Source organism: Holtiella tumoricola (genome assembly GCF_027857615.1).
Lineage (GTDB): Bacteria > Bacillota > Clostridia > Lachnospirales > Cellulosilyticaceae > Holtiella > Holtiella tumoricola.
Window position 1 is genome coordinate 115,344 of the sequence record NZ_JAQIFT010000010.1, and the last position, 41,086, is coordinate 156,429.

General features: G+C 33.5%; 44 protein-coding genes, 1 tRNA gene and 2 pseudogenes (1 of these 47 running past the window's edge). 8 read left to right on the plus strand and 39 right to left on the minus strand.

Translation table 11 applies throughout. The features are described 5' to 3' along the window. The 3 genes from nifJ to PBV87_RS01975 all read right to left on the minus strand — a co-directional run. Positions 1-48 carry the beginning of a pyruvate:ferredoxin (flavodoxin) oxidoreductase gene (gene nifJ / locus PBV87_RS01965; protein ID WP_271010946.1) on the minus strand. The gene continues 3,474 nt to the left of window position 1, outside the view, so 48 of the gene's 3,522 nt are visible here — the first part of the coding sequence; it begins with the start codon at positions 46-48; the stop codon falls past the left edge of the window. A gap of 17 nt (positions 49-65) precedes the next feature. Beyond that, positions 66-260, minus strand: coding sequence for a CDIF630_02480 family spore surface protein (locus tag PBV87_RS01970; RefSeq protein ID WP_053984797.1), 195 nt, complete (start codon positions 258-260; stop codon positions 66-68). A gap of 121 nt (positions 261-381) precedes the next feature. Continuing rightward, positions 382-825, minus strand: a complete 444-nt coding sequence (locus tag PBV87_RS01975; RefSeq protein WP_053984798.1) for a hypothetical protein — start codon at positions 823-825, stop codon at positions 382-384. 153 nt (positions 826-978) lie between these two features. On the opposite strand from PBV87_RS01975, the gene PBV87_RS01980 reads away from it, so the two are divergent. Further along, positions 979-1,542, plus strand: a complete 564-nt coding sequence (locus PBV87_RS01980) for a hypothetical protein (protein ID WP_271010947.1) — start codon at positions 979-981, stop codon at positions 1,540-1,542. A 74-nt stretch (positions 1,543-1,616) separates the two neighbouring features. On the opposite strand, the gene phnE (PBV87_RS01985) is transcribed toward PBV87_RS01980, so the two are convergent. The 17 genes and pseudogenes from phnE (PBV87_RS01985) to PBV87_RS02065 form a co-directional block, all read right to left on the minus strand. Next, on the minus strand, positions 1,617-2,426 hold the full coding sequence (phnE, locus tag PBV87_RS01985; RefSeq protein ID WP_271010948.1) for a phosphonate ABC transporter, permease protein PhnE: 810 nt from the start codon (positions 2,424-2,426) through the stop codon (positions 1,617-1,619). A gap of 15 nt (positions 2,427-2,441) precedes the next feature. Beyond that, a pseudogene (gene phnE, locus PBV87_RS01990) lies at positions 2,442-3,250 on the minus strand (phosphonate ABC transporter, permease protein PhnE). Then, entirely contained in the window at positions 3,237-3,560 is a 324-nt protein-coding gene (locus tag PBV87_RS01995) for an ATP-binding cassette domain-containing protein (RefSeq protein ID WP_330680321.1), read from the minus strand. Before PBV87_RS01995 ends, phnE (PBV87_RS01990) begins: the two are co-directional and overlap by 14 nt. Positions 3,561-3,733: 173 nt before the next feature. Next, positions 3,734-4,318: a cyclase family protein gene (locus tag PBV87_RS02000; protein WP_053984805.1), complete on the minus strand. Its 585-nt coding sequence runs from the start codon at positions 4,316-4,318 to the stop codon at positions 3,734-3,736. A 122-nt stretch (positions 4,319-4,440) separates the two neighbouring features. After that, entirely contained in the window at positions 4,441-5,670 is a 1,230-nt protein-coding gene (locus PBV87_RS02005; RefSeq protein ID WP_301335024.1) for a cation:proton antiporter, read from the minus strand. A 15-nt stretch (positions 5,671-5,685) separates the two neighbouring features. Then, positions 5,686-6,303: a TetR/AcrR family transcriptional regulator gene (locus tag PBV87_RS02010; RefSeq protein WP_198524912.1), complete on the minus strand. Its 618-nt coding sequence runs from the start codon at positions 6,301-6,303 to the stop codon at positions 5,686-5,688. Positions 6,304-6,493: 190 nt separating this feature from the next. Then, a complete protein-coding gene (locus PBV87_RS02015) occupies positions 6,494-7,780 on the minus strand; it encodes an adenylosuccinate synthase (RefSeq protein ID WP_053984808.1) in 1,287 nt (428 codons plus the stop codon). A gap of 147 nt (positions 7,781-7,927) precedes the next feature. Beyond that, positions 7,928-9,091, minus strand: a complete 1,164-nt coding sequence (gene hydF / locus PBV87_RS02020) for a [FeFe] hydrogenase H-cluster maturation GTPase HydF (protein ID WP_271010949.1) — start codon at positions 9,089-9,091, stop codon at positions 7,928-7,930. A gap of 12 nt (positions 9,092-9,103) precedes the next feature. Next, on the minus strand, positions 9,104-10,519 hold the full coding sequence (gene hydG / locus PBV87_RS02025) for a [FeFe] hydrogenase H-cluster radical SAM maturase HydG (RefSeq protein WP_271010950.1): 1,416 nt from the start codon (positions 10,517-10,519) through the stop codon (positions 9,104-9,106). 19 nt (positions 10,520-10,538) lie between these two features. Then, complete coding sequence (locus PBV87_RS02030) at positions 10,539-10,787, minus strand: TM1266 family iron-only hydrogenase system putative regulator (RefSeq protein WP_271010951.1); 249 nt, start codon at positions 10,785-10,787, stop codon at positions 10,539-10,541. 267 nt (positions 10,788-11,054) lie between these two features. Next, positions 11,055-11,975, minus strand: a complete 921-nt coding sequence (locus PBV87_RS02035; protein WP_271010952.1) for a metallophosphoesterase — start codon at positions 11,973-11,975, stop codon at positions 11,055-11,057. A gap of 74 nt (positions 11,976-12,049) precedes the next feature. Continuing rightward, the gene (locus tag PBV87_RS02040; RefSeq protein WP_271010953.1) at positions 12,050-12,955 is read right to left on the minus strand and encodes a DUF4097 family beta strand repeat-containing protein; all 906 of its coding nucleotides are present in this window, start codon (positions 12,953-12,955) and stop codon (positions 12,050-12,052) included. Next, positions 12,949-13,545, minus strand: a complete 597-nt coding sequence (locus PBV87_RS02045) for a DUF1700 domain-containing protein (protein ID WP_053984814.1) — start codon at positions 13,543-13,545, stop codon at positions 12,949-12,951. Before PBV87_RS02045 ends, PBV87_RS02040 begins: the two co-directional genes overlap by 7 nt. Continuing rightward, positions 13,538-13,858: a PadR family transcriptional regulator gene (locus PBV87_RS02050; RefSeq protein WP_271010954.1), complete on the minus strand. Its 321-nt coding sequence runs from the start codon at positions 13,856-13,858 to the stop codon at positions 13,538-13,540. The genes PBV87_RS02045 and PBV87_RS02050 overlap by 8 nt, the downstream gene beginning before the upstream one ends. A gap of 180 nt (positions 13,859-14,038) precedes the next feature. Next, a complete protein-coding gene (locus PBV87_RS02055) occupies positions 14,039-14,569 on the minus strand; it encodes a 2'-5' RNA ligase family protein (protein ID WP_271010955.1) in 531 nt (176 codons plus the stop codon). Between the two features lie 126 nt (positions 14,570-14,695). Further along, complete coding sequence (locus PBV87_RS02060) at positions 14,696-16,417, minus strand: phospho-sugar mutase (RefSeq protein WP_271010956.1); 1,722 nt, start codon at positions 16,415-16,417, stop codon at positions 14,696-14,698. A 323-nt stretch (positions 16,418-16,740) separates the two neighbouring features. Continuing rightward, a tRNA-Glu gene (locus tag PBV87_RS02065) sits at positions 16,741-16,812 on the minus strand. Between the two features lie 244 nt (positions 16,813-17,056). On the opposite strand from PBV87_RS02065, the gene PBV87_RS02070 reads away from it, so the two are divergent. Continuing rightward, complete coding sequence (locus tag PBV87_RS02070; protein WP_271010957.1) at positions 17,057-18,895, plus strand: flavocytochrome c; 1,839 nt, start codon at positions 17,057-17,059, stop codon at positions 18,893-18,895. Positions 18,896-18,958: 63 nt separating this feature from the next. Here PBV87_RS02070 and PBV87_RS02075 read toward each other — a convergent pair whose 3' ends face one another. The 9 genes and pseudogenes from PBV87_RS02075 to yaaA form a co-directional block, all read right to left on the minus strand. Then, a complete protein-coding gene (locus tag PBV87_RS02075; RefSeq protein WP_271010958.1) occupies positions 18,959-19,930 on the minus strand; it encodes a carbohydrate kinase family protein in 972 nt (323 codons plus the stop codon). A 29-nt stretch (positions 19,931-19,959) separates the two neighbouring features. After that, complete coding sequence (locus PBV87_RS02080; RefSeq protein WP_053984819.1) at positions 19,960-20,355, minus strand: RDD family protein; 396 nt, start codon at positions 20,353-20,355, stop codon at positions 19,960-19,962. Next, positions 20,345-21,802, minus strand: coding sequence for a glycoside hydrolase family 32 protein (locus tag PBV87_RS02085; protein WP_053984820.1), 1,458 nt, complete (start codon positions 21,800-21,802; stop codon positions 20,345-20,347). The genes PBV87_RS02080 and PBV87_RS02085 overlap by 11 nt, the downstream gene beginning before the upstream one ends. A gap of 120 nt (positions 21,803-21,922) precedes the next feature. Then, a pseudogene (locus PBV87_RS02090) lies at positions 21,923-23,287 on the minus strand (PTS transporter subunit EIIC); the annotation flags it as partial. Positions 23,288-23,579: 292 nt separating this feature from the next. Then, entirely contained in the window at positions 23,580-24,563 is a 984-nt protein-coding gene (locus PBV87_RS02095) for a LacI family DNA-binding transcriptional regulator (protein WP_271010959.1), read from the minus strand. Between the two features lie 90 nt (positions 24,564-24,653). Continuing rightward, the gene (locus tag PBV87_RS02100) at positions 24,654-25,943 is read right to left on the minus strand and encodes an O-acetylhomoserine aminocarboxypropyltransferase/cysteine synthase family protein (protein WP_271010960.1); all 1,290 of its coding nucleotides are present in this window, start codon (positions 25,941-25,943) and stop codon (positions 24,654-24,656) included. Between the two features lie 27 nt (positions 25,944-25,970). Further along, on the minus strand, positions 25,971-26,411 hold the full coding sequence (locus PBV87_RS02105; protein WP_271010961.1) for an RrF2 family transcriptional regulator: 441 nt from the start codon (positions 26,409-26,411) through the stop codon (positions 25,971-25,973). A 12-nt stretch (positions 26,412-26,423) separates the two neighbouring features. Further along, on the minus strand, positions 26,424-26,879 hold the full coding sequence (locus PBV87_RS02110) for an RrF2 family transcriptional regulator (RefSeq protein WP_271010962.1): 456 nt from the start codon (positions 26,877-26,879) through the stop codon (positions 26,424-26,426). Between the two features lie 173 nt (positions 26,880-27,052). Continuing rightward, positions 27,053-27,823 (minus strand): peroxide stress protein YaaA, encoded by a 771-nt coding sequence (gene yaaA, locus PBV87_RS02115; protein WP_271010963.1) that lies wholly within the window; start codon positions 27,821-27,823, stop codon positions 27,053-27,055. A gap of 185 nt (positions 27,824-28,008) precedes the next feature. Between yaaA and PBV87_RS02120 the strand changes: the two genes are divergently transcribed. Next, on the plus strand, positions 28,009-28,485 hold the full coding sequence (locus tag PBV87_RS02120) for a peroxiredoxin (RefSeq protein ID WP_271010964.1): 477 nt from the start codon (positions 28,009-28,011) through the stop codon (positions 28,483-28,485). A 73-nt stretch (positions 28,486-28,558) separates the two neighbouring features. Here PBV87_RS02120 and ptsG read toward each other — a convergent pair whose 3' ends face one another. After that, positions 28,559-30,205, minus strand: coding sequence for a glucose-specific PTS transporter subunit IIBC (gene ptsG / locus PBV87_RS02125; protein WP_271010965.1), 1,647 nt, complete (start codon positions 30,203-30,205; stop codon positions 28,559-28,561). A gap of 197 nt (positions 30,206-30,402) precedes the next feature. On the opposite strand from ptsG, the gene PBV87_RS02130 reads away from it, so the two are divergent. Continuing rightward, positions 30,403-31,671, plus strand: coding sequence for a ComEC/Rec2 family competence protein (locus tag PBV87_RS02130; protein WP_271010966.1), 1,269 nt, complete (start codon positions 30,403-30,405; stop codon positions 31,669-31,671). 82 nt (positions 31,672-31,753) lie between these two features. On the opposite strand, the gene PBV87_RS02135 is transcribed toward PBV87_RS02130, so the two are convergent. Further along, positions 31,754-31,882: a hypothetical protein gene (locus PBV87_RS02135; protein WP_271010967.1), complete on the minus strand. Its 129-nt coding sequence runs from the start codon at positions 31,880-31,882 to the stop codon at positions 31,754-31,756. A gap of 134 nt (positions 31,883-32,016) precedes the next feature. On the opposite strand from PBV87_RS02135, the gene PBV87_RS02140 reads away from it, so the two are divergent. Then, a complete protein-coding gene (locus PBV87_RS02140; protein ID WP_271010968.1) occupies positions 32,017-32,739 on the plus strand; it encodes a PrsW family glutamic-type intramembrane protease in 723 nt (240 codons plus the stop codon). Between the two features lie 214 nt (positions 32,740-32,953). On the opposite strand, the gene PBV87_RS02145 is transcribed toward PBV87_RS02140, so the two are convergent. Beyond that, positions 32,954-33,508 carry a P-loop nucleotide/nucleoside kinase family protein gene (locus tag PBV87_RS02145; RefSeq protein ID WP_053984830.1) on the minus strand — a complete coding sequence of 185 codons (555 nt, stop codon included), beginning with the start codon at positions 33,506-33,508 and terminating at the stop codon, positions 32,954-32,956. Between the two features lie 209 nt (positions 33,509-33,717). Beyond that, complete coding sequence (locus tag PBV87_RS02150; RefSeq protein WP_053984831.1) at positions 33,718-34,029, minus strand: hypothetical protein; 312 nt, start codon at positions 34,027-34,029, stop codon at positions 33,718-33,720. A gap of 512 nt (positions 34,030-34,541) precedes the next feature. Here PBV87_RS02150 and PBV87_RS02155 point away from each other — a divergent pair. Continuing rightward, positions 34,542-35,873 carry a hypothetical protein gene (locus tag PBV87_RS02155; protein ID WP_271010969.1) on the plus strand — a complete coding sequence of 444 codons (1,332 nt, stop codon included), beginning with the start codon at positions 34,542-34,544 and terminating at the stop codon, positions 35,871-35,873. Between the two features lie 54 nt (positions 35,874-35,927). Here PBV87_RS02155 and PBV87_RS02160 read toward each other — a convergent pair whose 3' ends face one another. From PBV87_RS02160 to PBV87_RS02185, 6 genes are all read right to left on the minus strand, one after another. After that, positions 35,928-36,449, minus strand: a complete 522-nt coding sequence (locus PBV87_RS02160) for a M23 family metallopeptidase (protein WP_271010970.1) — start codon at positions 36,447-36,449, stop codon at positions 35,928-35,930. A gap of 121 nt (positions 36,450-36,570) precedes the next feature. Further along, positions 36,571-36,780 carry a YdeI/OmpD-associated family protein gene (locus tag PBV87_RS02165; RefSeq protein ID WP_271010971.1) on the minus strand — a complete coding sequence of 70 codons (210 nt, stop codon included), beginning with the start codon at positions 36,778-36,780 and terminating at the stop codon, positions 36,571-36,573. Between the two features lie 36 nt (positions 36,781-36,816). Next, entirely contained in the window at positions 36,817-38,163 is a 1,347-nt protein-coding gene (locus PBV87_RS02170) for an MATE family efflux transporter (RefSeq protein WP_053984835.1), read from the minus strand. A gap of 177 nt (positions 38,164-38,340) precedes the next feature. After that, positions 38,341-38,697, minus strand: coding sequence for a hypothetical protein (locus tag PBV87_RS02175; RefSeq protein ID WP_271010972.1), 357 nt, complete (start codon positions 38,695-38,697; stop codon positions 38,341-38,343). 86 nt (positions 38,698-38,783) lie between these two features. Then, on the minus strand, positions 38,784-39,365 hold the full coding sequence (locus PBV87_RS02180; RefSeq protein WP_271010973.1) for a 4Fe-4S binding protein: 582 nt from the start codon (positions 39,363-39,365) through the stop codon (positions 38,784-38,786). Next, positions 39,366-39,572: a 4Fe-4S dicluster domain-containing protein gene (locus tag PBV87_RS02185; RefSeq protein ID WP_271010974.1), complete on the minus strand. Its 207-nt coding sequence runs from the start codon at positions 39,570-39,572 to the stop codon at positions 39,366-39,368. Between the two features lie 201 nt (positions 39,573-39,773). Between PBV87_RS02185 and PBV87_RS02190 the strand changes: the two genes are divergently transcribed. Together PBV87_RS02190 and PBV87_RS02195 are read left to right on the plus strand one after the other, a co-directional pair. Further along, the gene (locus PBV87_RS02190; protein WP_053984839.1) at positions 39,774-40,265 is read left to right on the plus strand and encodes an FMN-binding protein; all 492 of its coding nucleotides are present in this window, start codon (positions 39,774-39,776) and stop codon (positions 40,263-40,265) included. Between the two features lie 161 nt (positions 40,266-40,426). After that, complete coding sequence (locus PBV87_RS02195; RefSeq protein WP_271010975.1) at positions 40,427-41,035, plus strand: acetate uptake transporter; 609 nt, start codon at positions 40,427-40,429, stop codon at positions 41,033-41,035. Positions 41,036-41,086 lie beyond the last annotated feature (51 nt).

Genomic DNA, 41,086 nt, shown 5'->3' on the forward strand with positions numbered 1-41,086 from the left:
ATAAGCTGCTGCTGTATTCCCATCTAATGTCATCTTAATTTTACTCATTTGTAAACTCCTTTAACTTATAATCTACTTCCGTTATCTACCCACTCTTTGGCATTTATAACACCAGCTTCAGTTGGGATGCTTACATTAGAATCTTTTAAACGCTCCTTTGTATCATTGAGCGCTGCTGTTGTATTACTATTTTGTGCATTTACATTATTAAGACGTTTGTTGTGTGTACCTGAAAGTGTTAAATCCATTTCGTCTTTCATAGAAATTTTCTCCTTTACTATATAATCTTTGACATATCTATTCATCTTTTATTTATTCCCTAGATTGTTTATTTTATCCTTGTTTTCATATAAAAGGAGAGTGCTTTATAGTACTCTCCTTTTATTCATGACCTTGTCTTAAATATTCTTTAAGCTCTTCGATATTTCCTTCTTCAAATTCTAAAAGATGCTGCCCTAAAGCGCGTACCTCATCCTTTAAATTTTTATAACTATTTAACTTCTTACACATATCTACTGTACCCATTGTACTGCCTTGTATAAGCATTTCAGCTAAATGAGATGCTGATTGATTGTTTAATGTGGATGCTTTAATCATAATGTATGTTTTAATCTGATCTAATTTCTTTATACCTTTTGGTTCATGATCTTCTGCCTCAAGTAAGCTAATAGCTTCTTTATTAATTGCTTTATATCCTTCTAGCTCTTTAAGGAGTACTTGTTCAAAAGGTACATCTCCTGCTATTTCAATAAGTTCTGTCAAAGTATTTGTTCCCATTTCTGAATTTTGATATATAAAGTTAAGTACTTCTACATTTTCATTCATTTTGTCACCTCAATGTCATTTTTAAATTAGTATGAGTCAAAATACTTTGTTTCATAGCATTTAATTTTATTTCTTTAGGATATTTGATATTCTTCAACATTTCCTTTATAATATCTTCATATCTTTTTATAAAAGGATATGGGGGAGGTATGTATGAAAACAATCTATATTATGCTTACTAAGACTGAAAGCATCTTTTGTTATTTAATAAAAAAGTATACTCGTGAGCCTTATGCTCATGTTTCTTTACTTTTCACAGATGACTTTACACATGGTTATAGTTTTAGCCGCAAAAAAATTCGTAATCCTTTTATTGGTGGGTTTAGATGCGAAGACTATATCAAATGGGTAGCTGCTTTTCCAAAAACAGAATGTCAAATGTACCGTTTAACTATTAGTGATGTCCAATATGAAAAGCTTACTTCTTTACTTAGCGAGTTTTGTTTAGAAGAAGAAAAATATAAATATAATATCCTTGGTGTTATTGGACGCCTTTTTAATATCAAGATTCAACCTAAACATAGTTATTTTTGTTCTCAATTTGTTTCTTACATATTAAGTGAAGCTGGCATTTTAGAATTTAATAAAGAACCTATTCTTACAACTGCCAAAGATTTTAGAACCCACTCTGATTTAAATCTGATTTATGAGGGCTTCCTAAATACATTATTAGGTGATCCTAAAGGCCTTATTTTCTGTGATCAACTTGTTTCTTGACATAGAAAAGGAGCTATTACATATCATTTATGTAATAGCTCCTTTTTAGTATCTATTCTTATTTTCTATTCATTTTATCCACGTGCAAGTTTGACACGGATTTTAGATGAAATCCATTCTACTATTAATACAAGGATAATAAGTCCTGCTAAGATAGCACCTACTTGATTCCATTTATAAGCATTCATAGCAAAAATCAGTGGTGCACCAATCCCACCTGCACCTACTAATCCAAGTACTGTTGCGTCTCTTAAGTTCATATCAAAACGATAAATAATAGTTGATGCAAAATCTGGCATGAGCTGTGGTAGGATGCCATATTTAATCTTTTGGAAAGTTGTACAACCACTAGCTTCAAAAGATTCAAGAATTTTTGTATCTAAATCCTCAATAGATTCTATATACATTTTTGAAACCATACCAATAGATGCAACAGACATGGTTAAAAGTCCTGCAAACGGTCCTGGGCCTGTTACACGTATAAACATTAATCCATAAACAAAAGTCGGAATTGTTCTGATTGCCATAATAAGTACACGCCCAATAAGAGCAATTGGTTTAGGCACAAGATTTGTTGCACTTAAGAAAGCTATTGGAATAGCTAAAATAGCACCTACTATAGTTCCTAGGAAAGCAATACATACTGTTTCTAATAATAAATAAGGCACACCTTGGTTAGTAAAGTTGAAAAGAAGCTGTGTATCTGGGTTAAAAATCCCTTTGACAATACTACTTGCTACGCCCATACCTCCGGCTGTAACCCCTTTGAAATTGACTGCAGTACTAGACCATCCAATGAGAATGACAACAATTAATACTGAAATAACTTGAAAGATCCATGTTTTTGGTTGTTTGTTAAGCTGTGTTTGAATACGTTCATTCATGTTGTTATCCTCCTTTTAAGTTAATTTTTTACGTAAGTAATGGCTAATACCTTCAATAATCATAACGGTTACGAATAAAGCTACTAGGATCATCCCTACACTTCCATATTCTCTCCAACCAATTTTCTCATTAAGGATAAGGCCTAAGCCTTCAGCACCTACATAACCTAAAATAGAGGCATATCTTACATTCCCCTCAAAGCAGAAGAGGCAGTTAGCAATATAACCTGGTAAAACTTGTGGTACAATAGCAGCAAGGAAAGCCTTTAGTTTTGTAGCACCTGCTGCTTCCATAGCTTCAAAAGCACCCATATCTACTGTTTCAATTTGCTCATAAAGAATCTTTCCTACATAAGCAAAGGTAAATACAGCAATAGCTGTTGTCCCTGCTAGTGTCCCAAGACCAAAGATGTAAGTTGCAATTAATGCAATAACAAGGGTCGGCAAAGTTCTTACTAAGCTTAAGAAAAGACGAGATAGACTAATAACTACACGACTTTTTACTACGTTGCTCGCTGCAATAATTGAAAAAGGAATAGCTAATAGTGAACCTATTACTGAACCTAATAAAGACATTTTAATAGTGTCAAATAGAGGTCCCCAAATACTATTCATATAATCTAAATTTGGTGGAAACATTTGCTCTAAAATAACAAAAAACTGCTTCCCTCTTTTTATAAGTACAGTTAAATTAAACCCTGTCACATCAATAGCAATCCATGAAGCAATATGACAAGTGGCATACGTGAGCGTTTCTCACTGACTACCTTTCCATCAGAGAGAGTAATCTTTTTAGGTGGAAATATTTTGTCATACAGGCTCATTGTATCCCCTCCATTGTATCTGGTCCTGTCCTCCATAAATACGATCTAAGACTTCACTTGTTACCTCTTTACTTGGTCCATCATATATAATTTTTCCACCTCTCACACCTATTACACGGTCTGCATATTCAAAGGCTAAGTCTACATGATGGATATTAATAAGTACAGAGATGTTCATCTCTCTATTGATACGTCTGAAGTTATTTATAACTTGTTTTGCAGTTACTGGGTCAAGGGCTGCAATTGGCTCATCCGATAAGATAATCTTCGGATCTTGTGCCAGTGTACGAGCAAGTGTATAAATACCCAAAGCACAAGAGATTTTAGTAAAGTTTTATGCAAAAAAATGAGATTTTACATATTTTTAACGTAGCGTTCGATAATAGAAAAACATTACATAACCTATGTTAATAAATTAAAAGGGATGTTGACTTTATCGCATTCAACATCCCTTCTCTCTTTATTCTTATAAGTTCTTGTTTTCTATTCTTCATCTTCAGGTTGTACAGCAACAACTCTACAACGAACCCCTGTTGCCTCAGGATCATCTTGCCACATGGTAAGCATTTTACATACTACATCAGGTTTAATCTTATCTAAGTTCTTTAGATTTTCGATAACATAGATTCCTTTAGCTTCACACATCTTTTCTGCCTCTATATGCTCATGATTACGACGAATATCTTGTGTGTCTAAGCCAATAAAACTTACTCTACAATCAATTAATTCCTCGATAAGTTCCCAAGATAGAACAGGACTTTCTCTAAAGTACAGCCCACTTCCATATGGGTGTTTTTCAATAGTTCCTGTTCGTATTAAGACAAAGTCCCCTGGCTTCACATAATCTAGATCTACATCATCACTTGTAATTTCTTTTCCTTGAACATGGCTAACATCTAATAGAACCCCTCTGGTTTGCATATATTCAAGAGGAACATTAGGTCTATCGTACACATCAAAATGTGTTCCTACATGACCCATAACAATTTCTTTTTTCAATTGGGATTGTGCCCACTGATAAGCTTTGTTTGTTTTTCTTACTGTTAATGTTAAGTCTATATATTTCATATCTTCATCTCTTATCTTTGTAGTTTTCTATCTTTTACTTCACATTACAGTATACCAAAATCTTACTGATAAAGTCTAGTTAAGTTAGTTTTTTGAACATTAATAGATGATTATATAAATTCTTACATAGCTACACCATTCCGCTCCTGCATTTCTCCTGACCATTTGAAGGCTTGTTTAGCTACAAATACAGCAATTACTTCATTGATAACAGCAGCTGCTGCTATTGTTCCTTGAATAATCTGAGCACATTCAGGTGCTGGCCCACTTAATATACCAACTGCAATGCCTGTAAAAACTAAGGATACTCCTGAATGAGGTAAAAGTGTGAATCCAAGGTACTTTCTTACTGGCTCAGGTGCCTTCATCACCTTTCCCCCTAATGTTGCTCCTCCTATTTTACCTACTGCACGTGCGCCAATATAAATGATTGTAAACAGCCCTGCACCAAATATAAGATGATAATCAAGAGGTGCACCTAAATTTAGAATAGCACAGATTAAACTTATGCCTAATACAGGTTGGAAAGCCTCTAGTATAGCTTCTAAGCGCTCTTCAGGCACCATATTGGCAAAAGTTGCTGTAAACGCCATACCTATAAGCATAAAGTTCAGTACAGATCTTTCAAAAATAAATTTGTTGATTCCAAATCCAATAGCTGTTGCTAATAAAATAAATAAAATAGTTAATGCCAAAGTGGATCCTTTAGGCCTATCGTTTTTAAGAACTACACCACCTAGAAGCCCTACTAAACATCCTACAACTAATGGTAGTAATACCACTAAAAGAATCATATAAGCTGGTAACTTTTGTGTTGAAATATTAGCCGATACAATGCCCATTACTGTAAAGAATACTGTTACACCGACTAAGTCATCTAGAGCGGCCATGGGAATAAGCGTTTTAGTAACAGGCCCATCTGTCTTATATTCATTTACAATAGATAAAGCTGGTGCTGGCGCGGTAGCAAGAGCAATTCCACCAAAGATTACAGCTAAATAAATTGGGATATTCATAAAGTAAAAGACTATACCAAAGACTAAGGATACAATGAAAAAAGTTCCTAGTGATTGCATTAAAGTAATCATTATAATTTGCTTTCCTGACTTTTTAATACGTTTCCATATTAATTCACTACCAATCAATACACCCACTGCACATTCAAAGATATGCATGAGTATTTCATACCAACCTGCTTTCATAACCTCTTGACTTAATAACCCAATAGCATGAGGCCCAAAAACCATTCCGGCTATAAGCCATCCTAAAATAGCAGGCATTTTCATTTTGGTCATTAACTTACCTGTTCCAAAACCGATAACAACGAGTAAAAGAAATCTCACTAAATCCATTAATATACCTTCTTTCTATTTACCAATACCATATAATAATAAATCAATTGATTTTTTCATTTTCTTCTCATGTAATTCTAAACGTTCTTGCTCTGTATAATCTGACATCTCTTCACTTTCAAACGTGCTATTATAAAATTCACTGAAGGACATAATATATTCAATAGCCTCTTCCTTTGTAATATCTTCTCTTAACTCTACTAAGTTAAGAAATTCTCTAAGAAAACTTCTATTAAAGGCATCTAGTTGTACTTTTCTTTGTTTCACTTCAGCTCTAAGGTGAGATGGTGTCTGGAATAATGCAATACTAAAAATATGAGCAAGCTCAGGGTGATCCTTAAAAAACGCACATCTTACCTTCATAAAGGAATCCATTGTAGCATCACGATCCTCAGGTATGAAGCAAATATTCTCTTCTAGATACTGATACATTTTAGAAAAGCATTCTTCTACACAAGCTAAAAAGACTTGGTCTACATTCCCAAAATAATGGTAAATCAATCCCTTAGAAATTCCATTCTCATTACAAATAGTATTGATAGAGGTTTCACTGTAATTTTTAGTTCCATATTCTTTTAATGCTGCTTGCAAAATACGATTACGGCTTTTCTCATTTTGCTCTTCACGTTTCATAATTAATTGCTCCTCCATTTTAGACCTATAGGTCTATTTTATTTTCCAACATTTAGACCTCTAAGTCAATATTTAATTTTCTATTATTTTAAATTTAAAAATACAAAAATGAGGCTCTCCCCCCTAAGGATAGCCTCATACTTTTACACACTGTTTAATTTATACACACTGTTTAATTTATACACACTTTTTATTTGACATTTCTCATGATAATGTCTTCACGTTTTGGACCATTTGAAACCATAGTTACTGGGTAACCAAGTTGCTCCTCAACAAACTCTACATATTTTCTAGCATTTTCTGGAAGGTCTTCGTAGTTTCTAATACCACTAATATCGCATTTCCATCCATCTAAATAAGTTAAAACTGGTTTTGCTTTATTAAGTTTTGGTGTACATGGGAATACATCTGTTACTTCACCATCAATTTCATATCCAGTACATACTGGAATTTTGTCTAAGTAACCTAATACATCTAGTAATGATAAAGCTACATCTGTTGTACCATGAAGCATACATCCGTATTTTGTTGCTACTACGTCAAACCATCCCATACGACGTGGACGACCTGTTGTCGCTCCGTACTCACCACAGTCTCCTCCACGTTTTCTAAGTTCTTCAGCTTCTTCACCAAAGATCTCACTTACAAAAGCTCCAGCCCCTACTGCTGAAGAGTAAGATTTAACAACAGTTACAATTTTCTCAATTGCATGTGGTGGGATACTTGCTCCTACTGTTGCAAAACCTGCAAGAGGTGATGAAGAAGTAACATATGGATAGATACCATTATCTGTATCTTTTAACGCTCCAAGTTGTCCTTCAAGTAAAATATTTTTGCCTGCTTTCATTGCATCATTTAAATAATAAGCAATGTTTGTTACCATTGGTTCAAGACGTTCACGATATTTAATCACTTCATCAAAAATTTCTTTTGGATCAAGTAAGCTTGCCCCATTATAAAGTGCACTAATCATTTGGTTTTTAATTTCGCATACTTTTTCTAAACGTTCCATAAGGATTTCATCATCGAACATTTCACCAACTTGTACACCAATTTTTAAGTATTTATCTGAATAGAATGGCGCAATACCTGATTTTGTTGAACCAAAGCTTTTAGCCCCTAATCTTTCTTCTTCTAATTCATCAAGACGTACATGATATGGCATTAAAATCTGTGCACGGTCAGATACTAGAATGTTTGGCATTGGAACCCCGCGACTTGTAAGACCATCTAATTCTGCAAATAATTTACTTAAATCAAGTGCAACACCTTGTCCAATAATATTTACTACATCTTTTCTAAATACACCTGATGGTAAAAGATGTAAAGCAAATTTTCCATACTCATTAATAATTGTGTGACCTGCATTCGCCCCACCTTGGAAGCGGATGATAATATCTGCATCTCCTGCTAATAAGTCTGTTACCTTACCTTTTCCTTCATCGCCCCAGTTTCCACCTACAATTGCACTAACCATTTACATGTACCTCCTACACTGTTGTTGTCTTTATCATACTATAAATCCATCTATAAGTATAATTACCATTTTTTATTAGTATTATAAGTTATACTTATACCATAACTTTATGCTATAAGTATAACTTAATGAAATAGCCTTACTTTACTATGGAATCCATACTTTATCTAGTATTCCTGATAAATAAGCAAGTACTATACCAAAATTTGTAATGGGTACTTGTTGTAACTTTGCACCTTTTAATCTAGTCTTAATTTGTTTAGGAGTATGCATGCAACCTCCACATTGAATAACTAGCGCATAAGCAGACAGATCCTCCGGGAAACTATTCCCACATACATTTTCAAACTGAATTTCTACCTGTGTCTGCTTCTTAATGGCCTGAGGAATTTTACATCTTGCAATATCCCCATGTAAAGGATTATGACTACAACTTTCTGCAATAAGCACTTTATCTCCTGACTTTAATTGCTTTAATGCATAAACGCCTTCTACATATTGCTCTAGATCACCTTTCCGCCTTGCCATTAATATAGAGAAAGAAGTAAGTGGTATGGATTTTGGACATACTTCATATACCTCACTAAAAATTTGTGAGTCTGTAATAATCAAATCAGGTGGTTCTTTTAAAGATGTTAATGTTTCTTCTAGTGTTTCTTTTGTGGTCATAATAGGAATGGCATGTGCATCTAAAATTTCTCTTAATATCTGAACTTGTGGCAGGATAAGTCGCCCTTTAGGTGCTTGCAAATCCTGTGGCATCACTAATAATACCCTATCTCCCACTCCCACCTTATCACCTATACACTTTGGTTCTTCCATCTGCATGAGTTTATTCGTAATAGCTACCTTTAATGTATCTATTCCTATTTGATCTTTTGCACTAATTGTAATACTTTCTTTTATCTCTATACCTTTATTTTCTTCTATTATATACTTATTATACACAATAAGATAAGGTGTTTTTGCTTGGTCCAGTTGCAATAACACTTGTTGTTCTTCTTCCTCTAGCTCTTCTTCCTTAGTTATCCATAATACTAGGTCTACTTGCCTTAACATCTCCATTGCCTTTTGTATCCTTAGTCCTCCTAGTGTACCTTCATCATCTAAACCTGGAGTATCCACAAATACAATCGGTCCTAATGGATGCCACTCTTTACTCTTATGTACAATATCTGTAGTTGTTCCTGCAATTGGAGATACAATCGACAGCTCTTGGTCAAGTAATACATTCATCAATGTAGATTTTCCTGCATTTCTTTTTCCAAATAGTCCTATATGGAGTTGATTTCCTTTCGGGGTTTGTTGCATATACACGCCTCCTTAAAATCTAAAATCTCGTTCTCCTGCATTTATGCGTTCTATCCATTCCCCTGCTTGTGCACGAGCCTTTTCACTTTGAATTATCTCAAGTTGTTTCTTTATAACTTGTTTACCTATTACTTTTAACTTCTCATCTCCGTAGTCTTCTAGATACTCATTTAAAGTAAGGAGTGCATTAGGTGTACAAATATTACCTATTTGTCCTGTCTTAGCAAGTCGCATAAAACGATCCCCTGTACGCCCTTGTCTATAGCATGCTGTACAATAACTTGGTATATAGCCTCTCAGTAATAAATCTTTTATAACCTCTGCAGGTGATCTATGATCATCTACTTCAAATTGCGGCTTGTGATCTGGAGATTGATAGCCCCCAACAGCAGTACATGACCCTGCACTCATTTGTGATATTCCAAGTTCTAATGCCTCCTCACGAAGTGCAGCATCCTCTCTAGTAGAAATAATAAGCCCTGTATAAGGTACTGCAAGCCTTAGTACCATAACAATGTGTTTAAAATTCTCATCACTTACACCTGGATATTTACTGGTTTCTACATTTTCTGCTGCCTTAATACGTGGTACAGATATAGTATGTGGTCCTACCCCCATATCTTGCTCTAGTTTTTCTGCATGCATCAACATGGCAACTGTTTCATAACGGTAGTCATACAAACCGTAAAGTACTCCAAATCCTACATCATCAATCCCCCCCAACATAGCACGATGAAATGCAGATGTATGATAGCTATAATTATGCTTTGGTCCTTTAGGATGAACACTTTCATAAGTTGGTCTATGGTAAGTTTCTTGGAAAAGAATATACGTACCAATCTGTGCTTCTTTAAGCATCTTATATTCTTCAATGGTTGTCGCAGCGATATTGACATTAATACGTCTAATCTGACCATTTTTAAATTTCATTTGATAGATTGTATCAATGCACTCTAGTACATACTCTATTGGATTATTAACAGGGTCTTCTCCAAGTTCTAAAGCTAAACGTTTATGCCCTAACTCTTCTAATGCTTGAACTTCTTTTTTAAGTTCTTCCATTGTAAGTTTTTTACGTTCTAATTCACAATTACTATGTTTATAACCACAATATTCACAGCCATTAACACAATAATCACTTACATATAAAGGTGCAAAAAGTACTACTCTTTTCCCGTAGATATCTTCTTTAATCTGCTTAGCTGTTTCTTTCATCTGCTGGAGTAGATCTTCATCTTCTACCATCAGCAACACTGAAGCTTCCTTATGAGTAAGTCCCTTTAAATTTGCTGCTTTTTCTATAAGTTGAGTCACATATTCTTTGTTACTAGCTTTGTCTCTTGCTTTATCTAACACCTCATAAATGTAACCTTCCTCAAACCATTCATTAGCACATTCAGACCAGTTAACATTTTCCCATCCTATCATTCTTTATTCCCCCCCTCATCTATTTTTTTGTAAGAGCTGATTTTACTGTAACACCTTTAATCTTTCCTAATCTTCCAGTCATTGCACTTAGTTCATCTACCGTCCCATCTACTATTACAGAAATAACACTAATACCTTTCTCCCTATAGGGAATCCCCATCCTACCTACAATCTTATCTGCTGATTCATGCAAAATTTGGTTGACCATTACAGCACTTTCTAATTCTTCAATAATAATTCCAACCACTCCAACTCTTGTTTCTACCATATTTTCTCCTTTCATTCACTAAAAAAGCCCTTTTGCATGAGTGCAAAAGGGCATACTGATCCATGTAGATGCAAATGATCTTCTGGATTGATTAGCGCTATGTGTCCTTTGCCCATTGCTTAGAAATTTCCTCGCAAGAGGGTCTAGATTGCTCGAAATCCATTCTTAAGAAATATTCCTAAAAATCGATGACTAACTTTATCATAGCCTAATTTATTATTTATTTCTAGTCTAAATTTTATATATTTTTATTATTATTCTTACATTTTATCTAGTTCCATTTATCTCTACCATCACAAGCTCTGGTGGGTTAAAAATACGTGGTAATCTTCTATTAATAGAAAGCCCTCTACTTACAATTAAGTTGGACCCATTTAGCAGTTTATAACTTCCTCCTGCATATTTAGGAAATCCCCCTTGACCTGGCGCATATAAACCATTAATAAGTCCTGGTACTCTTACTTGGCCACCATGGGCATGTCCTGAAACGACTAAGTCATATTCTCCTCTACTATAAAGGTCAACAAATTCTGGACGATGGCTAAGAAGTATCTTGTAGCCTCGCTCTTTTACTACTTTTTCTTCTAACTCCACATAGGCTAATTCAAATCCAGTTTCACTATATAGCCCACGCCATTTATCTGGATCACTTATACCTGCTATTATAATAGGCATCCCTTTTATCATTTCTACTCTATAGTCTTCTTCTAATACAATTACACCATAACTTTCTAGAAAAGTTTTAATCTGTTCTATTTCTCCTGTCCAGTATTCATGATTTCCTGTTACATAATAAATAGGTACTGTATTTTGTAATCCTTCTAAAAGATAAGTAACACCCGTAATAGGCTCTTCATCATCTACAATATCCCCACTTAGTAAAATAAGGTCAGGCTCTTGTTCATTAAGTTTCTCTAATAACTTTTCTTGTTCCTTCCCATAGTTATAACTATGCAGATCCGTTAATAAGGCTATTTTTATAGGTTGTTCTAACTTGAATTTATGTGTAGATACTTGATATTTTCTTATCACTAATCCATTGTATAAACCCAATATAACAATGATTGCTAGTCCACCTAATACTAAATAAAATATTAACTTATTAGCGCTTTTTAGTTTAACTAATCCGTATAATACAGCTATCCCTATTAATACTGTCACTATACATAGTCCTATTAAAAAACTCATATTCTCTTCTTCCTTTCTACTACAAACAACTAAGGAGCCATTGCAGTCATTTTTGCATTAGCTCCTTGGTTACTCTATCTTGTTGCAATTTTAATACTTCCAATACCAGCTTTAATATCTATTGTTTGGTCACTTCTATTAAGGATATTCACATCACCTAAACCATTATAATGCTGGTCATTAATTTCAATTTCTCCAGCACCTCTTGAAATTTGGTAGTTATAATCTTCTTCTCTACCCTCTAATATAATCTCTAAGTCACCTAGTCCGCCTTCTATTTCCATATCACTTTCAAGAGCAGTCTCTATTCTTACACTTCCAACACCCATTGTAATTTTAGCTTCTCCAAGATTACTTCCTTCTAAATTAACCTCCCCAACACCACCTTCTATAGAAGCATATGCTGTATTAAGGCCTTCAATATTAGTACTTGCTACACCCGCTATAAGATTGAACTTTTCTGTTGTAATATTTTTAAAGTTCCCTTCTCCTACACCTAACATAACAGTTGTCTTTTCTAACTTTGTTCCACTTGGTATCGTAATCACAATTTCCCCACTATATTCAGACATTGAATGATTACCAAATAAACCCCACTTCATCTTGTCGCCTTCTTGTTCAATATAAAGTGTATCACCTCTTACCCCATAATTAAGCTCTACCTTTGAACCTACATTCATACGAATAGCGTAGTCATTACCTTCTTGAATATTAATAGCTACTGTTCCACTTGTTACATCTATCTTACTAAAACGCTCCACACTTTTAACATCTCCATTAAAAGCTTGTGTACGAATAACCTCTAAATCATTTCTATCACTTCTATATCCTACCTCTTCGTTCCATCCTCTAAAATGTATCCCTGTATCATCAGAATAAAGTGAGCTTTTCCCCCCTAATGCAAGGCCTGCTACACTTATCCCTATTCCTCCAACAATAAGGCATACTGCTAATACAATAAGTGTTGACTTTTTTAACATACCGCATTCCTCCTTTTCGCTTTACTGCATAAGTTACTAATTCCTCTTATAATCATAGGTATACCTTTACCTACTACTACATACATAAGTACACCTGATAATATGCCTATACCAAGAAGTGTACATGCTGCGCCAAGAAAAACTGCACCTGTTGCTGGCTGAACAAATAATGCCCCAATTCCTACTACGCCACAAATCAAAGATGTTCCTAACATTACAATTGCTACTAAACACCCTGAAAAAATTAAAGCAATCATTGTTACAACTGCTGCAAATCCTACTGCTGCAATTGCTATTGCAAGTGGAAATGCAATTGGGCTAGCAAATAATGCTACTATAACAATCCAAAGCGCTTGAAAACTTTGTTTTGGTTTCATGGATTTTACTTCTGCTTCTTTTACTACGAAATCAGCCAGCAATTGTTTAGCTATTTGAGCTGGGTTCCCTAATGCAGCTATAGCTTCTTGCTCATGCTCTACACCAGCTTCTTCTAAGTATTCTTCATAATATTGCATTGCTGATTCGCGTTCTTCCAATGGTAACTTATATAAATTTTGTTCTAGGATTCTTAGAAATTCTTCTTTATTCATTATTATTTCCTCCCATCAATACCCTATCTACTTTATCTTTGTACATTGTCCATTCTTCTAAAAAGGCATCGTACTTTGCATGCCCTAATTCTGTTATTTGATAATACCTTCTATTTCGCCCTTGATAAGGTTCATCATATGTGCATAAACATCCTTCTTTTTGTAACCTTCTAAGTACTGGATATAATGTTGACTCTGATATTTCTAATGCTTCTCTTACCTCTTGTGTGAGTCTATAACCATATACGTCCCCTTTACGTACTACAGCTAATACACAAGCATCTAGCAAACTACCACTTAATGGAATTGCCACAAATACTACCTCCTCTTTAGTCCCTATAAACCGTCTTATATTATTAATTCTTCAATATTATATGATGTATAATATCATAAGTCAACTTATATCTAATATTTTTCTAATAATTAAAATAAGAAAAGGCTATTACAGAAAATATAATCTAAATCCCTGTAATAACCTTTTCTTTTCTCTCTTCTATTTTGATATATGATAGGCTTTATGAACTACCCATTTATGTTCTTCCCATTTATATAAAGTTATGTTATCAAAACTACATTCAAATTGGCAAGGGTATTGATGAACATAATCCCATAACTTAGAGTAAATAGGTTGAATTTTCTTAGATGAAACTGTTACATGAAAGACCTTATCCTTACCATCCTTTTTATCAAATGTTAGATAAGGTAACTCTTCTAGTGTATCAATTAACCTATCATGTAATGCTTTTCCCTCTTTAGACATGACTACATCCATATAAATAACACGATCATCAAAGTGATTATATCCTTCTAATCTAAATGGTGCTGCCTTTTCATGCTTACAAAATTGTTCCAGCTTCATATCTAAATCATTTGGAATGCCATCATATTCAAAAGGTGCCTTAATAGTAAAATGAGCTGGTAAGGTAGATGATTTTGCTCCTAACTTTTCATATACTTCTTTTCGAAGTTGATTATTAAATCTCCCCCCTTCCCCTCCTACTTCACATACAATAACATATCTCATTCTTTTTCCTCCTTATTTTGTCACAGCATTGCCATCAATAATTTATAAAATTGTCCTATTGGTTCCTTATAAAAAAAGAGAACTAGGTTCCTCACTTTAATGATTTCCCTAGTCCTTTATTTTTATTTAATTTACACCTATAACTGCTAAAACTTGTTTTTTGAAATTATTAAGTACTACATTTGCATCTTCTAAATCTTTACCAATGATTGAAAGGTAAATTTTCATTTTTGGTTCTGTTCCTGAAGGTCTTACAACAAACCAGTTACCATCTTCTAAAATAAATTTCATAACATTCGAAGTTGGTAAATAAATTGTTTCTTGTGTTCCTTCTAAGCAGTTATATCTTGTAGAAAGTTTATAATCTTCTACAGTTGCTATTTTCACACCATTTACATCTACTGGTGTATTGTCACGAAGTGCACTTAAGATAGCAGCTATTTTTTCTTGTCCATCTTTTCCTTCCATTTCTACTGAAATGAGGTCTTCTCTATAGTAACCATATTGTTGGAATAAGTCTTCAAGCGCTTCGTAAAGATTTTTGCCTTGCTCTTTATAGTAAAGTGCCATCTCTGCAATAAGAACAGAAGCAATAACAGCATCTTTATCACGTACAAACTCACCTGATAAATAACCATAGCTTTCTTCATATCCAAATACAAAATTATTTGCACCTGTTTCTCCAAACTCTTTAATCTTTTCCCCAATATATTTAAAGCCTGTTAAAACGTCCATAACTTGTGTTCCATAATGAGCAGCAATAGGTTTTACCATATCTGAAGTTACAATTGTTTTAACAATAGTATCTTGTTCACTTAAAAGCCCCATCTCACGACGTGCATTTAAGATGTAATCGCTTAAAAGAATACCTACTTGGTTTCCTGTTAATACTTTATAGCTTGTTGCACTTTCTTTTACTACAACCCCAATACGGTCACAGTCTGGATCAGTACCAAAAATTAAATCTGGCTCTGTTTGTTTTGCCATTTCAATAGCAAGTTCAAATACTGCTTTATCTTCTGGATTTGGGTATGGTGCTGTTGGGAAGTTACCATCTGGTAATTCTTGTTCTTTTACAACATCTACTTGTTCATAGCCTAATTTTTTAAGCATTGTACGTACTGGAATATTACCACTACCATGTATTGGTGTATAAATGATTTTAAGCCCTGAAGCTTTTTCTTTAATAAGGTCTTTACGGATGCATAAAGTTGCTACCTTATTGTAATAAGCTTTATCTACTTCTTCTGTTATGTATTCGAGTAAACCTTTTTCTTCTGCTTCTTTTAAGCACATTGTATGTACACCATCAAATACATCTGTTTCATCAATAAAGTTTAAAATTTCTTTTGCTACTTCATCTGTGATTTGTCCACCATCATTACCATATACTTTATATCCATTATAAATTTTAGGATTATGAGATGCTGTAATAACGATACCTGCATCAGTTTCTAAATGTCTTACAGTGTATGAAAGCATTGGTGTTGGTCTTAATGATGGATAAAGAAATACTTTCACCCCATTCGCAGCAAGTACACTAGCTGCTGTATCTGCAAATTCCTTACTCATATTTCTTGAATCGTAGGCAATTGCTATACTTGGTTGCTTTTTATGTTTTAATAAATATGTAGCTAATCCTTGAGTTGCTTTTCCTACTGTATGTACGTTCATACGGTTGCTACCTGCAGCAATTTTACCACGTAAACCGCCTGTACCAAATTCAAGATTTTTATAAAATCTATCTTCTATTTCCTTTTCATCAGTTAGTTGCTCTAATTCAGCTTTTAAACCTGCTTCCACTTTTTCTTCTGTAAGCCATCTATTGTACCCTTGTTTAAAATCCATAGTATGCCCTCCTCATATTTTTTCAACTCTATTATGTCATTTTCTAGTAAAAAAATCTAGTTACAATTTGATTTGGGTAATGAAATCGTGAGTATTGCCAAAAACTTCCCTCTAAAAGGGATATGAATTTAATTACAGTATTATATAAATATACTTTTATACATATAATTTCTGTATTTTTTATTCAAAAATATTTAATTCTTTATTTTTATCCTATAATATTAATAATAGATTTCCTATTTATTAAGATTACTAAAAAAATATCTATTGATATAGCAAAAAGGAGATTATGAGTGATATCACTCATAATCTCCTTTTTGTTATGACCCATACGGGAATTGAACCCATGATTTCACCGTGAGAGGGTGACGTCTTGACCTCTTGACCAATGGGCCATGCTTAACTTCTTTACTTATTATAATCCTACCTATAAATAAAATCAATATTTTTTATTATTTTTTATAAAATTATTAATAAAATTATTTTAAGACTTTTATAAGTACTCCATACCTTTTCTTCTATATTTTTAAACTAATACCTAATTATTTTTACTTTTGCCATTTTATGTAATCCTATTTTATCTATAAATAACTTATGTTATACTTTTATTGTTAAATTTTTATTAAAGGGAGAGACAACATGAAGATAAAAAAACTTTTATCACTAGTAGCTTGCTTAGGTTTATCAGTATCCCTATTAGCTGGATGTGCAAATGCACCTTCTGGCACACAAACTGAAATCAAAACTGAGACAACTGAATCATCTGAGGAAAATATCCTTGAAACAGATGTTATTGTAATTGGTGCTGGTGGTGGCGGATTAAGCGCTGCTATTGAAGCCCATGATGCAGGCGCAAATGTTATTATTGTTGAGAAAATGCCATTCGTAGGAGGAAATACTGCTCGTGCAACTGGTGGTATTAATGCTGCTGGTACAGCTTTCCAAAAAGAAGCTGGTATTGAAGATACAGTAGAAGTTCACTTCGCTGATACAATGAAAGGTGGAGAAGAACTTAATGACCCTGAACTTGTTAAGTTTATGACAGAAAATGCAGCTCCAGCTATAGCATGGCTTACAGATTTAGGTGCAGACCTTTCTGATGTAGGTTCTTTAGGTGGTGCATCATTTAAGCGTGCTCATAGGCCTACTGGTGGTGCTCCTGTTGGTGACCACTTAGTTAATGTACTTTTCCAAAATACAACCAGCCGTAACATTACAACAATGCTTAATACAGAAACTACAGAAGTTATTTATGAAAACGATAAAGTAACAGGGATTAAAGCAATTGAAACTGTAAACGGAGAAAAAGTAAATTATACAATTAAAGCAGATGCAGTTATTATTGCTTCTGGTGGTTTTGGTAACAACCCAGAACTTTATACACAATACCAACCACAATTAGATGGTTTTATTTCAACAAATCAACCTGGTGCAACTGGTGATGGTATTATTCTTGCTGAAGCACTTGGTGCAGACTTAACAGATATTGAGCAAATTCAGATTCATCCAACAGTACATACAGAAACTGCAGCACTTATTACTGAAGCTGTTCGTGGTAACGGAGCTATCCTTGTAAATGCCAAAGGTGAGCGTTTCACAGATGAAATGTCCACTCGTGACAAAGTATCTGCTGCTATCTTAGAACAAGAGGGTGGTTCTGCTTACTTAGTCTTTGATCAAACTGTTCGTGAAAGCTTAAAAGCTATTGAAAAATATGTAGCTCAAGGCCTAACAGTAGAAGGTGAAACACCTGAAGCACTTGCTAGTGCACTTAACATGGATGGTACTACACTTAAAACAACCATTGATACATGGAATAAAGCTGTAGAAAGTGGTACAGATTCTGCATTTAATCGTAGTGCAGGCATGGAAATTCCTTTCACTAAAGCACCTTACTATGCTATTCCTATGGCTCCTGGTGTTCATCATACAATGGGCGGTATCAAAATTAACACTGATGCACAAGTTATTAATAAAGAAGGTAATCCAATAAATGGCCTATTTGCTGCTGGTGAAGTAACTGGTGGTGTACATGGTGCTGAACGTTTAGGTGGAAATGCTTTAGCTGATATTATCGTATTTGGTCGTGAAGCTGGTACAAATGCTGCTGCACTTGCTAAGTCTGATAATAACTTTATCGGTGCTGCTACTACTTCTACTGAAACAGATAAAGCTGACCAACCAAAAATTAATGAAGAAGCTAAACCTCAATATAAAGATGGTACATACCAAGGTGAAGCAACAGGAAATAATGGCAAAATTTCAGTCGAAGTTACTGTAAAAGATGGTTTCATTGATACAATTGAAGTACTTGAACATCATGAAACATCTACAATCTTTATGTCTATTCAAAATGATTTAATTCCAAGCATTATCTACAGCCAATCTACAGAAGGTATTGACGCTGTAACAGGTGCTTCTAACTCAAGTTCAGCTGTATTTGAAGCTGTTAATATGGCTTTATCAACTGCTCAATAATGAATTATGAAAAAGGCTATCTAATTAGAATTTACTAATTAAATAGCCTTTTCATTTATAATATTATTTTTTTGCTCTAAACTTTATAATTTCTTCTAATGTTGCATACGATCCAATAGCACCTTTTCCTAATGTACTGTATCCTGCATAATCATTTGCAAAACTTAAGTAGTCTACTAGTTCTTCTTCATTAAGTGTTCCTAGTGCTCCTTGATCTACTTGATTATTAAGTAACATAAATAAAAATGCACCAATAAAAGAATCACCTGCTCCTGTCGTATCTACTACATTCAATTTATTTCCTGGGACATGTGCTTTCTTGTTTCTTGTATAAATTTCAGCACCATCTCCACCTTTTGTATAAATTATGATTTCTCTATTTCCCTTAAATAAGTCAGGAAGTGCATCTTCTATTTTGTCAAATCCCGTAATAAATTCAAGTTCCTCGTCTGAAACTTTAATAATATGAGCATAGGGTAAAAATTCTAATATTGCTTGTCGGCACGCCTCTTCTGATTCCCATAATGGTAAACGTACATTAGGATCAAAACTTATAATTCCACCATGTGCTAATACACTGTTAATAGCTTTTTTATGAGCTGATTTCATTGGTGATTCCACTAAATCTACTGAACAAAAATGTAAACCATAGCACTCTTCAAACCATTCTTCTTTAATCTCATTTGCTTCTAATAACATATCCGCACTTGGATTACGGTAGAAAGAAAAATCTCTATTACCATCTTCTTTTAAGGATACAAATGCAAGTCCTGTGCCTGCTTTATTTGTTCTTAGAACATACTCACATCCTACACCTGCTTCTTCTAATACCTCTATAATATAGTCTCCAAAGGCATCTTTACCTAATTGAGAAATAAATTTAGCTTCTCCACCTAACTTAGAAATTGCTGCACATACATTAGCTGGTGCTCCCCCTGCTACACGTTCAAAACTTACTACTTCTTTTAGTGCACACCCTTTTTGGTTTGGGATAAAATCAATTAATGCTTCACCTATAGCAAAGATTTTTTTCATATTCTACTCTCCTATTTATCTTCTATTTCTTATACACGAATAACTCTTGTTCCTGCAATTAAATCATGTAATGCTTTTCCATCTTCTCTTCTTGCCATTAAAAACTGAGAAACAAGCAGAAATCCAATACCTATTAATGGTATAGCGTACATGATTTTACTCAGTTCTCTCACTATAAACCTCCACACATTAGGTTGCTTGTAATCTTCTGTGGTAATCTTCATACCCAATAAATATTTACCTAACTGATACCCTCTACAAAATATAGGTGTAAGAATACTATAAAGTACAAATATCAAACTCATCATAAAAAGCGCCTTATTTGTTTGTACACCTAGTTGTATAAGTACTCCAAGTCCTAATGCATAGATTGCTATATTATCGAAAAGTACTGCTCCTATTCTACTAATTAATTTAGTTTTCAATAGTTATCGCCTTCATTTCCCATAAATTTAATTTTCCATTTAGCTCTATTCCTTCAACTTCAATTTGATTTTCTTCTGTACTTGGATAGTAACGTGATGTAAAGACTTCTTCTCCGTCATTTAAAAAAATTTCAAGTGATGATGTATCTCCAAATATACGGATATTTTTCACTACTTCTATTTGGACACTTCTCTTGTCACGTCCATAACCACATTCATCAAATATTAAAGAAATTACTTTTTCTTCCGCTTTATATTCAAGAACTGCACCTTTTCTTATAATAATCTTTAAATCCTTTTTAAGCGTTTCTAACATAAGTTCTAATTCAAATGTATGAGCTGGTAGCTGAATCTTTGTATTATTTTCCTTTAATTCTAGGCCAACTACTTTACTTCTTAGATTCTTTAACTCTTCTATAGGTTGTTGAATCAGTTTGCCCTCTTTCATATGAAGTTCACGAGGAATTGTAAGGGCATGTTGCCAACCATGTTCTGTCGTTGGATTGCTATATAGATCATCAATATCAGGTAACCCCATCCACCCAATCAAAATACGTCTTCCTTGCTCATCTATAAATGTCTGTGGTGCATAGAAGTCAAATCCTCTATCCATCTCCTCAAAGCCACTTAAGGCATATTCACTTGTTGTAATATCACCTTCTACAACATAGTAACCACTTTGATAAATATTATTATACTTTATTCCATCAGCTTCAATCCCTTGTGGAGATAATAATAAAACTTTTTGTCCATCTAGTTCAAAGAAATCTGGACACTCCCACATATATCCAAACACATCTTCACTTTGAATTTTATTAATAACTTTCCAGACTATTTTATCTTCTGATGCAAAGAGTAAGATTTGTCCTCTATCCTTTTTATCTCTTGCCCCTTGAACCATATAGTACATATTATCTTCTTTCCATACTTTAGGATCGCGTACATGACAAGTCATCTCGCTTCCATAGTCTTCATTTGTCATAAGAAGCTCTTTATGTGTAAAAGTTTTACCATCTTCGCTGACAACCATGACTGTATTATGCTCTCTACCTGTCGTGACATAATCATGCTTACCTACTTGTTTCACATTTCCAGTATAGTATAAATACATTTTATTCTCGTCAATTAATGCTGAACCTGAGTAAACACCATGACAATCAAATGGTTGATCTGCATATAAGGCTGTATTTTCATTTTTCCAGTGTATCATATCTATACTTGTATAGTGCCCCCAGAATTTTAATCCACCCTTTTCATCAAAAGGCGAGTATTGAAAGAATACATGATATTTTCCTTTAAACTGGCAAAGTCCATTGGGATCATTTAGCCAACCTACCTTTGGCATAATGTGAAATTTGAGTGCATAAGAGTCTTTCAAAATTCTCCCTGCTTCTTTTTCTTCTATTATTTGTGTCAATTTTTTTAAGTCTCTATTTAAAGCATTCATGATTATTCTCCTGTTCAACTACAAGAAGCTGTCACAAAATACTCCTTCTCTATATGAAATAAAAGTACATTATGACAGCCCTATATATTTAATATCTTATTTTGTTTCTTCATCCCATCCTAGTACTAAAGTCATTACAAATGCCACACTTAATGAAATAGCAAAGAGGATTAAGTATTGAATTGGTGCATGTAAGTGAAGAAGGATTCCAAAAATTCCTGTTACACCAGTACCTGTAGCACCAAGTCCTACAATAGATGCATAAAGTGCACCAAATGCTGCCCCAATAGAAGCACCAATAAATGGTTTCATATATCTTAAATTAACACCAAAGATTGCTGGTTCTGTAATCCCAAGCATTGCACTAAGTGCAGCTGGGAAAGCTAATGCTTTTAATTTTGTATTTTTTGTTTTAACTGCTACTGCAAGTGCTGCTCCACCTTGAGCAATGTTTGCTGCTGAAGCAATTGGTAACCAATAAGTATATCCATATTGTGAAATCTGTCCTAAGTCAATAATTGAGTACATATGATGAATACCTGTTACAACTGTTGATGCATAGATACCACCCATTAAAAATCCACCAACACCAAATGGTAATGCAATAAGTTGTTGTACACCTGTTAATACTGCATTTTCAATAAATACAAATACTGGTCCAACCATTGTTAATGTTAAGTATCCTGTAACAAAAACAGTCACAAGTGGTGTAACAAATAAGTCTAGCATTTCTGGTACAATTTTATGAAGTTTTGTTTCGATCTTACTCATAATCCATACTGCTATAACAATAGGAATAACGTGTCCTTGATAACCTACCATTGGGATTTCATATAAGCCACCCCATACACTTTGCATTACTTGATAACCTTCTGTGGATACGGTCCATGCATTTTGTAGGTCTGGATGGATCATAATCATAGCAATGATCGCTCCAAGATATTGATTTCCACCGAATACTTTTGCTGCACTAAATCCTATTAAGATTGGTAAGAAAATATAAGCTACGTTACTAAATAATTTTAAAAATACAAACACTGAACTTTGAGTATTAAAATCAATGAATCCATTATTTACAGCAAACATTACAGCTTCTGTAAGCCCCATCATTAACCCACCTGCAACGATCGCTGGGATAATTGGTACAAATATGTCTCCTAATGTTTTAATTAATTGTTTAAACTTATTTGTATTAGCTGTTGCCATGTTTTTCACTTCTTCTTTTGAAACTTCTTTGCCTCCTGTTAAAGACATCAGTTCTGCATAAACCTTATTAACTGTACCTGTTCCAATGATGATTTGAAGTTGACCTGATGCAAAGAATACACCTTTAACACCATCAATATCCTCGATAGCTTGCTTATCTACTTTTTCGTTAGAAGCAATAATTAAACGAAGTCTTGTTGCACAGTGTGCAGCTGATACTAGGTTCTCTTGACCGCCTAGGCCTTTTAAAATGAGTTCTGCTACTTTTCTGTAATCCATTTTAAACCTCCCTGTTAATGTGTTATCGATTTCATAGTCTGTAAAAAAAAACTACTTTTATCGTTTAATTTTTCTATTGTTTTCTTATGTATAATGTGTAATCGTTTTCACATTTTATATTTTTATTATACGATTCTCTATCTCTATTTGTAAATAGATGTATTTATACAAAAACAATTTCTTACATTGTATAAATTGCACAATTTCTATCTTTGATATACACTTATACATCTTTGATTTCACTAAATTTTTTATTAAATAAAAAAAGAGAGACTATTAAAACAGTCTCTCTTTATTTAAAGCTCTCTCGGAGTTTTAGTTCATACCCAAGCTTAACTTCCTTAATCATCTTAGTCTCTGATTGCATAGCATCTAATAACATCTTTGCAGCTTCCTTACCACTCGTTTTATAGTAGTAATGCATAGAAGCTAACTTAGGTGAAATAGCTTTTGCTAAAACCGAATCTCCTATACCTGCAAACTTGATTCTCTCTATTTGTTCAGGTTGTTTTTCTTTCATCCATTCTAGTGCACCTACTGCAATTTTATCTGTTGCACAAAATACACCATCTATACGTTTATCTAGCTGCATTAACTCATTTATAGCTTGATAACCTGATTCCTCTGAAAAATCACCTATTTTAATTAACTCTTGTTGTACCTCCATTCCACTATCTTGTAATGCTTGCATAAAACCTCTTTTTCTCTCATATCCAACTGCTATATCTTTTTCAGTTACACCTATATATCCTATACGTTTACAACCTTTTTGGATAAATTCTTTCGTAAGGGTATAAGCAGCACCAAAGTCATCATGATATACACAAGAATATCCTTCCACCTGTTGCCCAACAACAATAATAGGCACCTTAATCTTCTCCATAACTTCTAAATGTGCTGGAGTTAAGATTGTGGCTACAAAGATAATACCATCTACTTGGTTATTCTTAAAAATATTTAAGTATTCGATTTCCTTTTGGATGTTAAGATCTGTATTCCCAAGTAAAATATGATAGCCTGCTTCTGTAAGTTCTTTGCCAGCCCCTTCTATAATTCTACTTACTGCTTCTGAGCTAATCTTAGGTAATATCACTCCTATTAAATTAGTCTTTTTAGTTCTCAATGTCTGCGCATGAGCTGAAGGAATATATCCTGTTTCATCAATTATCTTTTGTATTTTTTCCCTATTTTCTTGACTTACGTATCCATTGTTTAAAAATCTTGATACAGTTGCATTGGATACACCTGCTAAGGTAGCAATTTTACTTATGTTCATATCGTCACCTAATCTATATTTAAAATAATATACGTTTGTGCTTTAAGACTAACATACTCCTCTATCTTTGACAACGTAAAAGATTAATGACTACTGGGCTATAGCTTTTTCAATTGCTTCTTTGATATCTATAATAATATCTTCAATATTCTCGAGTCCTACTGAAAATCTCACCATGTCATCTGTTACACCACACGCTTTTTGTTCTTCTTTTGTAAGTTGTTGATGTGTTGAGCTTGCAGGATGAATAGCTAAAGACTTTGCATCTGCAACATTTGCAAGCTGAGATACTATTTCTAAGTTATCAATAAACTTTCTTACAATTTTTTCGCCGCCTTTTATTCCAAAAGTAAAAATTGATCCTGCTCCCTTTGGAAAATACTTTTTGCAAAGTCCTTCATATTTACTCTCCGCTCTACTTGGATAATTCACCCAAGCAACTTGAGGATGACTTTCTAAAAATGTGATAAGTTTATGTGTATTTTCTATATGTCTTTCTACACGTAAAGATAATGTTTCTAATCCTTGTAGAAGTAAAAAGGCATTAAATGGACTAATACATGCACCTGTATCTCTTAAAAACTGTACCCTTGCTTTTGATATATAAGCACTTTCTCCTAGATCTTGTGCATAACGTATACCATGATAGCCTTCATCTGGTTCTGTCATATTACTAAACTTTCCACTAGCTAACCAATCAAATTTTCCACTATCAATAATGATTCCTCCAATAGATGTACCATGCCCACCAATAAACTTTGTAGCCGAATGTACTACAATATCCGCACCGTGTTCTATAGGTCTTAATAAATAAGGTGTCGCAAAAGTACTATCTACAATAAGTGGAATATGATGATCATGTGCAATTTTTGCAACTTCCTCTATATCAATAATGTTAATACCTGGATTCCCTATTGACTCTATGTAAATCACTTTTGTATTCTCATTTAATGCCTTCTTAAAGTTATCTATATCATCTGGATCTACAAAAGTTGTATGAATACCATACTGAGGTAATGTATGAGCAAATAAATTATAAGTGCCTCCATACAAAGTTGAAGCTGCTACAATTTCATCTCCTACTCTTAAAATGGTTAAAATTGCTGCTGTAATCGCTGCGGCTCCTGAAGCTAATGCTAGTGCCCCTATACCTCCTTCAAGTGCTGCCATTCTTTTTTCAAACACATCAGTAGTTGGGTTCATTAATCTGGTATAAATATTTCCTGACTCTTTAAGCCCAAATAAGTTCTCCGCATGCTCTGTATTATCAAATACATAAGACGTAGTTTGATAAATAGGTACTGCTCTAGATTTTGTTACTGGATCAGGTGTTTGCCCTGCATGTAATTGTAATGTTTCAAAATGTAATGCTCTTTCCATAAATTCATCCCCTCTTTACTCATAAATTTAGATATAAAACATAAGTCCTTCACACTCTTTTTGCTGATAGTAATCCTGTAGTAAATCCTGTAAGGTCATATCTGTTAATGCTTCTTGAAGTTCTTCATCAATAGGTTGCCAAACCAGCTTCTTAATGCAACATCTCATTAAGTCATCTCCGTCATCTATCTCTGGCTCTTCAATACACAAATTACCTTCTAGTACTTCTAGTATCTCTATGACCTTCATCACCTCGGGTGCTTTACCTAATTGGTATCCTCCAGATGGTCCCTTGGTCCCTTTTACTAATTTAGCTTTTTTTAAAAGTGCAAAGGCTTGCTCTAAGTAGTTAATAGATACACCTTGCCTACTGGCTATATTCCCCAAGGATATAGGCTTTTGGTCTGAGTGGATAGCTAAATCAACCATGGCACGTAGTCCATATCTTCCTTTAGTCGATATTTTCATCTACAAGTCCTCCTAAAGATAATATTCTACCTCTCCATACCTTTCTTGTAACATCTTTAAGTACGCATCTCGTAGCTGGGATACTGTAACTTGCTGTGTATGCCTGGTAACTGATTGGTTCATCTTTTGCCATAACTTTTTAGTCGTACAAATGTCGCCAAGTTTACAGTTACATGTACTCCCTTCTCCTACACAAGGAACTAATGCCATCTTTTCGTCTACCCCCATTAAAATTTCCCTTACTGTAATCTCCTCTAATGGTTGCTTGATGAGATATCCCCCTTTAGTTCCTCTTACCGAAGTTATTAAATCTGCTTTTCTTAGCTTAAAGAAAATTTGTTCCAAGTAGTTTTCTGTAGTTCCTATTTTTGATGCAATCACTTTAGATTGAATAGGATTGCCATTTGATAGATGTGCTAAATATACCATTACTTCGATTGCATATTGTGCCTTTAATGAAATTTTCATAAGGGTTCCTCTATGTCTCTATGCTGTTTTTATTTCCTACTTTTATGATAAAGATTCTATTCCTACGCTCATTAATTGTCAATAAATTTTATAAAATTTTTAAATGTTTTTTCTTATGTTAATATTTTATTTAACTTCCTATATTACTCTGGCAAACCAAGAAATCTACGTACCTATCTTGTAAATACAAAATGATCCTCAGATGACGCTTCTACATTCAGTTCATATCCATCTTCTTTGAAGTTTTTGATAGCTTCTATGGTGTCTATTCTGTTTTCTCCTATATAACGTACCATTAAGCCTCTTGCCTTTTTAGCATACATACCTACTACTTTATAGGTATCTCCTTTCTTCTCTTTAAAGCTTACTTTTATAACCGGAAATTGCTTTTGTATCATTTTTAATTGAAGTGCCTTACTGTATTCATCAGATGCTAAATTCAAAAGTACTTGATCGCCTGTTGTTCGTTCCAGCGCCTTCGTCATATGCGCTGTAAGCCTGTCCTTCCAAAATGCATACAAGTCTTTTCCTACTGAATTAGTAAACTTAGTTCCCATTTCTAACCTATAAGGCTTAATACATTCAAGAGGTTGGATTACGCCATATAAGCCTGATAAAATACAAACATGTTCATGAAGATATGCTAACGTTGGCTGATCTAATGTGGATGCTTCTAATCCCTTATAAGCTTCTCCATAAAAATATAAAAGTGCCTCATACGCATTTACCTCTTCTATATCTGTAAAATTCTTGTAGCGTTCACTGTTTATCTTGGCTAGTTCATCGGACATCTTCATAAGTTTTGCCAGTTCTGGTTCTGTATATCTTTTTAACAGTTCAATAAGTTCCACACTCTCTTCATGAAATTTCAAAGGGTTGTATGTCTTATATTCTTGTTTTTCTAACGTTCTAAAAATTTTTGCTGGTGATATAATTGTAATCATTTCATTCTCCTGTTCTTCTCACTCACTTTATTAAGGGCATTAAGCAATTGATTTAATCTATTTAATTTATTAAACAATTTATTATTTTACTTATTCTATTATATAAAATTCATTTACCACTTTACAAACAAAAGAATTTATATAATAATTATTATTAAATAAATTCTTTGCTCGGAGGTTTTAATATGGAAAATATCGAATTAGTAGAAGGTATGCAAGCACCAAACTTTTCTTTACCAGGCTCAGATGGACAAACTCATCAGTTAAGTGATTATATCGGTAAAAAAGTAATTCTTTACTTTTATCCAAAAGATAATACCCCTGGCTGCTCAAAAGAAGCCGAAGCTTTCCGTGACCAATATGAACATTTCTCAAGCGAAAATACAGTTATTCTAGGTGTTAGTCGTGATACACTTACTGCTCATGCGAAATTTATCGATAAATATAGCTTACCGTTTGTGCTTCTTTCTGACAAAGAAGAAGTGGTATGTAAACTCTATGATGTATTAAAAGAAAAAACAATGTGCGGCCGTACAGGCATCGGTATTGAAAGAAGTACTTTCATCATTGATGAAACTGGAAAACTTGTAAAAATCTATCGTAAAATAAAAGTGGCGGGACACGTTGATAACGTTAAATGTGCACTTTCAAGACCTCTATAATAAATTTTAAAAAGGAGCTAGTGCATAAAACATGCATCAGCTCCTTCTATCATTTAATAACTTAATTACTTGCTTATTTAGACGACCTATCTATAATGTCTTGAATATCATTTTTAATATTATCAGAACGTCCTCCAAATATAGCTTGTATGTTATCTCCTACTTCCATAACACCACTTGCACCTAGTTCTTTGATACGACCTTTATCAACGTTTTTCACATCTTTAACAGAGACACGTAACCTGGTAATACAAGCATCTAAGTTTGTAATATTTTCTTTACCACCTAACGCTACAAGGATAGCTTCTGGTAGACTTCCTTCTTCTCCAAGTGCTTCTGGCGAGCTGTGTACATCCTCATCATCTTCTCTACCTGGAGTTTTTAAATCCATTTTTTTAATTAAGAAGCTGAAAATAAAGTAGTAAATAGGGAATAAAATAACCCCAACAATAACAATGTAGAACCAGTTAGTTGGTACACCTGCGCCTGCTGGTAATAAACCAAATAAACTAAAGTCAATTAAACCACCGGAGAATGTCATCCCTACGAATACATTTAAGATATCCATAAGCATGTAACATAAACCTGCGATCACGCAGTGCACACCATAAAGTACTGGTGCAACAAACAAGAAAGCAAACTCCATTGGTTCAGTGATACCTGTTAAAGCAGCTGTAAGAGCGGCTGAAGCAAGTAATCCACCTACTTGTTGCCTTCTTTCTGGCTTTGCAGTTTTATACATAGCAAGGGCTGCTCCACCTAAACCAAAGATCATAAATGGGAATTTTCCTGCCATAAAACGAGTGGTTGTACTTACCACTTCATTCATAACACTTTGTGGAGCACCAACAAGTGCTCCCATGTTAGATAATTGTGCAAAGTAAGCTGTATTAGCACCATCTATAAGCATAGTACCGCCACCATCAAGCAATACATTAGATCTTACAAATCCAGTAAACCAGAATGGTGTGTAGAATACATGGTGTAGTCCTACAGGTATAAGTGCACGCTCTATTGTACCGTATAAGAATGTACCAATTGGGCCTGAGTTATTTACCCATCCTGCTACTACTGCAATACCATTTTGGATAAATGGCCAGATAAATGCTAAAATAACACCAATGATTAACATGGTAACAGATGTTACTATAGGTACAAATCTTGAACCTCCAAAGAATCCTAATACTTGTGGTAATTGAATCTTATGATACTTATTGTGTAAAATAGCTGCTGTTACACCAGCAACAATCCCACCAAATACAGAGATATTTAATGTAAAAATACCTAATGTTGTTGTAACATAAGTACTATATGCATCTGACACATTACCTGGTGTGAGAACACCTAATGATGTTACACCTAAAGATAGCATTGTTGAAATAGATTGATGCATAATAATGAATCCAATAGCTGCAGCAAGCGCTGCTGTACCTTTATCTGATTTCGCAAGACCTACTGCTATACCAATTGCGAACAATAAAGGTAAGTTGGCAAATACAATATCACCAACATTTTTCATAATTGTTAAAATGGCTGTAACCCATCCAATACTAATAAATTGAATAAGTCCTATATAAATGGCAGGTGGGTTTTCGAGGGTTGTTAGATTTAAAAGTGCTCCACCTACTCCTAATAAGATCCCAGCCGCTGGTAGGAGTGCTATTGGTAACATAAATGCCTTACCAACACGTTGTAATACTCCAAAGACTTTACTCATCATTTGTTTTTCCTCCTATAATTCAGAATGGACATTATTTTATTATAGGATTTCACCATAACCCAATTTTTATGTCTAACTTCAAATAATTTATGATATTATAAACTGTAATCTTTATAACACTAGTCTTTTAATCCTATTGTTATACTTACATTTTATCGACTTAATATTTACATTCTATTTACTACAAGGAGCTTCACATGACTAAATTAAACAAAAAACTTTCTTCACTTTGCAAAACAAAAGTACTTCTTTTAAGTTCTTTAATCTTTTTATCCGGTTGTGCACCAGTTGCTACAACTGAAATACCTAAAGGAGACTCAGCTACCTCTGAATCCACTACACAAAATTCTACTACTTCTGAAGTCGGTGAACTTGAAGTCAGCCTACCAGATACCACTTTACCTGATTCAGCTGTATCTGAATCAAATAGCTCTACTTCAACTAGTCAAGTAGAGGTTCATTTCATCAATACAGGAAATAGTGATAGCATTTTGATTAAAGACGGGGTAAAAGCTATGCTTATTGATGGTGGAGATACTGATGATGACCAAAAAGTTATGGAGTATTTAAAGGCTCAAAATATCCAATCACTTGAATATATTATTGCTTCACACCCACATGCTGATCATATTGGCGGGCTAGACACTGTTATTAAAACATTTCCTACTCAATATCTATTTGTAGCAAATGGTGATGCTGATACTAAAGTTTATAGAGACTTTATTAATGCTGCTATGGATAAAAACCTTCAGCCTAGTGTTCCTTTAGAAGGCAAACAATTTAAATTAGAAAATAGCTATTTTGAAGTCTTTAATACAAATGGTGGTTCAACAACTAATGAACAATCTTTAGTTATTCGTCTTACTCATGGTGAGGATACCTTCCTCTTTACAGGAGATGCTGAAAAAGAAACTGAAGCTGAAATTTTAAATCAAATGACAGGAGTAGATTTACTTAAAGTTGGTCATCATGGTTCTCATAGTAGTACAACTGATGGTTTCCTAGAGCAATTAAGTCCTACATATGCCGTTATTTTAGCCGCTAATCCAAATAAATATGGACATCCTCATATAGAAACAGTTCAAAAACTTGAAAAAGCACAAATTGAAGTACATCGTTCAGATGAATGTGGTGATATTATCTTTACTTCAACAGGAAATGGGCTTACTACTGAGTGCCCTGTTGGTAGCTATAACCGTGGTTCAAAAGCGGATACTGCTAGCAGTACTAATAGCAACAATACTACTAGCAGTAACACTAACAGTACTAATAATATCAATACTACTACCAACACACAAAGCACAACTAATGCTACAGGTTCTACAGAAAAAACTATTTACTGGACACCAAATGGTAAAAGCTATCATACCACTAAAGACTGTTCAGCACTTTCTAAAAGTAAAACAATCTTAAGTGGTACCCAAGCTGAAAGTGGCAAATTTGATCCTTGTGATCGTTGCCACTAGTATCCAAGTTTTCTAACTGTTCTATATCAAAAAAGGAGAGTTACGAAATTCATATACGAATTTCGTACTCTCCTTTTTTCTATTAATCTCTCCAGAATAATATATTTTCAACTTCCTCTGCATCTAAGTGAACAAGCCAGCCAATATCCCTAGTACTTATACCTATTTTATGCAAGTGAAATATCAACTTAATCATTTCTGAATCTTGCATAGTATCCCCCCAATTTTTTCTTATAGTAATAGTATATGCGAACGCTTATATTAAAGAGCAATAACATACCTACTGTTATAAAAAAAGTCATACTCCCTCCTATCAAAGGATATGATTAAGAAGGGGGGATTTCTGTGAGCTATTTACTTTCCATTAGTTTTATTATTATTGTTATCTACTTACTATTTAAAAATCCCAAATATACTCTCCCTATTGATAAAATTATATTTAAGATTATTCTTTATGAAGTAATTGCTGCCATTCTTGTTTCTCTAAGCAGTTTCTTTTTAGAAGAACCTTTAAGTAATTTATTTACATCCTCTAGTGCTACCTATATACTTGTAGAAAACTTCATTACTGTTGCACCATTAGAAGAACTTGCAAAATTCATCGCTGTCTATATTGCTACTAAAGGTTTTAAATCACTTAGGCGTAAAGAAGATATACTTTTTTATCTTCTTTTCTCTGCTTGCATCTTTTCAGCTTTGGAAAATTTACTCTACATCTTTATTTATGATGGTGATTTACTTTTAGCTTTATTGCGTAATTTTGTCTCTACACCTTGTCATCTTTTTTATAGTATTGTATTTGGCTTCTTCTACACATTATATCTACAACATCATACATATAAAATAGGCTACTTCTTACAAGGTTTATTCTTCGCTTCATTCTTTCATGGTTTTATGAATTTCTGCTTATGCTACTATACTTATACCCAAAGTTTACTTGGCCTTATTTTTGCTTGTGTGGTTTTAGGCTCCTTTTACTTAATAGGCGCTGAACTTATTAAGAGACATCTTGAAAAATCCTTATATGCTGTTCAAATTGCCGAGTGCGAGGAGGTTGAATCTCTTTGAACTGTCTCCATTGTAGTAAACACTTAGAACCTATGACCCGTTTTTGTCCTTATTGTGGCAATCCCACTAGTGATTTTGGGTCCAGTTGGATCATTTATATTCTTTTTTTAGTAACGCTCATTTTTCTTCTTGTTTTAGTCTTTGGTTAAACAAAAAATGGGTTTGTTACACCCGCGCGCCGAGTGTTACAAACCCTATATTTTCATTATTCGACTTAGAAGAATGCTTCTTGAAGTTGTCTCTCAACGCTTTCTTCATCTTTATTTTCAATAACAACAACTTCTTTATTAGCTGGTTTGCTATTATCTTTTGTTTTTACATATTCATCCCAATTTTCAAGTTTCCAAGTATCTCTGTCAGAAGCTCTTTCGATCATACGTTGATGAATTGTTTCTAAATCACAGTATACCCAAACCATAACAAGTTCAGTATCAATTTCAGCAAGTTTAGCTCTAAGCTCAGCTACGTATGCTTCATTGTTAAACTCTTTTGTAAATGGTGCATTTACAATAACATTATCGTTGAATTCTAATGCTTCAAATGCTACGTCAAGAATAGCTACGTATTCAGGGTCTCTTAAGAATTTATTAAAGAACTCTGAATCTCTATTATATGGCTCATTAGCTGCTTTGTAAGCTGCCATTGAGAGTGGAATAATCGTATCTTTGTCAAGATAAACTGGATTATTTAATTTTGCTGCTAATTTTTTTGATACAAAAGTTTTTCCACTTGCTGGTGGAGAACCTACTAGAAATAATCTTTTTTTCATTGTATTTCTCACTTTCTTAACTGAATTTTTTGACACCATCTGCGGTGTTCTACTATTAGAATATGTAATTTATAACTGTTACATCAGTATTCTTCATATTACTACATTTTACTTGATTTTACAACATTTCTTAAGTATATTTTAAGTAAAAAAATATTTTTTTGCAATAAAATAAGTACAGATCCTTTATAACCTGTACTTATAATGATTTATTCACATGTCTCTACCCTTACCATAAAATGTCCTGTTGCATTATGCGGATTGGCAATATACAGATTTCTAAGTGCTTCATAATCTGTAATCATTCCATCTGTAATATTTTCATATTTTAGTACATTAATACCAGAAGGTCCTTTTTGCTTTACATCAAAACTTATGTTGTTGTCTCCTACTTGTGAAATAACGTGCCATACCAAATGCTTATCATGTGGTAAATGATTTACACAAAAATTTCTACTTGAACGTTGTTCTTCTCCTTCTTCACCAACAGGTACACATGCAATAGTTGTAGCTACTCCCATAACAACACTCCCTCCAGATTATGTTTTTATTAAATATATCTAATTAATACTTATATTATAAACCATTTTCATGAAATAGTAACCATATTTTTAATATTGTATTTCTAATTTTATAAAATAATTCATTATATTTTTAATCTTTTTATAACCTATTTTATTATTTTACTTTTACTTTGCTTAACTAAAAACTCAAATACAAAATAATTAATCTATTTTATTTAATTTATTCTTGCAATTAAATTTCTTATTTTATATAATACTCTTGTCAATTATTTAAATACTTACGATAAAAGTTTTTCTTTAAAAGAATTATTATTTACACACATATTTTATTATAAGTATTCTATTGAGTTTATCTTTAAAATAACTCACTAATTAGCATATCCTTAAAAGAGTAGATGTCCTATCATCTACTCTTTTTTATTATTCGTCTATTGTGTACAATCTATTCAGTGCTAGTTTATATAAAGAACTGCATATATTTATATGAGTATATGACGGAGGTATTCGCTATGACTGATTTCTACCAAGATCAAAGACTAAATGATCTCTTTCTTAAAAGTGAAACTCATTTTTATAAAAATTATTATTGTAATCTGCACACTGCTACTCTCGTCCCCTTTAAGGAATTATCTGATTGCAATTGTCCTAGCTATTTTAAACTTCAGCTTTCTACTTCTCCAACCTATTATGAACTTTCTACTATAAGTACTTTACTTATTAGCCTTTATTCAATGTGCACTACCTTTTCTTTTATTATAGATGTAACATCAACTCAAATTATTTTTTATATAGGCTTACGTTCTGATTCTAATACTAACTGTTCTGTACAATTATTTCAAAAGTTATTCTATAATAAAAATCATAGGATTGATATTTCATCTTTACATCCTGAAAATATAAATAGTATTGTATCTACAACATTAACTCCTGATTCTACACAACTTACCTCTTCATTTTTCACTGATTTTTTAAATCAAACTAAGGGACAATGCTTTAAATTTTTTCTTTTTGCTACACCTCTATGCAACACTATCTATAATCAATCCGCTAACAATATACAAGAACTATTTACTGCCCTTACACCCTTTAGAAATTATGAATGTAATCATCATCATCATCATACCACTACCTGTACTGATACCCATACGACTAATACTAATCAGAGCCAAAATACAAGCTGTACTGAAGGGAAAACAACAACTTCTGCCCATAACAACTCTAATTCATGCACCCAAGCATTAACCCTAAACTCCAATAAAAGCACTTCTGTTACAGTTAATCAAAATAATAATACCTCTTCAAATAAAGGAAATGCAGATACATTAAACAATAGCCTTTCAAATACTAATGCCAATCAATGTGTTAAATCTGATACTGAGACTCATTCAACTGGCATCACTGATTTGACAATAAATTCAACGAGATATCAGACCGAAAATAGACGTGCACAAATGCTTATTACTCAAGCTACTCAATTATTAGATTACTATCACGCTACTTTCAAACTTCCCCTATACACTTTCAATACTTTTGTTACTGCTTGTGATTTACCTACAGCCTTACTTGCTAATAGCACTTATATCAATTTACTCCCTACTCAGCCACTTTATAATACCTTCATTAATACTTGGTCGCAAAATTGCGAGGACTTTGAAGTTATAAAATGTGCTTTACTTAATTTACAACTTCCAAAATTCTGCTTATCTTTCCCAGAAAAACTTTACTTTGATCTTGGTCTTCCTGTAACCTCTTCCTCTCTTTCTGATCTAATCTATAATATACTTTCATATACACCTGAAGCACCCACTTCTTCCACACAGGATTCATCTAGTAATATATAGAAAAGACGAGTATCATTCTAAGATGATACTCTTCTTTTCTATATATATAGTGCTTTAAGTTTGAGGTATTAAAAATGGTTCTATCACAGGTTCTACTATCTCTTCTTTTACTTCAAATATAAATGCCGGATCTACCGGTACTTGATTTACCCTTAGTTCATAATGCAAAAGTGGTTTAGTTGCATCTCCACTATCTCCTGAAAATCCAATCAAGTCTCCTGCTTCTACCTTATCCCCTGCCTTTACTGCGTATAAACTCATATGCATATAGCGCGATTCAATACCATCTCCATGATCAATAAATACCATATGTCCACCACCATTGTTGACACCTTTAGAGTCTGGTGCTGCCTTTGTGATAGTACCTGCTTCAACTGCATACAGAGGTGTTAACATTGGTATATCAATATCTATACCTTCATGAGTATATCCACCTCTATTTTCACCAAAAGGTGCTAACATCCTTGATATGCCTTCTACTGGTGATTTAAATAAAAGATTTGTTTGTGCAAAACTTATTAATGGTATGCCTAAAAATAGAGTTATCCCTATTAACCATCCATATTTCTTCTTCATTCGTATTTTCTCTCCTTTCTTTTATATTAATTTATATATTTTAACTATATATTATTTATATCGGTTAGTAAATAATTAAAAGGAGGTATTTCTACCTCCTTTGTCTACGGTTTATTTAAGCTTAATAAAATTTTTCTCCTCTTTGGCAAAGCTCAATAACTTCGTCAATACGCCTTTTAGCTTCATCACCTGTCTTTGAGGATTTAATATATTCAATCAAATGTTCCTGTTCACTTTTAGGTAGTGTTGCAAAATAACGCATCGCATCTTCATCTTGGGCAAGTTGCATTGTGAGTCCAAGAGGTAAACCATCATCTTCTAAGTCATACATCTCTTTTGCCTCCTTAAATGATCGCTTATATATTTGTTATTCGCACATTTCATTTTTTTTATGCCAGATTCCTTTAAAATAAAAAATACATGAAATAATTGTAGCAATTACCCATCCAATTGGCCAAGAAAGCCATATACCTGTTGATCCAAATGGTATAGCAAGAATAAAAGCTAAGATAACACGTAAAATTAAATCAGAAAAAGTTGTAACCATAAAAGCCCACATGACACCTGCTCCTCTTAATATACCATCAGCCATAAGCTTAACTGCAATAACTAGATAAAAAGGGGCTACAATTCTAAGAAAAGTTTCACCTACTTTTATAGCTTCTATATTAGTTGCATTCATAAAAATTTGTATCATTTGCTTTGGTAAGCAGAAGAATAAAAATATAAAAGGTATAACAACACAAATCATAAGCTTCAATGCTTCTTTAAATCCTTCTTTTATACGCTGTATTTTTTTTGCTCCTATATTTTGAGCTGTAAAACTAGATAGACTACTTGCCATCGTGGTAAATGATGTAATTGCAAACGTGTTAAGTTTTATAGCTGCAGAATAGCCTGCAATTATATTCGACCCATAGCTATTTACAAGCCCTTGAATAAACAGGTTGCCTACTGATATAAAACTCTGTTGTAAAATACTTGGGATAGCTACTTTAGCAATACGTCCTAGCATCTCTTTTGAAAACTTCGGATAATGTTCTTCTGTATGAATTTGTTTCGTTCTTTTAACAAGAGCTAAAGCCGCAAGTATAGATGCAATACCCTGTGCAATAAAAGTTGCCCAAGCCACACCTGCTACTCCCCATTTAAATCCAACCACAAAGAGTATATCTAGTATTATATTCCCTATAGAAGAAGCAATCAAAAACCATAACGGCGTAGTTGAATCACCTAATGCTGTGAATACTCCTGTACAAATATTATATAAAAAGAGAAAGATTAATCCTCCAATATAAATATTTAAATAAAGTGCACTATCTTGAAAAATATTATCTGGTGTATGTAATAAAGTCATTAAAAGCCCACTACCCCAAAGGCCTAATCCTGTAATGAATATACTTAATGTAATAATAGATATAAGAGAAGTACTTATTGCAGTTTTAAGCTTCTCATACTGTTTTGCCCCAAATAGCTGGGAGATTACAACGCTACAACCAATATTAGAACCCGTGGCTACAGCCATAAAGATCATTGTTATAGGGTAGGATGCCCCAACTGCTGCTAGCGCATCAGCTCCAACAAATTGTCCTACTACTACACTGTCTGCAATGTTATAAAGCTGTTGAAAAATTACACTTATTAACATAGGAATAGCAAATTTAAAAAGTATTTTGCTTGGTTTTCCTTCTGTCATATCTGTTATAGATGCCATTTTCATTCCTTCTTTACTTAATATTTACCTATACATGATATGACTATTGGACGAAATTTTCAATCTATTACTTTCTTTTCATCTAACTATTTTACCTAAATGTTCTAGAAAACGATCATAAAAGATAGGGCTATAAGTTTCTCAACCTATAGCCCTATCTTTTATGGTTATTATAAATTAGTCACAATAAAATTCATCAATATTTCTTAAGTCCATCCCAAAGTATCTCCATCTGCCTCGCATGAATCTCCAACCTGCTACTGAGCGCCTTCCTACATAGGTAATAAAAGCCCAGAATCCCCTACCATTTTCAGGCCATATATAGGTAAATCTATAGAGACATGGGAACACTGCACCTGGGTCAACAGCTTTAACAGATGGTCCCATTCCCTTAGGTCCACCTTGTTGGATTTCACTTGTTTCATTGTATCCTTTTGAGTTAACCTTCTTACCTTTTCCTTTTTCTGGTACAAAGTTTGGAGGAGGACTAGGTGGAATACCATTTGCCCTATCCATATCTTCACTTCTATACATTTGCTCTACTCCTTTTATCTGATGTTCTCTATACCAGTATATGGGAACATTATGCAATAAGTTCCAGTCTACGTGCCGCTTAATAGTTATCTCTTTTTAGTCTTACATATAAGTTGTGTCATTGTTCCCATTGGGCAATATACACACCAAGATTTAGGTTTATAGAGTATCATTGTAATAATACTTATAATAAGTGAAGTGAGCATCATACTATAAAATCCAAATGCAAATTGAGCTATCCATGGTGCCACTATACTTACATCAGATATATTCCAAGGTACTTTAATAGTCCATAAAAGTGTAATTATTCCTCTAAGACTTTGTGCTCCTTGAAATACAAGGTACGTATTAAAAATCATACTTACAAACATTCCTAAGAAAAATATTAAAAATCCATATCTAAAGTACTTATGCTTCATCCATTTTGGCATAGATTGATACCTAGATAATTTCAGCTTATTTCCTAATAAATCTAAAAGTTGCCCACGTCCACAATAATGATGACAATATGATTTATTACCTGTAAATATAGAAAGCATTAGTGGGGTCAAAAAGCAAATCATACCTAGCCAACCAAATAAAACATTAAAAAATCCTAAAATAAAATACAAGCTAGTTAAAATCCATAAGTATTCCCACCATTTTTTCTTCTTTTTATTATTTGTCATTTAGTCTACCTCTTTCATATCAATTGTAGAAGCCGGGCATACTTTACTACATTTAGTACATCCCACACATTTATCTAAATTAATAATTGCCGTTACTCCTTCTGGAATAGAAATAGCACCTACTGGACAATTATTCATACATACACCACAAGCTGCACAATAGTTGAAGTCTACTACTGCTTTTTTTCTTTTTCTCGTATCGCTCATACCTGCCTCCCAAAATTAAACTCATAATGTATCTTTATCTTACAGATAATTATGGGGTCATTCTGTAACTGTGTCACATATCTGTTATGTATTCCATTATACATCCTGTTATTTTCTCCCTATTGCCCCATCTTTTAACATATGCTATACTTTTACCGCATAATCTGTTATGCACTATACGAACTATAAGCGGAGGCTAGAATGAAAAAATTTCTATTAGTGGCTACTGTAGCCCTATCTACACTATCTTTTGTAGGGTGTGCGGCACCTACATCTGAAACATCTGTTGCAACTACACCAACCTACAAAAATGGTACATACCGTGGAGGATACTTAGACGGAACTGTTGAAGTAGAATTTGCTTTAACTGATAATGTTATTGAATCAGTAAAATACAGAAAACTTAAATATAAAGATACAGACTTCTTAGCAAAAGATGCAAGTGAAACAACTGTATTATTAGCAGGTCAATATCAATCTCTTATTGATCACTTAGTAGGTAAAAATATTTCTGCCATTGATGATTTATACCACCCAGGCGAAATTGCTGAAACAATTGATGGTTTATCAAGTGCTTCTATCAAAGAAGGTGAAGTAATCGATACACTTTCAGGAGCTACACTTAGAAGTGGTAAAATCATTTCTGCACTTAATGATGGTTTAAATAGAGGCGCATATAAATTAGCTGAATAATAAATTTAGGGAGTTGACTAATCACCTCCCTTCTTTTAATTCTCTGTTCCTATTCTGTTATTTCTAATATTTTCAATTGACAATTACATTAAAATTTGATATTTTAACTACTGTTGACTTAATTAAACGGACATTTAAAATAACTTGTTAGGAGAACTAATATGAACGAGACTAAAGTAAAAGTAATCACTGCTGATCCTTCGGCATTAGGTCTTTTCGGGCTTGCTATTGTTACATTAGTAGCATCTTCACAAAAGTTAGGACTTACATCTGGTGTATCACTTGTTTTACCATGGGCAATCTTCCTTGGTGCATCTGCTCAGCTTATGGCATGTATCCATGACTTCAAACACAATAACACTTTTGGTGCAACAGCTTTTGGTGCATATGCATTCTTCTGGTATGCAATGGGCTTTACATGGTTAATTCAAAACGGAGTATTTGGTGAAACATTAGCAGCTAGCGTAGATGGTAAACAATTAGGTTTCGCCTTCTTAGGCTACTTAATCTTCACTATCTTTATGACAATTGGTGCTATGGAAACTCACAAAGTATTATTTACAATCTTTGTACTTATTGATTTCTTATTCATCGGTTTAGCATTCTCTTCATTTGGTATTATAGAACATGGAATGCATCAATTAGCAGCTTATGCTGAACTTGCTATTGCAATTGTATCATTCTACGGATGTGGCGCTGCTGTACTTAATACACACTTTGGACGTGTATTCTTACCAGTAGGTAAACCATTTGGCATCTTTAAAAAATAATATAAATAATAAAAGGAGTAGGGTTAACCCTACTCCTTTTATTATTTATAT

Excerpts from the sequence above, each read along its gene's own strand:
- PBV87_RS01970 (WP_053984797.1), bottom strand. The coding sequence starts at position 260 with ATGAAAGACGAAATGGATTTAACACTTTCAGGTACACACAACAAACGT.
- PBV87_RS01975 (WP_053984798.1), bottom strand. The coding sequence starts at position 825 with ATGAATGAAAATGTAGAAGTACTTAACTTTATATATCAAAATTCAGAA.
- PBV87_RS01980 (WP_271010947.1), top strand. The coding sequence starts at position 979 with ATGAAAACAATCTATATTATGCTTACTAAGACTGAAAGCATCTTTTGT.
- phnE (WP_271010948.1), bottom strand. The coding sequence starts at position 2,426 with ATGAATGAACGTATTCAAACACAGCTTAACAAACAACCAAAAACATGG.
- PBV87_RS02000 (WP_053984805.1), bottom strand. The coding sequence starts at position 4,318 with ATGAAATATATAGACTTAACATTAACAGTAAGAAAAACAAACAAAGCT.
- PBV87_RS02005 (WP_301335024.1), bottom strand. The coding sequence starts at position 5,670 with ATGGATTTAGTGAGATTTCTTTTACTCGTTGTTATCGGTTTTGGAACA.
- PBV87_RS02010 (WP_198524912.1), bottom strand. The coding sequence starts at position 6,303 with ATGAAACGTGAAGAGCAAAATGAGAAAAGCCGTAATCGTATTTTGCAA.
- PBV87_RS02015 (WP_053984808.1), bottom strand. The coding sequence starts at position 7,780 with ATGGTTAGTGCAATTGTAGGTGGAAACTGGGGCGATGAAGGAAAAGGT.
- hydF (WP_271010949.1), bottom strand. The coding sequence starts at position 9,091 with ATGCAACAAACCCCGAAAGGAAATCAACTCCATATAGGACTATTTGGA.
- hydG (WP_271010950.1), bottom strand. The coding sequence starts at position 10,519 with ATGATAGGATGGGAAAATGTTAACTGGTCTGAATGTGCTAATGAATGG.
- PBV87_RS02030 (WP_271010951.1), bottom strand. The coding sequence starts at position 10,787 with ATGGTAGAAACAAGAGTTGGAGTGGTTGGAATTATTATTGAAGAATTA.
- PBV87_RS02035 (WP_271010952.1), bottom strand. The coding sequence starts at position 11,975 with ATGAGTTTTTTAATAGGACTATGTATAGTGACAGTATTAATAGGGATA.
- PBV87_RS02040 (WP_271010953.1), bottom strand. The coding sequence starts at position 12,955 with ATGTTAAAAAAGTCAACACTTATTGTATTAGCAGTATGCCTTATTGTT.
- PBV87_RS02045 (WP_053984814.1), bottom strand. The coding sequence starts at position 13,545 with ATGAATAAAGAAGAATTTCTAAGAATCCTAGAACAAAATTTATATAAG.
- PBV87_RS02055 (WP_271010955.1), bottom strand. The coding sequence starts at position 14,569 with ATGAGATATGTTATTGTATGTGAAGTAGGAGGGGAAGGGGGGAGATTT.
- PBV87_RS02060 (WP_271010956.1), bottom strand. The coding sequence starts at position 16,417 with ATGGATTTTAAACAAGGGTACAATAGATGGCTTACAGAAGAAAAAGTG.
- PBV87_RS02070 (WP_271010957.1), top strand. The coding sequence starts at position 17,057 with ATGAAGATAAAAAAACTTTTATCACTAGTAGCTTGCTTAGGTTTATCA.
- PBV87_RS02075 (WP_271010958.1), bottom strand. The coding sequence starts at position 19,930 with ATGAAAAAAATCTTTGCTATAGGTGAAGCATTAATTGATTTTATCCCA.
- PBV87_RS02085 (WP_053984820.1), bottom strand. The coding sequence starts at position 21,802 with ATGAATGCTTTAAATAGAGACTTAAAAAAATTGACACAAATAATAGAA.
- PBV87_RS02095 (WP_271010959.1), bottom strand. The coding sequence starts at position 24,563 with ATGAACATAAGTAAAATTGCTACCTTAGCAGGTGTATCCAATGCAACT.
- PBV87_RS02100 (WP_271010960.1), bottom strand. The coding sequence starts at position 25,943 with ATGGAAAGAGCATTACATTTTGAAACATTACAATTACATGCAGGGCAA.
- PBV87_RS02105 (WP_271010961.1), bottom strand. The coding sequence starts at position 26,411 with ATGAAAATATCGACTAAAGGAAGATATGGACTACGTGCCATGGTTGAT.
- PBV87_RS02110 (WP_271010962.1), bottom strand. The coding sequence starts at position 26,879 with ATGAAAATTTCATTAAAGGCACAATATGCAATCGAAGTAATGGTATAT.
- yaaA (WP_271010963.1), bottom strand. The coding sequence starts at position 27,823 with ATGATTACAATTATATCACCAGCAAAAATTTTTAGAACGTTAGAAAAA.
- PBV87_RS02120 (WP_271010964.1), top strand. The coding sequence starts at position 28,009 with ATGGAAAATATCGAATTAGTAGAAGGTATGCAAGCACCAAACTTTTCT.
- ptsG (WP_271010965.1), bottom strand. The coding sequence starts at position 30,205 with ATGATGAGTAAAGTCTTTGGAGTATTACAACGTGTTGGTAAGGCATTT.
- PBV87_RS02130 (WP_271010966.1), top strand. The coding sequence starts at position 30,403 with ATGACTAAATTAAACAAAAAACTTTCTTCACTTTGCAAAACAAAAGTA.
- PBV87_RS02135 (WP_271010967.1), bottom strand. The coding sequence starts at position 31,882 with ATGCAAGATTCAGAAATGATTAAGTTGATATTTCACTTGCATAAAATA.
- PBV87_RS02145 (WP_053984830.1), bottom strand. The coding sequence starts at position 33,508 with ATGAAAAAAAGATTATTTCTAGTAGGTTCTCCACCAGCAAGTGGAAAA.
- PBV87_RS02150 (WP_053984831.1), bottom strand. The coding sequence starts at position 34,029 with ATGGGAGTAGCTACAACTATTGCATGTGTACCTGTTGGTGAAGAAGGA.
- PBV87_RS02155 (WP_271010969.1), top strand. The coding sequence starts at position 34,542 with ATGACTGATTTCTACCAAGATCAAAGACTAAATGATCTCTTTCTTAAA.
- PBV87_RS02160 (WP_271010970.1), bottom strand. The coding sequence starts at position 36,449 with ATGAAGAAGAAATATGGATGGTTAATAGGGATAACTCTATTTTTAGGC.
- PBV87_RS02165 (WP_271010971.1), bottom strand. The coding sequence starts at position 36,780 with ATGTATGACTTAGAAGATGATGGTTTACCTCTTGGACTCACAATGCAA.
- PBV87_RS02170 (WP_053984835.1), bottom strand. The coding sequence starts at position 38,163 with ATGGCATCTATAACAGATATGACAGAAGGAAAACCAAGCAAAATACTT.
- PBV87_RS02175 (WP_271010972.1), bottom strand. The coding sequence starts at position 38,697 with ATGTATAGAAGTGAAGATATGGATAGGGCAAATGGTATTCCACCTAGT.
- PBV87_RS02180 (WP_271010973.1), bottom strand. The coding sequence starts at position 39,365 with ATGACAAATAATAAAAAGAAGAAAAAATGGTGGGAATACTTATGGATT.
- PBV87_RS02185 (WP_271010974.1), bottom strand. The coding sequence starts at position 39,572 with ATGAGCGATACGAGAAAAAGAAAAAAAGCAGTAGTAGACTTCAACTAT.
- PBV87_RS02190 (WP_053984839.1), top strand. The coding sequence starts at position 39,774 with ATGAAAAAATTTCTATTAGTGGCTACTGTAGCCCTATCTACACTATCT.
- PBV87_RS02195 (WP_271010975.1), top strand. The coding sequence starts at position 40,427 with ATGAACGAGACTAAAGTAAAAGTAATCACTGCTGATCCTTCGGCATTA.